Raw genomic sequence first — 49,880 nt, 5'->3', positions numbered from 1 at the left:
AGCATTAGAAGAAGCGGGTATTGATGCACCGTATTTATGTCGTGGCGGGGCATGTGGTCGTTGTGAATTAGAGGTAGTGGACTGTGATGGTGAACTGATCCATCAGGACGTCTATTTATCCGATGCTGAAAAAATCAGTGCGAACAAAATCATGCCTTGCGTTTCACGGGCACATTGCTCGCGCATGGTTGTGAACCTTTAAGGAATACCACTATGAATATGGCATTTAAACAAGAAACCTTACGTGACGACTATACCTTCAGTAATTCTCCTGAATCGGTACGGCGTTTTCCATTTCCGTTTGATGAAGACGAATACATGTACAGCGTTAATATCGAGCCGCATGATGCCGGTCCACCAGGGTCAGTGACTGAATATGCTATCGATATTGATGAACATTATCTGACCGAGTGCGAAGAACGCCGCATTGTGCTGGAAGATGATCATGGCCGTTATGTCGCATTGCCACATATGATGGATGCGCAGTGGGATATGGTCGAGCTGGTAATGACTAACCTTGCAAAAGACTATCCGGAATCGTTTCAACTGACACAGGATGGTGACAACTGGCATTGGGTGAACAAACCGTTGGGTATTGATCAACAGTTTGTATTTGGTGATACCTCAACCTTGCCGATGGAGCCGTTTGAATTTATCAGCCGCCAAGTCCAGGGTGATTGGGTGATCATGGATCAGCGTGATGATGATCTATTTGCCGATTTAGGTATTGTTACTGGACAGGCTGATTGGTCGGTGGCCTTTGATGCCGGAATGTCGTTCAAGGAATGGCATGCACCGGTTCCCCATGCACCTGAAATGGGGATTTTTGATCGGGCCCTTAAATATTTATTACATCTGCAATATGGCAGCCCGGTCAGACGCACCAACTGGCGTATGTGTGTTAATCCGCGATTAGATACATCCTCTGAAAAATGGCATTTGTGGGGACCAGATAATGTTTCGGTGACCGCTGAAAACGTGGCTGAAAAAGTCTATTTACGGGTGGAATTACAAGCGTTGTTCAGACTGCCACGCAGTAACGCCATTGCATTCAGTATCCGCACCTATATGGTCAGCCTGGAAGATTTGGCAATGTATCCACGTTGGATCAAACGTTTGTATCGAGTGTTGACCAGCTTGCATCCGGATCTGGCCGAATACAAAGGTCTGAACAGCTATCTGCCGTATGTGCTGGAATGGCTGAAACCACAGGATGATGGAGAAGTTTTACCTAAAGGCACGCAACCGGAGTAATTAACCGGAGCTATGGAGAGACTCAATATGCTGCAAACCTTGCTGTAATTGTTCGACACTGCTGGCCTGGATTTCGGTGACTACACCTTCCAGTGCCAGCAGTTCGTTGGCATTGGAAAACACCCCTTTACCTTGCTCGAAGACCCATTTGATTTTGCCGGAGCGGGTGACCAGACGATAAATCAATTGAAAAGATTGCTGGCGGAATAATTGCTCTTGCACATAATCCCAGGCGCGTTGTTTATCATCCGGGTGCATCAGATTCATATAACCATGCGGCTGAGAATTGACCACTTCATAGGGCTGATATTCAATCAACTCATGGCACCCACTGCTGACGTATTCCAGACTCCAGAAACGATCATTTTTGCAGCGATACACCATCACTGAAATGTTGTTCATGATCATATCGGTGGTCGAGCGGGCATTGGCGCGTAACGCGGCTTCGGTCTGTTTCTGCCGGCTGATATCGGTCAGGGTGCCGATAATGCTGCTGTGTTCGCCGCGTAACAGGGAAGTGGTATTGGCGCGTAAATCCACCCATTGCAACAAGCCATTTTTAGTCAGCATTCGAATGTTTAATTGGGTGCGCTGACGTTTGCCAGTCGCCAGACCGTTCAGTCTGGCTTGTGCCAGCGCCTGATCTTCGGGGTGAATAAAATCAATCAAAGGTTTATTTAAAGATTCTTCAACGGTGTAATCGAGTAACTTGAGCCAGAACGGTGTTAACAGGATAAGTTGCAGTTCGGTATTTAAATGAAAAATGGTTTGTTCAAGCCGCTCCAGCAACAAGTTCGATTGCTGCTGATCGGTTGGGGCATTAACTGTAACCGGTAAATCGCTAGTGCTGATTTGCAGTTGCTGCACCAAAGGATAACCAGCAATTTGCATCGAACTGATAGTGAGTTCAACTGGTAATGTGCTGCCATCAAAACATAACAGTCGTATATTGCTGACCGGTAAGGCTTCATTATTTTCGTTACCGAGAATGGTATTTAAGCGGGCATGATGTGATGGATGGATCAGATTATTGAGTGGCATATCGATAACCAGATCCTGCATGTCGGACATGCCAATCAGCTGTAAAAATGCCGGATTGGCATACTTCAGGTTCAGGCCATCCACAATAGCAGCAGGGCTGGTGATAGTGGCCGGCAGATATTTTGACCATTCACCAAGCGTATTGGCCGATGACATGGCTTTTCGGCTGATGGCCTTGCCAACAAGGGGTTTAATGCTGTTTATTAACACGACCAGACTGAGAATAAGTGTGGCGCTGAACAAGATGAGAAATGTTGAATCAATACTGAGATTGCTTTGCCAGACAATCAATAACCCAAACAGGACACTGAGGCTGCCAAACCACATGAAAAACAATATTAACGGCATGATATTCCGGTCAGCTATTCGATGTTTCATAGTCGTGTCTCATTAAGCCATGTCGAACAATAACGGATATTTTCAACGTCTGCGCCAGCTCTGGCGTCATGGATCGTTGTATCAACGTTGGATAATTCTGCTAAGTGGCATGTTACTCAGTTGCTGGTTGATATTGATGTTATCGGTGATGCAATCAACCAGCTTAAAAAACCAGCAGCAAATCGTTGAACAAATTCAGCAGCAAGCTATGCAGGATGAGAATACAGCGGCGTTGCTGGATTCGTCTCATCAGCAAAAGCGGCAGACCAATTGGCTGCTGGCATTGCAGATCACATTTTTTGTAGTGTTTTTGCTGTTAACTGCTTATCTGATGGCCAATATGCGGCAGGTATTTTTGATTCGACTTGCTGCATTATCACAAGCGTCATCACCAGACAGCGACCAGGCTACCTTAGATGAAATTACCCGTTTAGAAAACTTTATTGAACATTTGCATAAGCAGCAGAGCGGCTATCAATCAGAGATGGCGTGGGCCCGGCGCACTGGAACACAATTAAAACGATTGATCACAGCCCAGGCTTTTCTAGCCGAATGGGTGGATCAACTGCAGCAGGAAATCCCCAATGAAGCTAATCAGATCCGCATGCTGTATTCACTGGAACGAGCGCTGGATCTGCAAAATGTGGCGTTGATTACCACGCAGACAACGGTGGTCAAGACCGAGCAGCTTTTGTTTTCACATCATGCGCCGGTGGAACTGAGCGAGGAACATCTCGAAACCTTGCTGGCTGGCGGCATGTTCAGTGGCGAATGGCAAAATCAAGAAAAAGAAACCGTAAATGTCACAGCGTTGGGATTTGCCTTGCAACAAGACAAATTGGGCATTCTGCTGGTGGAAATGCCGGTATCCAGATTACTCGATGCCGCCGAAATCACCTTGCTGGAAACCTTAACCGGTTTGCTGGCGATAAGTTATCGTTATCAGAATTATGATTCTGAGGGGAGACGACTGGCGATTCTGGAAGAACGTGCAGCGATAGCACGGGAATTACATGACTCACTGGCACAGTCGTTATCGTTTATGAAAATTCAGGTGTCGCGTCTGCAATCTACCGATGATCAGCTAAAACAAACTGCTGTTATCAAAGAATTGCGCGAAGGACTGGATAATGCCTACCGTGAATTACGCGAGTTATTGTCGACCTTTCGGGCGCATATGGATTTACGTGGCCTGGGTTATGCAATACAAGCGACGATAGATGAATTCAGCCAGCGCTCATCGCTGCAGATAAAACTGGATAATCGACTGGTGAACTGCCGCTTAACAGTGAATGAAGAGTTTCATGTGCTGCATGTATTACGAGAGGCCTTATCCAATATTGTGCGCCATGCTGGTGCAGACAATGTCAGCATTCTGTTAACACTACGCGATAGTGGCGAAATTGAAATGACGCTAGACGACGATGGTGTGGGCTTTAAACCCGGTACTGAGACCTATGACCATCATGGACAAACGATAATGAAAGAACGCGCCCAGAATCTGGGGGGCAAAATTGAAGTGATGAGTCGTCGATGGGGCGGCACCCGTGTACAACTATTATTTAAACCCAAACTGGCACAATAAGCTGATGACTGATAAACCGACCCTGAAAATTCGCGTGTTACTAATAGATGACCATCCTCTGTTCCGTAAAGGCGTAGGACAGATGATTTCCGATGATCCAGGCTTTGAAGTGGTCGGTGAGGCAGATTCCGGCGAGCAGGGTATTACCCTGGCTCAACAATTGTTACCCGATGTGATCCTGTTGGACTTACATATGAAAGGCATGGATGGGCTGGAAACACTGCGCCGACTCAAAGCTACTGAAATTCAGGCAAGTTGTGTAATGCTTACCGTATCAGATGCCGAAGAGGATTTACTGGAAGCGTTACGTGCAGGGGCCGATGGTTATTTATTGAAAGATATGGAGCCGGAGCAGTTGCGTGACAGTCTGATCAAAGCCACCAAAGGCATGACCATTATTCAGGATCGTCTCACCGATATTCTGACCCGTGCAGCACTATTTCCCGAAAGCAGAAATACCAATGATGCGGCGAGTTTAACGGAGCGGGAAAATCAGATCCTCGACTGCATTGCGGCAGGCATGAATAACAAGACGATTGCCCGTGAGCTGGGCATTACTGATTCAACAGTCAAAGTGCATATCAAAAATCTGCTCAGAAAACTCAATTTGACCAGTCGGCTTGAGGCGGCTGTGTGGAAGTTTCAGCAAAATAATTCCAAGTAACCACTCTACATTTAACTAACGCAGTGACGCGCTTTACTGCTTTAGCCCATGCCTGTCTTTCCAATCTCGAACCATTTTGGTGCGCCCGATCCGTAGCGGTGCGGAAATCGGGAGTATTTTCCCGTTTTTTATTCAAACCAGTTTCCCAAATACTTGTTTTTATTAGAGTAAATCTGTTGGCATAAAAATTTCATTGTTTCGTGGGGGTAAAAATTATTTCATTTAAATCAACAGGAGCGAGAAATGAAAATGATCACGGCGATTGTTCGCCCGCATGCTCTAGAGCTGGTAAGAGCTGCCACTCATGAAGTTGGTGTAACAGGTCTTACTGTGACCGAAGTAAAAGGTTATGGAAGACAAAAAGGCCACAGCGAAATGTACCGGGGGGCGGAGTATACGGTTAATTTTCAACCCAAACTAAAACTTGAGTTAGTCGTAGCGGATGACGATCTGGCGAAAGCCATTGATGCCATTACTGCCAGTGCCAAAACCGGAAAAATCGGTGATGGCAAAATTTTCGTTTCATCGCTGGAATCAGCCGTTCGAATCAGAACGCGTGAAACCGGCGACGACGCTATTTAGGAGTTCACAATGGATACCCTTGTAATTGAAGTGAGTTATGCGCTGGACACATTTTATTTCCTGATGTGTACAGCGCTGGTGATGCTGATGGCAGCTGGTTTTGCCATGTTGGAATCAGGATTGGTACGCAGCAAGAATACCGTCGAAATCCTCAATAAAAACGTGCTGTTATATGGCATTGCCTGTCTGGTTTATTTCGTGGTGGGCTATAACATCATGTATCCAGCCGATCCGGTGAACTCCTGGATTCCGGGCATTGATTTCTTCCTGGGTGAAGACAACAGTGCCGAATCTGTTTTAGCGGGTGGTGAAGGCGCGCCATATTATTCAGCGATGGCTGACTTTATCTTCCAGGCGGTGTTTGCTGCAGCGACCATGTCGATTGTTTCAGGTGCTGTTGCTGAACGTATGCGCCTGTGGCCGTTCCTGATCTTTGCTGTGTTTATGGTTGGCTTTATCTATCCGGTAGAAGGTTACTGGAAATGGGGTGGTGGTTTCCTGGATCAACTGGGTTTCCAAGACTTTGCCGGTTCAGTCGTTGTACATATGGCCGGTGCCGCCGCCGCGTTGGCAGCCGTTATCATTATTGGTCCGCGTAAAGGCAAATACGGTAAAAACGGTGAAGTTCATGCGATTCCAGGTGCCAACTTACCGATGGCAACATTAGGTATGTTTATCCTTTGGTTTGGCTGGTTCGGTTTCAATGGCGGTTCTGAATTAAAAATCGCTAACATTGAAGAAGCCAACGCTGTAGCGAAAATCTTTGTGAACACTAACATGGCTGCAGCGGCAGGCATGGTTGCCGCATCATTACTGGCTAGATTCCTGTTCGGTAAAACAGACTTAACCATGACTATCAGTGGTGCATTAGCTGGTTTGGTGTCCATTACCGCTGAACCTTTGCTGCCTAGCCCTGGCCTGGCGCTGATTATCGGTGCAGTGGGTGGTATCGTGCTGGTGTTATCTGTCATCTTCCTGGATAAAATGCAGCTTGATGATCCGGTTGGTGCTATCTCAGTGCATGGGACGGCAGGTATCTGGGGGATCTTTGCAGTACTGTTCAGTAATCCCGATGCAACAATTGCTGGTCAGACCATCGGTACAGTAGTGACCTTTGCGTGGATGTTTATCGCTTCCTACATCGTCTTGTCGATTATCAACAAATTCGCCAAGTTACGGGTTAGTGAAGAGGAAGAAATGGAAGGTATGGATATTAACGAATGTGGAATGTCCGCTTATCCGGAGTTTACTTCTGATAAATAAACCTGACAGTGTTACCGCTCCAACAAAAACGCCGGCGTTATGCCGGCGTTTTTTTGTTTGTTTTATTGGCAGGGTTCAGTTGTTTTTCAGATAAGCTGGCTTTCAAAAACCACTTCAAAAAATCCCCCAATAAAAAATTAACCAAAGGACAATGTCTGTACAATTTTACCTTTGCGTCAATTAAACCAGTATTTAAGTTATTAACTGCCATTTAATTGAATACATTTTCGAAAAAAAATTAAGCTTAATCCGCTTGCAACCGCTATTAGATTAATAATAGCGTTTGTTATAAAGACTTTTCCACGGAGTTCAAATGCAGTTTATTAACAACCTCCCTATCGGCAAGAAAATCTTCAGTATTGTTATCGTGCTTGGCTTGATGCAGATCCTGATTGCAGTATTGGCCATCGTTAAAATGAACGATATTTCTGCTGAATTTAATGTGATGTATGAACTAGCCATTCCACTGGAAAGCCGTGTTACCCAAACCAGCCAACTGCAGCTGAAAAAAACCATCGCTTTACAAGAGCTATTGGCAGATGCCCGATCGGGTGCCTCACGCAATGTGATTAAAGGTCACATTGAAGCCATCGAAAATATTACGATTGAAAATGCTCAGGGCCTACAGGAGATTCTGACGATCCTGGATGATGCTGAAAATAAAAGTCTCCAACCTGAATTATTAACAGACATTGCTAGCCTGGAACAAAGCACTGCCAAAATTGTGGCTCAACAGGAAAATTACCAAACCTACGTGGAGAGTGCGATAAAAGTCATTCAACGTGGCGGTAGTATGTCTGGTGGCGGCTATCTTTCAGCGGAAGAGCAGAATAAGTTAAAAGAAATCGAAGCGGATTTGTTTATCACGCTGGAGAGCATGCAAGCCACTATCGGTAACATCAGTAAGCGGTCGATCGCAGGTGTTCAACAGGTTCAAAATGCCAGCCTGTTCAGCTTAATCGCGATGGCGGCTGCCGCACTCATCATTGGCGTGTTTATCTCAAAAATCATCATCAGCAATATTGTGACGCCGATTAAAGAAGTCATGAACACGCTGAGTGCGATGGCGAAAGATAATGATCTGACTAAACGCATGCATTTCACCAGTACTGATGAAGTGGGAGCGATGGGCAGAACATTCAACGATTTTGTTGAAAAGCTGCAAAGTCTGGTGGTGGGGATTGCGTCTGCATCAGAACAGTTATCAACGGCTGCCGAGCAGACTTCGATTGTCACCAGCTCAACCAATGAGAATGTTGCAAAACAGAAAAATGAAACCAGCCAGGTTGCGTCGGCCATTACCGAAATGACGGCTACGGTCCAAGAAGTCGCGCTTAATGCTGAAAAAGCCTCTCAAGCAGCGATAAATGGCGGTAAAGATTCCGAAAAAGGTCGTATGGTTGTTGGCGAAATTGTGGCATCGATAAATCAATTGGCCTCAGAAATTAACACCTCAACAACGGTTATCAGAGATTTAAAATCAGGTAGTGAAAATATCGGCACCGTGCTGGTGGTTATCAAAAACATTGCTGAGCAAACCAACCTGTTGGCACTGAATGCCGCTATCGAAGCTGCCCGTGCTGGCGAGCAGGGAAGAGGTTTTGCTGTGGTAGCCGATGAAGTACGGTCACTGGCCCAAAAAACCCAGGATTCGACCAAACAAATCGAAACCCTTATTTCGAACCTGCAACAAGGCTCTGACCATGCAGTGACCTCGATGGAACAAAATAGAAACAGTATTGAGGGATTAGTTTCCAAAGCAGTAAATGCCACCGAATCACTGAATGCAATTACTCATTCAGTCAATGCCATTACCGATATGAATACCTTGATTGCAACTTCCGCCGAAGAGCAGAATCATGTCGTTAATGAAATTAATCATAACGTGTTAAATATTCAAATGGTTTCAGAAGATACCGCCCACGGCGCAGAGCAAGTTGCTGAAGCCAGCCAGCGTATTGCAGAGTTGAGTGAAACCTTGGGCAAAATGGTCAGACAATTTAAGGTTTCTTAAGTATTTTCATCAACAACTGATGATCCAAAAAAACGCCGACTTCATGTCGGCGTTTTTGTATCATTCATATTGAAACGGGTTAACTTACTATTCTTATCTAGTATGACAAGCAAAATTAAATCTGCAGATTACTTGCTGTTGCCACATAAGCTGAAGTAAAGTCCATTAACAGGCCCACGGACGCTAAGCCATGCAGCAGACAATTTGCTCTCACCACATACCGCTTTTCTCAAAAGCGGTGTCATCTCACAAAACCAACTTAGTGGCCCAACTTCTCCATTCAAATACAGCGTTTTCTAAACGCCATTCCGGCCCGACTAATCACTTGAATCAGCTCAATTGGCCTTTTATTACTAACTGGCCAAAAGCAGCAGCTAAAAAAACACATAAATTCAATTTGTTAGAAAACCTGTTTACGAGCGGCCATAAATTAAAAGGCCGCCCGCTAATAATTCTTATGTGGCCGAGGGCCTCGCTAACATGCTGTTAGGTTTCTAAGGGAGCATTACAGGTCGTGGGAAACTGGCAACCATGAAGTATTTTCTGATCTTTCTCGCCATTATTGCGACATTCGGTCTCTTCTCAGGAGCTTCTGAGCCCGTGATTACCCCACTAAAAGGAACTTGGGTAGAACCGATATTGCAGTCACTGCACATCGGGAATTCAATTTTGTTCAACTTGTGCGTCGCTTACTTGGGAAGCTTCTTTTTCTGGGCTTTGGTTGTTCAATATCCAGAGGCTAAGCGCCGAAAATTACTACGGGATAACTTGAGCCAACAGTATCAGCAGTTTAAAGAATCTGTAATTCAAGTGTTACTTTGGAGCTCTGTGGGGGGGCATGATACGCAGCTGCCCAAAAAACTGTGTGACCACGTTGAATTCAGGACGTATTTTGATGCTAATGACAAGCAACGCTGGTACGACGTCCTTAATGGTCTCAACAATCGCAATGACTTCCTACAGGACCTGCTTTTCGAAATGGAGTTGCTGGCTTCTGAAGTCAATTATGTGCTCAATAATGTTGCTATTCAGGACGCGAGAGTCCATCAATCATTCAAGCTTCTAAATGAAAATATCAACAGGCTAAAGAATTCTAGTGTGTACACCGATGATCCCGTGAAGTACGTGGGCAATTTCTTGTGGGGCATCCTTGCCCGATGGAGCTTTATCGATGGACAGCAGCAGGATGACTTTCTCGAACTCATGATCAAAAAGGTGTGATCCGATACCATGGTTGATGGATCTGAAACTTAACCAGGCCAGTCACCGCGACGCCTTTTTCATTGCGGCTTCGCCTCCACTACAAAGACGCACGTGCTGAGCGGCGTTAGAAGGTAAGTAAATGAACAAATATCCCAAATTGGCTCAAGCCATTGGATTCATATTCGGTATAGGGATAATTGTTGGGACGGGCTATTTTGTCTGGATAATACTGGGTAGATTGCTGAAGTTCCTAGAAAGCGCAAATCCTTCCGTGTCTGCAGCAGTTGTCGGAGCAATGGCCACTGTTCTAGTGGGTGTCGGAGGAGCGCTCTATACTCAAGCACAGATTAAGAAAAGGGAAATTGAAGAGGCTCACCGGAGCAGAAAGGTAGAGCTTTATAAAGGCTTCTTGGATATGGTGGCAAGAATGATGTCTGAGCAGAACGAAAATGTCTCGCTTGAGCCGCCCTCACAACAGGAGCTTGTTGACTTCATGGTGGAATTTAAAACGAATGTCGTTTTATGGGGCTCTCCGAAAGTCATTAACGCCCAGCTGAATTTTCAGAAAGTATCTGAATCTGGCGGTAACACGCTTTTTGCTGTTGATGAGCTATACAAAGCAATTCGTGAGGACATAGGGCTTAGCAACAAAGGCCTCAATAAGCGTCAGTTAGTCAAAATGTATTTACGTGATCCAAGCGAGTTGGATGCTATGAGCGCTTCTAACCAAGCACTGCAGCGGACAAGCCGCTGAATGCGGCGTTAGTTTGAGCTAAGCTGCAACACTTCGAGTTTAAAAAATGATGAAATATGGAATTGGGTTGTTTGTAGCGCTATGTTTATTAGTGATCGGATACTGTATTGGCGCTACTGAGCATAAAAACATATTCTCAGGCGTGAAGTGGACTGATATCGGTACGCTTCTTGTAACTTTTTTTGGTTTTGCCTTCGGCTTTTTTACTTATTTTCAATGGCTAAGTAGTAAGCGTAAAGAAGATGCCTACTTGGCTGCTAAAAAGTACGTTGCTTCAATAGATGAAATCGAAGAGCACTTGCATGAGTTGCTGTTCCAGTACAACCACATATGTCCAGTTCCCGGATTACTAGTGGAGAGCAAAGACATATCAGCAAAGCGTATTGAGCATTTAAATAACGTTTGGAGTCATTTGTATCAAGCTAGACGAAGTTTATATAAGTCACACCGCGAACTGGAATTTTGGAATGTAAAACTCACAGATGTGTTTTCTGAAGACTATGAGGCCGTGAACAAGTCGTTGGATAATATTAGCGTAGAAAGCTCCGTGCTTAATAATCAGCTGTTTCACTTTATTGAAAACAATATGGAAAACATGGATTCTGTCATTCGCCATAAAAAGCACTTTGATGAATTCTATACCAGCATACACAAAGTCACTCAAAAGCGCGTGCAATGTGGCTTTAAAGCAATTTTTAGGTTTGACCAGTAATCAAACTAACAAGACCAAGCACGGCGTTAAGTACTCGGGGGAGTTCGGTGATTGTCAGAAAAATGGAAGAGAAGGATCTGGCTGCTGTAACTGCCACTTGCATGGCTTCGTTTTTGCAGTCTGTTGCTGACACATTGTCTGAAGAAGGGATTGCAACCTTTTCGAAAATTGCTGAGAGCAATGCCTTTCTTGACAGAATGAATGGCGACAATGTGATGCTTGTCGCCGACAACGATGGAAACATTGAAGGCGTAATCGAGCTCAAGGAAGGCCGACACATTGCAATGCTTTTTGTTAGTCCTGAACATCAGAAGGAGGGGATTGGTAGGAAGTTGATTTCATCAGTTCTGGATTATGCGAAGGTTGATACTGTAACTGTAAGAGCGTCCCTGTCCTCAATTCCCGCATATGAGAAGTACGGCTTTGAGTGCAAGGGTGAGGCAGGTGAGTTGGCAGGTTTGGCTTATCAGCCTATGGAAATCAAACTTAACAATTCGCTGCACACAGATACGGTGAGCTCGGCGTTAGGCATCTAGTCATGAACCATCGCATTCACATCTTTGGAGCATCAGGTTCAGGGACCTCAACACTGGCCGCTCACCTCGCGAGAGAGATTGGTGGTTACCATCTCGATACAGACTCGTACTATTGGCATACAAGTGAACCACCATTTACACACAGGCGTGATCCATCAGAACGCATAAAGATGATCGAGCACGACATTCAGCGTAAAGAACATTGGGTTTTGTCTGGCTCGGTCTGTAAGTGGGGAGATCCACTACTGCATCACTTTACGCTCGTTGTATTCCTTTATCTTGATCCGTCGGTTCGGATGGCTCGAATATCTGAGAGAGAGCAAAAACGATATGGTGATCGGATTCTACCTGGGGGCGACATGCACGATCACCATCTCGAATTTATGAGCTGGGCAGCGAGCTACGATTATGCGAAGGCTCCAATTCGCAGTTTTGATCTCCATGAGGGCTGGATGTCGGGATTGACTTGCCCGATTATGCGTTTGAACTCCGATAGGCCGGTCGATGAACTTTGCAATGAGATTCTCAACCTGACGTCCGCCACTGCTCTATGAAACCCTATAGTGACGAAAAAATTGTAGATTCGTGGACGAAGAATGCGGGGCCGTGGACTGCGGCCGTGCGTGGTGGGCAAATCGAAAGCCGAAAGCTGATAACAGACAAAGCAATCGTCGAAGCTGTGTTGAGTCATTCTCCTGAATCTGTGCTCGATATTGGCTGTGGCGAGGGATGGCTCATCCGTGAATTAGCGCCCCAAGTACCGCATTTGGTCGGGGTCGATGTAGTGCCTGAACTCATTAAGCAGGCCAAAACTGCTGGCGGAGGGGATTTTCTGATTGCATCTTACGAAGCTGTCGCGGCCGGTGTGATTAGAGACGTTTTCGATGTTGTCGTCTGCAATTTTTCGCTTCTTGGAAAGGAATCGGTAGAGGCGCTGTTTAGTGCTGTACCGGCGTATCTGAAACTGGGCGGGGTGTTTATCGTGCAAACACTTCACCCTGTTGTTGTCGCGGGCGATCTGCCTTATGTCGACGGTTGGCGGGAGGGCTCTTGGGCTGGTTTTGGCTCAGACTTTATTGATCCAGCACCGTGGTTTTTCAGGACACTTGAAAGCTGGGTGACCCTATTTTCAGCTAACGGATTGCAATTACTCGAGATGCGTGAGCCTATGCACCCCGAAACCAATAAACCGGCGTCAGTCATTTTCATTGGCGCTAATAAAACAATGAACGCAACAAGCGCGTCAATGCAGCGTTAGGTCAGACTGCCCAGAATGTTGAAATCAGATCAGTGTAGGTTGCATTTCCGGTCGTGATACGGAACAACAAACCCACAGTCTTGGCTAGATTTTTCAAGAGCTGCAGTACGACATTTTGAGCCAGTGTAAAAATGAGTTGTTCGGCTAATAAATACTTAATCATCAAGTAGTATCTTTAATCCACCGACAACTAGACTTAGCAAAGCAAAGTAGAAAAGCAGCCATCAAACCAACGACAGAGTTATCGTCCCCCTAAAGGAAAAATAAATGCAACGTGTATCAAAACTCGCAGCTGTTATTGCCGCAGGACTTTCCATTGCAACCGCCGGTGTCTGGGCGACGGGGAAAACTGAATCTGGCTGGGTTTCTTTATTCGACGGTAAGACTATCGGCAGTGAGTGGAATCGTGTTGGTGAGAGCAATTGGCGGGTGGAGGACGGGGCGATTGTTGCTGACAAACTCATGGGGGAGGATGCTGCACATCTGGTTACTCAGAACAACTATAAGGATTTCCAGCTATATGTTGAGTTTTGGTCGAGTGACGATGCCAATAGCGGGGTTTTTCTTCGCTGCCAGGATCCTTCGGAAATCACGTTACGGTCTTGCTATGAGGTGAATATTTTTGACCAGCGTCCGGACCAGTCTTATGGCACCGGTGGGATTGTGCTTTTCGCTGAAGTAAATCCGATGCCCAAAGCTGCTGGTCAATGGAACACTTTTGAAATTACGGCTAAAGGGCGGGACATTACTGTAGTGCTTAATGGCGAGAAGGTTTCACAGCTTAATAACGGTCTATTCACCGAAGGGCCGATCACGCTGCAACACGCAGCAGGTGCGATCAAGTTTCGCAAGGTGGCTATTAAGCCGTTATAAATTCAGCATAGAAAGCTGGTGGAAACTCACTGAGGCGTAATCTTTAACGTTTAGCCTTCTGCAACCACTTATCCAATTGATTACCAAACGCTTGTCTGTCGCGTTGATTAAAGGTGGCGGGGCCACCCATATGTTCACCACTACTGCGCATCGTTTCCATAAAATTACGCATGGTGAGGCGGGCACTGATGGTGTCGGTGGTATAGAGTTCGCCTCTGGGATTTAATGCTAACGCACCTTTTTCGATGGCTTCAGCGGCGAGGGGAATATCGGCGGTAATCACTAAATCGCCTTTTTGCAGCCGTTCGACAATTTCATTGTCGGCCACATCAAACCCGGATTGCACTTGCTGGAATTTAAGAAAGGGCGAGGGTGGTAATCGTAAACTGTGGTTGGCAATAAAGGTGGTATGAGTCTCGGTGCGAGTGGCAGCGCGATACAGAATTTCTTTTATCACTACTGGACAGGCATCGGCATCGACCCATATTTGGGGTTGTCGAGCTTCGGTCACGTTTTTTTCTATCAAGATTTTTTATCAAGCTGGCGGGTGCGTTCAACCTGTTTAACTTTGATATGAATGGCAGCTTTGGCCATCAGATGAGCACTTACCGGCGCGGTGATAAACAAAAACAGCGTGACCAGAATTTCATGCAAGCTGACACCATCAGTTTTTAGACTGAAATGAATGGCTGAAGCGACCAGAATGGCACCGACACCTAGGGTACTGGCTTTGGTTGGGCCGTGTAATCGCATATAGAAATCGGAAAGTTTATATAAACCAATCGAACCGACCAGCGTGAAAAACGCTCCCAGTAAAATCAAAATTGCTAATGTCCACTCGAGCATAATTGCCTCTATTCCATTATGTCGCCGCGCAGCAGATATTTGCTTAGCGCCAGCGTACCCATAAAGCCCATTACGGCGATTAACAGTGCCGCTTCGAAATACAGCGCACTTTTCAGGTAGATTCCCAGCAAAATCAGCAGGGCAATGGTGTTGATATATAAGGTGTCCAGCGCCAGGATCCTGTCCGGTACGCTAGGGCCGATAATCAGCCGGATAAAACTCAGCAGGATCGCAATGGCGACCATCACAAAAGCAATTGATAAGGCCAGATTCAGCATATGACAAAGATCTCCAGCAATGGCTTTTCGAATTTGTGGAAGATTTCAGCTTTGATTTCTGCCACATCATCAATGTGCAGGGCGTGGATCAGTAAATAGCGACGGTCTTCGCTGAGATCACAGCTGACAGTACCCGGTGTTAATGAGATGGTATTGGCTAACAGACTGACACCGACCGGGCTGGTTAACTGTAATTCATAATGTAAAAAGCCGGGATTGAGATTTTTCTGTGGGCCGAGGATCAACTTGGCCACCACCGCGTTGGCAACCAGAATTTCATACAAGACTTTCAGAATGTACAAAACCAGCATCCATGGCCGACGAATGATAATTTGCTCCGGCCAGTAACTGGATGTCAGCCATGGAATAAATACCGCTAAAGCACCACCCAGCACGATATGTCCCGGATCGATACTGTTATTCAGTAATAACCAGATAGCCCATAAAATCAGGGTCAGTAACGGATGGGGAAATATTCGCCGAAACATCATTTGCCGTTTTCTCCATGAGGAAGCGTCGTTAATACGGCATCAATATAAGCCTGATGATCGTATAACTGTGCAGCAATTTGAGCGCTCATATCATTCAAGGGTTTGGCAAAAACTACCATTAACGGACTGACCAGCATCAGCATGATCACTGCCACAAATGCAGATTTATTTAACGGTGATGCCTGTTCCGATTTATCTTTTTTGACACTGTAAAACATCAATGAACCGGAACGACAAACTGCCACAATCATCAACAAGCCGGCTACCAGAATCACCGATAATATGGCCGCAAACCAAGGATGCGTAAGGGCTGAGTTGAGAATCATTACCTTGCCGAAAAAGCCTGATAATGGCGGCATACCGGTTAAGGCAATCGCCAGCACCATGAAAACGGAACCCACAATTATCGGACGATCAATTGGAATAGCCTTGGTCAATGAATCCGCATAGGTGCCTCGACCTCTGAAAATCACATCAGCGATTAAAAACATTGCTGCACCGAGCAGGGTGGAATGTATCAAATAGTAGAAAGTTGCCGTTAATGCTAATTCGGTGTTAATACCGATGGCAATCATCAAGGTCGCGACCGAAGCCAATATCAAATACGCTACCTGACGGCGTAATGCACGTGCGGCCAGTACACCTAACGCAGCCAAGGCCAAAGTTATTAAGCCAAGCAGTAACACCCATTGCACATGCACAAATGCCAGATCACCGGCCTGTTCACCAAAGATGGTGCCGTGTACGCGAATAATCGAATACAGCCCAACCTTAGTCATGATGGCAAATAGTGCTGCAACAGGTGCCGAGGTGTAGGCATACGCGCCGGGTAACCACAGATACAGAGGAAACATCGCGGCTTTAATGCCAAATACCACCAGCAGTAACACCGCCGCGGTAGCGACAATGCCTTGATCTTCCGGAGATACGGTTTGTACTGCAACGGCCATATCCGCAATGTTCAGCGTACCGAGAATGCCGTAAAGCGTGCCGACGGCAAACAGGAACAGCGTCGAACCTACCAGATTAATCACCACATAATGCAGACCTGCGCGAGTACGCAAACGACCACCACCGTGGAGCAATAAACCGTAAGAAGCGAGTAGCAGCACTTCAAAGAACACAAACAGATTGAACACGTCACCGGTCATAAATGCGCCGTTGAGGCCAAACAGCTGCATCTGGAACAACACATGGAAATGTTGTCCCTGTTTATCGGTGTCAGTGCGTATTGCATACCATAAGGCTGCCAGGGCGAGCAGGGATGTCAGCAACAACATCATCGCCGATAAGCGATCCAGCACAATCACAATACCAAATGGTGCCTGCCAGTTACCGAGCAAGACCACTTGCTGAATATCGCTGCTTGCCAGGTTGAAACTGACAAGACTGATGCCCACCAGTAAGCTGACTAATATCAGGTTTAAGATACGTTGTGTCTGAATGCCAGCTGGACGAGCTATCAGCATCAAAATGCCGCCGATTAATGGCAACAATATTGGCAGAATGGTGAACGGACTCATGATGCACTCCGTTCAGAATCAGATTTTGCCGATTTATGTTTACGGGCTTTGCGTTCATCGGCGGAGCGATGCAGCCCATCAACATGATCATTACCCAGTTCGCTGCGCGCTTTTAATGCCAATACGATAAGGAATGCGGTCATACCAAAAGCAATAACGATGGCGGTTAACACTAAGGCTTGTGGCAGAGGATCAGTGTACCCGGCAGCGGCAGGATCGATAACGGCAGGTAAGCCGACTTGTAAACGACCCATGGCAAACAAAAACACATTTACCGCATAGGCGAGCATGGTTAATCCCAATACCACCGGGAAGGTTCTGGCTCTCAGCGTTAAATACACGCCACAACCGGTCATAACGGCAATGACACTGGCAATTAGCCACTCCATTAGTTCACTTCCTCATATTTGATGTGATGCGAGGCATGGCTGAGTTTGCCAAGCTCTACCAGAATCATTACCGTGGCACCCACCACAACCAGGAACACCCCTAAATCAAAGGCTATTGCACTGGCCACTTCAAATTTGCCGACAACCGGCCAAGTCAGATAAGTAAAGGCGGTTGTCAGGAACGGGTAACCAATCAGCATCGATACCACACCGGTTAATGTGGCAATTAATAAACCAATCCAGATCACCCGATGCATATCGATTCTCAAACGCTCGTTAGTCCAGTCAATGCCGTTAGCAAGGTATTGTGAAATCAGGGCAACCGAAGCAATCAGACCGGCAATAAAACCGCCACCTGGCAGGTTATGACCACGCAGGAAGATAAATACCGCTACCATCAGCATTAACGGGAATAATAAGCGGGTCAAGGTCTGCATAATTGGTGGATGTGGATCATGACTCCACGCCAGACCATCGACGTCTTTGGATGGTGCTACCAGTTTCAAGCCTTCCAGCATGGCAAATACGCATAAACCTGCTAATGCCAATACGGCGATTTCACCTAAGGTATCAAAGCCACGGAAATCAACCAGAATCACGTTGACCACATTGGTACCGCCACCACCGGGTTTGGCATTATCAATAAAGAAGTTGGATATAGGCGAATAGTCACGACTCAATACAGCCATGGTCAAAAAGAACACCGAAACTGCGGCGGAGACCGAAATAACGCCATCCCGAGTAAAGCGAATATAGCTGCGTTCCTGCGGTGTGTGTTGTGGCAAAAAGAACAGGGCCAGCAATAACAACACGATGGTGACTACCTCAACCGATAACTGCGTCAAAGCCAAGTCCGGTGCTGAAAACTTCACAAAACCCAAAGCGACAATCAGGCCGACTACACCGATGGTGATCAAGGCGACCAGTCGTTTATGGTGAAGTATTACCGTCAGCACACTGGCAACGATAAGAATGGCAGACATCAGGAAAGTAATGACATCGGCTTCCATCATCACTCGGTTGCCGAGTAATGGTGAGTTGAACTGGAAGAAAGTCGTGATACTTAACACCAAGGCCCCGCCAATTACCCAGGTGACAGCGGGTTGCAAGGTAGTTTGATCAAAGGCATCGGTGACTTTTTTCGATAAGCGGGTAATTTTTCTTAACAACCAGTCAAAAACGGCTTTTCCATCAATGCTGTGCAGACCTTTTTCATTCCAGGCGAATAAACGATGACGGACTGTGTACACCGCCACACCTAATACCAAGGCAATGAAACTCATCAATAAAGGCACGTTAAAACCATGCCAGATGGCCAGACTGAATTCTGGTGCGGCCGTTTGCAGACTCGATGCAACAGCAACCGTCAGAATAGGGCTGATTAAATACATCGGGGCAATACCAACCAACAGACAGAGCACCACCAGAATATCGACTGGAATCTTCATAAAGCGGGGTGGTTCATGCGGTGTTTTCGGCAGATCAATTGGCTCGCCATTGAAAAACACATCATGAATAAAACGCAGTGAATAAGCGACGGAGAAAATGGCAGCGAGTGTAACCAATGCCGGAATCGTCCAAATGGCCAGTGGTGTTCCCGAGGCACTGATAGCTTGTTCAAAGAACATTTCCTTACTCAGGAAACCATTTAACAATGGCACCCCAGCCATCGCGGCCGCCGCAATCATGGCGAGAACTGCGGTATGCGGCATCATTTTGAACAGACCGTTAAGCTTACGCATATCACGGGTACCGGATTCATGGTCGATAATACCGGCAACCATAAACAGCGAACCTTTAAAGGTGGCGTGATTGATGATATGGAAAATGGCGGCAACCAACGCCAGCTCACTGCTAAAACCAAACAGCAGCGTGATAAGACCCAGATGACTCAACGTTGAGTAAGCCAATAGACCTTTTAAATCATGCTTGAATAAAGCGACGTAAGCACCTAGCAATAAGGTAATCATCCCGGCGGAACTGACTAGCCAGACCCATTCCGGAGTACCGGATAAAGCCGGGAAAAAGCGGGCTAATAAAAAGATACCGGCTTTAACCATGGTGGCTGAATGCAGATAAGCCGAAACTGGCGTTGGGGCCGCCATCGCGTGCGGTAACCAGAAATGAAATGGAAACTGTGCAGACTTGGTAAACACACCAAGCAAAATTAATACTAAGGTTGGCAGATATAAGTCGTGGCCTTTGATCAAATCACCCGATGCCAATACATCGGTTAACTGATAACTGCCGACAATATGACCGAGCAGTAACACGCCACCCAGCAAAGCTAATCCGCCCCCACCTGTAACAGCAAGTGCCATGCGTGCACCTTGGCGTGCATCCTGGCGGTGTTGCCAGTAACTGATCAGCAGGAATGAGGTAATGGAGGTGAGTTCCCAGAACACTACTAGTTGAAGCAGGTTTTCCGATAACACAATGCCCAGCATTGAGCCCATAAACATCAGCATATAGGCGTAAAAACGGCCCATGGAATCTTTTGCCGACAAGTAATACCGGGCATAGATAATGACCAGTAGTCCAATCAGCAAAATCAGCAGGGCAAATAACAGTGCCAGACCATCCAGTCGGAAGGCGATATTAAAACCGATCGATGGCAACCAGGACCATTGTTGAATAATGGTTTCGCCGGCAAAGATAAATGTCATGGAAGGGAACAGCAGTGCCAAGGTCAGCAAAGTGGTTAAACCAGCTACCCAGGCTGAGGCTAATCTATTGTAGCGGGTGGCCCATGCAGCAAAAGGTGCTGCAAAAAATGGCAATAAGGCGGCAAGGGGGAGATTAAAACTGAGTAAGCTCATGGCGGCTGGTGTGATCCCTGTCGATGCTAGACGATAATCGTTTCAGCATTTGGCTTAATAACTCTAAAAGTATTGTTTGGGTATTTATCTCAAAAGCTAAGCCGGAATATACCGGCTTAGCGTGTTCATGCAATTATTTTTTAGTCAGCTGATGAAATCATGTAATCCACAGCGGCTTTAACTTCTTCATCGCTTAGTTTCGGATTACCGCCACGGGCCGGCATCATATTGAAACCATTAATCGCGTGGTTATAGACAGTTTCCATGCCTTGTTCAATACGCGGAGCCCAGTCAGCAGCATTACCAATTTTTGGCGAATTCATCATGCCAGATGCGTGGCATACAGCACAGACCTGAGTAACAACTTGTTTACCGACGCTGTTATCACCGGCTTGTGCAGCATCTTCTGTTTCATCAGCAGCGGGTGCTTCGGCAATCTGTTCTTCACCAATATTTTCTCTGGCAACTGGTTTTAATCTTTCGGCAATGGCTTCAGCGTCCATGGGTTCAGGTTCGACTACACCATCAGCAATAGCCAGCATATTTGATAAAATCAGATTGGCGACTCCAAACAGTATGGCTACAACAATTAAACTGCCGATCAAATACTTAGGTGAATTAGTTGATTGCATGTTTACCTCAGTCTTCATAATAGTGGCACTAATTATACGGGCATATGCTCAGCCGCGCTATGTATCAGATAATGGGCCGAGCGTGATTTTACCGATTGTTTGTCCTTGGCGGATTAAATCATGAGCCAGTTCAAGAGTTTGTGAGGTTAATTTGTCAAAATGCTGTTGTGCAATAGGCTGTAATTGGTTTAATTCAACCATCTCAGCAATGCGTTTGAGAATCTTTCCCTGTTGTTGAATATCATTGGTTTGCATACGAGGGCGGGTAAACATAAATTCCCAAATCAGTCCGGCGCTTTTGTTTTTCAGTAGATTCAAATCGACGTGCTGCTGAAAATTGACTACCAGAGCAATCAGACCCTGCGGGGCAATTAATTCAACCATTTGTGGATAGTAATAGTCGCTGTCATTAAGACACAAAATATAGTCCGGGGCTGGCAGATTGGCTTGTTGATAGTTGCTGGTTAAAGAACCTTGATGACTGACAACCGCGTCAGCACCTAATGTTTCACACCATTGTTTGCTTTCCGGACGTGATGCGGTGGCAATGACTTTGAGGGTGGTTAACTGCTTTGCCAATTGAATGGCCATGGAGCCGACACCGCCAGCGCCACCGATAATAAGTAATGTTTTATCCTGATCTTTTTTAGCATCAATTTTCAGACGATCAAACAGACTTTCCCATGCAGTCAGACTGGTTAACGGTAATGCGGCTGCCTGATGCATTTCCAGAGAGTGCGGGGCTTTGGCAATAATCCGTGAATCCACCAATTGATGCGTGGCAAAACAGCCATCACGGCCAACATCACCGGCGTAGAAGACTTTATCTCCAACCCGAAAATCATCACATTGTTCGCCAACTTCTACGATGGTACCAGCGGCATCCCAGCCGATAATTTTACCCGTCGAATCGGCTTGAATAGTTGATTTGACTTTTAAATCCACCGGATTCACTGCTACAGCCTCAACCGCAACCAGCACGTCATAACCGCTTGCTTTAGGTGTGGGTTGGCTGATTATCTGCGCCGTGGCCTGAGCATTCTGGAACTGTAATGCCTGCATGATTATTTCTCCGATAAACCTTGAACTGCTTTGAGATAAGCCGTTTCGGATGGTGGTTGCCGATGTTGCTGAGCCAGCCACAATTGCTCAGCCAGACAATCCACCATCAAATGTTCTGCGGTGTGCCGATCAGCTGTTTTGCTTAGTAACTGTTTATAGGCACCTACGATTCCAAGCGGACGATCGATGGACAGTTGTTCATGAACTGCGATATGCAAACCCATATGCAAATAAGGATTGGTCTGCCCATTCTCCACAAAATATTCCTGACCTGTTTGGATCGGCGAGGAGAGCAGTGGGTGATATTCGGGATGCAAAGCAATGACATCGGCAATCATCTGTTCCAATGCACTGAGCATGTGTCCGGATTGCATTTTTTGCCAGACATCATGATATTGCTGGCGCAGTGCATCACGATCCTGACTGAAAACAGCCATCAGGCAGATTTCTGCTGGCGTTGATTACGACGGAATTCGTCACACAAATCGGTGACAATGCATTGATCACAATGCGGTTTGCGGGCGGTACAGACATAACGTCCATGCAGGATCAGCCAGTGGTGGGCATCCAGTTTGAATTCATCCGGAATCACTTTCATCAAGCGATCTTCGACTTCACGGACATTTTTGCCTTTGGCCAGACCGGTGCGGTTTGATAAACGGAAAATATGTGTATCCACAGCCATCACTGGCTGTTTGAATATCGTATTGAGAATCACATTGGCGGTTTTGCGACCGACACCGGGCAAGGTTTCCAGTGCTTCACGATCTTCCGGAACCTCACCGCCATGTTTTTCAATTAACTGCTGGCAGGTCTTGATAACGTTTTCGGCTTTGCTGTTAAACAGGCCAATAGTTTTGATATAGCTTTTCAGTCCATCTACACCCAGATCAAGAATCGCCTGCGGTGTATTGGCCACCGGATAAAGCTTGTCGGTGGCCTTATTGACACCGATATCGGTGGCCTGGGCAGACAGAATTACAGAAATCAGCAATTCAAACGGCGAGTTGTAATTTAACTCAGTAGTTGGCGCTGGATTTTGATCGCGCAGTCTGCTGAAAAATTGTTGCCGCTGCGTTTGATTCATCTTAGCCAGTCGTAGTTTGAGGCGTCAGCACTTCAGTTTCTACTTTGACAGCACGACGACTGACACGGGCATCAATGACATTCTTCAATGCCACAATCAGACCCAGACCGATAAAGGCGCCGGGCGGTAAAATGGCAATCAGGAAGCCGCGATAGTCTTCAATCACAGTGATTTCCAGCCCACGAGCGCCTTCACCAAACATCAAGTGTGCCTGACTGAGCAAAGTACCCTGACCCAGTAACTCACGCATACCACCCAATAACACCAGTACCGCCATAAAACCAATACCCATCATCAATCCATCAAGTAATGATGGCGTGACCGGATTACGTGCAGCAAAGGCTTCGGCACGGGCAATGATGGAACAGTTGGTGACGATTAACGGAATGAAAATACCGAGGATCAGATACAACTCATGAAACCAGGCATTCATCGATAATTCGATGGCAGTCACGATGGAGGCAATGATTAAGACAAACACTGGCAGACGTGCTTCGTCCGGTATCTGGTGACGTAAAATGGAAATAATACCGTTAGAAGCAACCAGCGTCAGCAGTGTGGCAATCCCCAGTCCCAAGCCGTTAATCATGGTATTAGTCACGGCGAGCAATGGACATAAACCCAGCAATTGAACCAGAGCGGGGTTATTTTTCCACAGGCCGTCTTTAATAATCTGAGTGTAGATTGTCATCTGTTTTCCTCTGCTGGGACAAACAACTTATCCTGATTGGCCTCATAAAATTCTAATGAACGTCTGATGGCATTGACCACAGCACGGGCAGTAATTGTCGCCCCGGTGAACTGATCAAAATCACCACCATCTTTTTTGACTTTCCACCGCGATTTGTCGGGTGATTCTAATGATAACCCGGCAAACTGCAGGATCCAGTTATCCCGGTGCACATCAATTTTATCGCCCAGCCCCGGTGTTTCTTTGTGACTGATAACCCGAACACCTGACAGGCGGCCATCAACATTAATAGCTATCAGTATTCTGATACTGCCACTGTAACCATCCGGTGCTACGCTGCTTAATACCACAGCCACCGGTTCATCATTTTTTCTCGCCCGATAAACCAGTGTTGGTTCAGTCGTACCCAATTGCGGGGTAGGTGCTAACACAATGGTGTCATTCAGAATAGCATTGTCATATGACTGTTTAGGCACCAACACATTAATGGCATCTAATAACGCCAGACGTTCATTTTCTTTGATCTGCTCGCGCGTACTTTCTTCGGTGTAAGCCACTAATGTCGTTGCCACAATAGCAAACAGGGCCAGCATCAGGCCAACCCGAAACGCCGGTTGATTCCACAATGCTTTCATCGTTTAACCCCACCATAAACCCGTGGCTGCGTGTAATAATCAATCAGTGGTACCAGCATGTTCATCAGAATAACGGCAAAGGCAACGCCATCCGGATAACCACCCCAAATACGAATTACGTAAGTCAAAATGCCGACTCCGGCACCGAATACGATACGACCTTTTAATGTGGTCGAACCCGATACCGGATCCGTGGCAATAAAAAATGCCCCCAACATGGTGCCGCCGCTTAGTAAATGAAACAGCGGTGAACCGGAAATAGTCGGGTCGATTAATGTGGTGATACTGCTGATAATCAACAGTGCCAGAATCATCGCCACTGGCACATGCCAGCTGATGACTTTGCGATAAATCAACCAGATACCGCCCAAGGCAAACCAGATATTGATCCATTCCCAACCCAAGCCGCCGGCCATGCCGAACATTTGCTGACTGCTGATAAACTCGGGATGTTGCTGCAACACAATCTGCGTTTTCATTACATCAAGCGGAGTTGCTCCGGAGTAGGCATCAATACCCAAACCATTAAACTGGCCGGTGAAAATTAATTGCAGCGCGCTTAACCAACCCATCGGTTGCTCGGCCATGGATTGCACCGGTAACCAGGTGGTCATTTCCAGCGGGAAGGAAATCAGCAATAAGACATAGCCGACCATGGCAGGATTAAACGGGTTGTAACCCAGGCCACCGTATAAATGTTTGGCAAACACAATGGCAAAGGTCACACCCACCACGGTCATCCACCACGGTGAGAGCGGGGGAATAGCTAAAGCCAGCAAAACGGCTGTTACTGCTGCACTGCCATCACTTAAGAAAGGCTTTAACGGCCGCTGACGTAATTTCAGCATCAAAGCTTCAGTGATTAATGCCACTGCAACGGCAAGCGTCACATTGATCAGCACCGCTGGACCAAAATAAATGGTCATGGCGATCACGGCTGGAATCAAAGCAACAATCACTTGCAGCATTTGCAGGGTGACGCGATTGGCACCAGCCAGAAACGGCGGGCTCAGCCGAAAAATAGGCATCAGGCTTTTTCCTCAGTTACCGAATCTGCAGATTCTGCTGGTGTTGCTTCGTCATCTTTGGCTTTTGCTGCTTTGGAGGCAGCCAATGCAGCTTTACGCTGGCGCTGACGTTCTTCTTTTTCCTGCTGCTCACGCTCAAGACGAGCCAAACGGCTTTCATGACGTTCTCTGGCAAGATCTGATTTATGACGTTCACGTTCCTGGTTCATGATTTCTGTTTTAGCAAAACGGAAATAGGAGACCAGTGGAATTTTGCTCGGGCAAACGTAATCGCAGCAACCGCACTCAATGCAGTCAAACAAATTGTAATCACGGGTTTGATCAAAATCCTTGGCCCGTGAATACCAGTAAAGCTGTTGTGGTAACAAACTGGCAGGACAAACGTCGGCACAATCACCACATCTAATGCACGGTAATGGTTGCGCTGGTGGAGCCACATCATCAACACCGACCAGAATACAGTTGGCGGTTTTGGTGATTGGTAAATCATCACCCGCCAGACTGTAACCCATCATTGGGCCACCTTGGATAAACGGCTCATCAGGTTGACGACGGGTTTCACAAAAAGCTAATAAGTCTTTGATTGGCGTGCCAAACAAGGTTTCAAAATTACCGGCATGGGTGACATCGGTACCCGTTACTGTCACCACTCGGGAAATTAACGGTTCGCCATGCAAAATGGCACGACCCACAGCATAGGCGGTGCCGGGGTTGTGACAGACAATGCCGATATCAATTGGTAATTTATTGGTAGGCACCTGTTTGCCAGTGACAACCTGAATTAACTGTTTTTCACCACCGGTTGGATAACGGGTCGGCACCACCACAATCTCGGTCTGGGACAGATGTGTTCTACCGGAAAGGGCATAGCGCATTGCCGCAATAGCTTCAGGTTTATTGTCTTCAATGGCGAGAATGCAACGTGAAGCCCGCAGGGCAAACAACATGATTTCGACACCATCCAGAATGCCTTCAGCACGTTCACGCATCAGCATGTCGTCACAGCTGATGTAGGGCTCGCACTCTGCGCCGTTAATCAACAAGGTTTCGACAGAGTGATGTACGCCCGGATTAAGTTTGATAAAGCTGGGGAAACCCGCACCACCCAGACCGACAATGCCGGCATCACGGATGATCTGCCGTAATTCATGGGCAGAATGCTGACGAAAATCGGCAATTTGCTGACGTTCAATCCAGCGATCTTCACCATCTGTTTCGATGGTTATGCAAGGCGCAGATAAACCGGAAGGGTGTGGAATAGCATGATCACCAATAGCGGTTATTACACCGGAAGTTGGCGCATGCAGACACACCGACACGTGCCCTTCAGCACGGGCAATACGTTGGCCTTTTAATACCTTGTCGCCAATTTCAACAATCGGTACTGCCGCCGCACCAATATGCTGTTGCAGAGGCAGAACCAGTTGTTTGCTGATCGGTGTTTTACGGATTGGTCCCTGAGTGGAACGTTTTTTATGGCCAGGCAGTTTCAGGCCGCCCGGGAAATCACTTAACGGCGCACTCATGATCCGGTTCTCCGTTGCAAATCAACATGTGACGGATCCGGCCAGCGCCAGGTATGTGGATTCGGCTGCGTTTCCACCATATCAATACAATCTACAGGACAAGGTTCAACACATAATTCACAGCCAGTACATTCGTCAGCAATAACGGTATGCATATGTTTGGCGGCACCGAGAATGGCATCGACAGGACAGGCCTGGATACACAAAGTACAGCCAATGCAGCGAGCCTCATCAATGACGGCCAGCATTTTGGGTTTTTCCACCCCGCATTCTTCATCCAGTGGTTTGGGTTCGACATCAAGCAGATCCGCTAAAGCCTGAATAGTGGCTTCACCACCAGGCGGGCAGCGGTTGATATCGACTTCACCGGCTGCAATCGCTTCAGCATAAGGCCGGCAACCGGCAAAACTACATTGTCCGCACTGGGTTTGCGGGAGGATTTTATCGATTTGATCAACAATCGGATCCCCTTCGACTTTAAAACGGATCGAAGCGAAGCCGAGCACAAGTCCGAGAATCAACGCGAGCAGCGTGATGGCGATAATGGCTGTCAACATAGTTTAGACCTTGACCAATCCGGCAAAGCCCATAAAGGCCATCGACATCAACCCGGCGGTAATCAAACCAATGGCAGCACCCTGAAAAGGAACCGGCACATCAGCTGCGGCCAGACGCTCACGCATAGCAGCAAAAATGATCAATACCATCGAGAAACCGACTGCGGCACCAAAGCCGTATAACGCCGATTCAAGGAAGCCATGTTTTTCCTGCACATTCAATAAAGCCACGCCCAATACAGCACAGTTGGTGGTGATTAATGGCAGGAAAATGCCCAATACCTGATACAGCAACGGGCTGGTTTTATGTACGACCATTTCGGTAAATTGCACTACCACCGCGATAACAAAAATAAAGCTGATGGTACGCAGGAATTCAAGACCGAGCGGGGATAGCAGATATTCGTTAATCAGATAGCTGCTGATAGAAGACAGAGTCAACACAAATGTGGTGGCCAACGCCATGCCCATCGCTGTTTCCAGCTTGCGCGAAACACCCATGAACGGACACAGGCCGAGGAATTTCACCAGCACAATGTTGTTCACCAGAATGGTGCTTATCAAAATTAGGGCATAGTCAGCCATGTAATAACCTACTGATTTTCTCAGGAATTCAGTCGAGTTAACGCTTAGACCTGATTCAAATACAAATTACGAACCAAATATTATAGCTTAATAATGCTTTAAATGTCGCGTTGCGATTGAGGTTAAGGCTTGCTGGTGAAGGACTTAGCGTCGTGGCAACAAGTTTGCAATCTGACCATGTGACTGGTCAGAAATTCCACGGGTTTTAGGTGGAAGGCGAAACTTCGCGGCGTTGTCTGACTGCAGCAGCCAATTCACGTAACAAGGGTTCACTGTTATCCCACGCCATGCACGCATCGGTAATGCTTTGACCGTAGACCAGCTCTTTATCTGCTTCGACATTTTGTCTACCAGCCACCAGATTACTTTCCAGCATCAGGCCGATAATTCGCTTATCTCCAGTAGCAATCTGCTCGGCTACGTGACGAGCAACGACTTCCTGTTGCAAGTGATCCTTACCGCTGTTGGCATGACTGCAATCCACCATAATGCGAACCGACTGACCGCTACGGCCAATCACTGCAGCCGCCTCATCAATACTGGCTTTATCGTAATTGGGTTTTTGGCCACCTCGCAGGATCACATGGCAATCCGGATTACCGGTGGTGGAAAAAATCGCAGAATGCCCATCTTTAGTCAGCGACATGAAATGATGCGGTTTAGATGCTGACAGGCAGGCATCTACGGCAATCTGCAAACCACCATCGGTCGCATTTTTGAATCCTACCGGGCAGGACAAACCAGAAGCCAGTTCACGATGCGCCTGACTTTCAGTGGTGCGTGCACCAATTGCGCCCCACGAAACCAAATCAGCAATATATTGCGGGCTGATCAAATCCAGATATTCCGTTGCGGCTGGTACGCCCATTTCAGCGAGATCCAGCAACAGTTTTCTGGCGATATTCAGACCGTCATTAATTTTGAAACTGCCATCCAGGAAGGGATCATTAATCAGTCCTTTCCAACCAACCACTGAACGCGGTTTTTCAAAGTAAACGCGCATAATGATATGCAGATCGTCAGCCAGCTCTTTAATTAACGGCTGTAAACGGCTTGCGTAATCACGTGCAGCATTAGGATCATGGATAGAGCAGGGACCGATGATGGCGATCAGCCGATCATCACGGTGATGCAGGATCTCCTGACAAGCTGTGCGAGCGTTAAACACGGTTTCAGATGCCGCATCCGAGATCGGTAATTGTGCATGCAATTGCGCTGGCGGCAGAACTTCCTGAATACCAACGATGCGTAAATCATCTGTGTTGTAACGCATTTTCAACCTGATTTGTGTTCAAAAAAATAATCGACAATTGTAATACTTCGGGGCTTTTTTCGCTATTTCAAGTTGTTAGAGCCGGTTGAACTTTCAGTCGATCCTGCATAAGTCGCAATGCAAAATCGACATACCCTATGGCAAGGTGACAGCAAATAAATCCGCATTCAGCCAGAGGTGTACCCAGATACTGGCGATATAGCCCAGCGCAATGGCCCAAATCCATTTTAAATGGGCGACAAAGGTATAAATTCCGCGGGCTTGACCCATCACCGCAACACCAGCAGCTGAGCCGATAGAGAGTAACGAACCACCCACACCTGCGGTTAAGGTAGCCAGTAACCATTGCCCGTGACTCATGTCAGGCATCATTGATAACACGGCAAACATTACCGGAATGTTATCAACTACTGCGGAAATCAGACCGACCATGATATTAGCAGTAGTGGCACCTAATTGACCGTATAAAAACTCTGAACCGACGCTCAAATAGCCAATTGTGCCCAAGCCTCCGACACACAAAATAATGCCGTAGAAAAACATCAAGGTGTCCCATTCTGCGCGTTGCAATTGCTCAAAAATATTGAACGGCATTTTTTGTTGGGTTTCATCCTGAATATTAAATGCGGTCTGACCATCGTTTTCGCGTTTATCCAGCAAACGCTTATCGCGCATTTTGAGGAAATAGCCATGCAGTTTCAGTAAGCCTAAACCAGTCATCATGCCAAGCACGGGAGGCAAATGCAGAAAATGATGACTGCTTGCAGCCATTGCGATGGTCAGGATAAATAACCCTACCACAACCAAAGCCCCGGTTTTTAGCGGAGCATATTCATGCACCGCCATTGAGCCTACATTTTTGATTGCTAATGATAATAAAACTGCCGGTATTAACCAGTTCACCAGAGAAGGCACAAACAGGGCAAAAAACTCATGAAATGCCAGTACGCCTTTTTGCCAGACCATCAGGGTGGTGATATCACCAAATGGACTGAAAGCACCGCCGGCATTGGCTGCTACAACGATATTGATACAGGCAACAGCAATGAATTTATGATTAGTACCGGCCACCGCCATGACCACAGTGGCCATTAATAAAGCTGTTGTGAGGTTGTCAGCGACTGGCGAGATGAAAAAGGCCATTAAACCAGTGAGCCAGAAAATGGTTCTTAAAGAAAAACCTTTATTGACCAACCAAGCACGAATAGCATCAAAGATGCCCCGCTCACCCATGGTGTTGATATAAGTCATTGCTGCCAGCAGGAATAAAAACAGTTCGGCATATTCCAGCAGGTTGTGGCGAATCATGGTGCCAGCCGTTTCATGGAAAACCGGATCGGTTTGCTGGGCGTAAATCATTGCAATCAATACCCAAATCAAACCCGCAGCCACAATGACCGGCTTGGACTTGCGCATATGGATCTGTTCTTCGGCAATAACCAGTGCGTAAGCAACAAAAAATATCGCTAATGCTGCAAAACCAACCCAATGACCTGTCAGATCCAGCAAGGCCACATTTTCAGCCGCCCACAATGTTGGGGAAAATAGGGATGTTAAGACAAATAACGTCCAGCCAAACAAGGACTTGGATAAGCCTGAAACGGGCATGATAGCTTCCTGCGATGGGGGGTGAAAAAGCTGTTAGATGATACCCCTCATCACAGGAATCACAACCCTTATTTTTGGTCCTGTTTCTCTTTCATTGCCACCACTGCAGGAAGCGCATTTAATCAAATGAGTTTGTAATGATGCGAAGTAGCGATTTTACAGAGTAATAGAACAAAAAAGGCTCCAGCCCGTTGGGTTGCGGCTGAAAATGCACCACTCCACGTTGCTCGTCGTTTATTTAGAATTACTAAACTTCACTCCTCGCGCCTTGATTGGTACATTTTCAGTCACAACAGAGGTGACTATGAAAGTTCAACAGGTCCTAGAACTTTTTGATAGAAACCTTCAGCAGCATCAGTGACTAAATCAAATACATGGTTAAAGCCATTCTGCCCACCGTAGTAGGGATCTGGCACATCTGTTTCATCACGGCCTTCGGCATAGTCAAGAAACAGTCTGACTTTATGTTGATATTCAATCGGGCAGGCTTGTTGCAGGATATCCAGATTGTCCTGATCCATTGCCAGAATGTAATCAAAATGCTCGAAATCTTCGTAGCGAAACTTGCGCGCTCTGATAAAAGACAAATCTACACCGCGTTGTTTGGCGGTTTGTTGGGCACGGGCATCAGGTGGTTCGCCAACGTGATAAGCATGAGTGCCGGCAGAATCGACCAGAAACTTGTCACTGGTACCTTTATCTTTCAGCAGACTTAAAAAAACGCCTTCAGCCGTAGGTGAGCGACAGATATTGCCCATGCAGACGAATAAAACTTTGACTTGACTCATTCTTTGCTAACTCCGTAGCTCGGCCAGTAATTGTGAAATCATGGCATCGGCCTGACCGAGGTAGCCGCCACCAAACAGATTGAGATGATTGATAATATGATAAAGGTTATAAAGTGTTTTGCGAGTGCGATAACCCGGATCGACTTTTCTGATACTTCGATAACCGGCATGAAAATCAGCGCCAAAACCACCGAATAATTCAGTCATTGCCAAATCGGTTTCAGCATCGCCGTAATAGCAGGCAGGATCAAATATCACCGGATTACCATGCTCGTCCGCCGCCGCATTACCACCCCATAAGTCGCCGTGTAATAAAGAAGCTTGTGGTTGGTAGTCGGTAAAAAATGCCGGTAATTCGTCAATCAAGCGTTCGCCATTTTTTTGCAAACTACCGCTAAACCCATTGCGTGCCGCGAATTCAAGTTGTTTTCCCAGACGTTGTTGTTGCCAGAACTCCACCCAGTCGGCAGAACGATCGTTTATCTGTGGTGTGCTGCCAATAGTGTTATCCATATGCCAGCCAAAATAGGGTTGTGGCTGTTGATGTAACCGCGCCAGTTGTTCGCCGAGCCTGGCATTGGCTCCACCGCGCATGCTGCCAAGCGGAATGTATTCCAAAACCAGATAACTATGACCATCGGCCGTGCCATAACAAATAACTTCCGGCACACGAACAGCGTTAAGTCCTGCCATCTCCTGCAAGCCTTGAGCTTCGGCAGCAAACATGTCCGCCAGATTCGGGCTATTTACTTTGATAAAAAACTGTTTGTCCGGAGTTTTCAACTGATAGGCGGTATTGATGCAGCCACCGCCGATAGAGGAGAGTTGATTTGGTTGGCAGCTTAGTCCAGTGACACGTTCAATTTCCTGGATGATTTCAGTGAGTTGAGCCATGTTTTCCTCCACGAAAGGTGAGCGGGTAATTTAACCATGCTAAGCTGAAACGACAATTTTGCCAAAACATCCAAGGAGTTTGTCAATGTCCACTCACACTGAAGCGACCCCGCCCAGCCCCAAACAACAGGTGGCTATTAAAGCTGCTGAAATTGTCGATAACGGCATGATCGTCGGTTTGGGAACAGGTTCAACCGCCAATTTGTTTATTGATGAACTGGCTCGCCGACAGCGTGAACAGCAATTAGAGATACAGGTAGTTGCCAGTTCGGTGATTAGTCGAGTGAAAGCACAGCAGGCTGGTCTCAAGGTGGTTGCTATCGAGCATTTATCTCATCTGGATATGTATGTGGATGGCGCGGATGAAGTCACCACCGACTTGGAGCTGTTAAAGGGACGGGGTCAGGATCTGGTCTGTGAGAAATTACTGGCCAGTCATGCCAGCGCTTTTTATGTTCTGGTAGATGACAGCAAGATGGTTTCCCAGATTGGCGAGAAAAACGCCATACCTATCGAAGTGATGCCCAGTGCCGCGCAGTTGGTGTTGAATCGTCTGGCAAAACTGCAGGCCAAAGGCAGTCTGAGAATGAATGCCGCCGGGGACAATGTGGCTTATAGCGCTGCGGGAAATTTGATTCTGGATATGCAGTTTTCCGGATTGGAAACTGCGCAGATAAATGCTCTGTTAACGGTGATGCCGGGAGTCGTTGAGCATGGTATTTTTGCCGATATTGCCAAAGCAGTGTTTATTGGCTCGTCAGATGGCGTCAAACTGTTACAGCGCTAATGGTTATTAAATAAAAAAGGGCAGTGTCAGACACTGCCCTTTGCTTAAAAAGCTTATTCGTAACCGGTTATTTTTTTAATTCTTCCAGAATGGTTTCGGCTTTGGATTTACCAAATTCACCCGAACCTTCAACACCGATATATTTTACTTCACTATCAGTAATAATCATTGCTGCACGAAATGCACGAACGCCCATGCCACCACCGGTTAAATCACGATCTAAACCTAATGCTTTGGTGTATTCGGCACTGCCATCGGCCATCATGCGCACTTTGCCAGTGGCTTTTTGTTCACGGCCCCAGGCCGCCATAACAAAGGCATCATTAACCGCCAAGCACCAGATTTCATCTGCACCGGCAGCTTTTAATGCTTCAGCATGTTCGACAAAACCGGGTAAATGCTGTGAAGAGCAGAGTGGGGTAAACGCGCCCGGTACGGTAAAAATGACAATGGTTTTGCCTTTCGCCATTTCACGGACATCCATCGGAGCCGGATTCATTGGGCAGCCATTTTGAGGATCAAACTCCACACATTCGGTTAATTTGCCATCGGGTATTTGTTGTCCAACTTCAATCGTCATAATCACTCCTTACAAATCAGTTAAATAAGCTGACTGATCAGCATAAGCCATCTGTCTGCAGATAAAAACACTGATTATTACAAGGACTTTCAAGTTTGGTGCACAACACATTAATCGTTATGATGAAGAACATAATGATTTAACCGGAGAAAAAAATGGCAGCAGAAAAATCTATTCTGAACTGGGGTATTCTCGGCGCAGCGCGTGTCACCGAAAAACTGATTCCCGCCATTATCGAAGCTAATAATGCGCGACTGATTGCCGTCGCCAGCCGCCGCCAAGGTGCAGCAGCTGAAGTCCTCGCCAAACTGGCCCCAGACAATAAAGACATTCTGGCGCTTGATGATCCCCAGGCTTTATTAACGCATCCGGATATTGATGTCATTCATTTACCGATGGCCAATGAAGAGCATGCCGAATGGGCATTAAAAGCCATTGCCAATGGCAAACATGTGTTGATTGAAAAACCACTGGCCTTAAAAGTCGAAGATATCGATGCCATTACCCAGGCGGCAAAAGAAAAGGGTGTAAAAGTCATGGAAGGCTTTATGTATCGCTTTCATCCTCAACATGATGCGGTGAGGGAAATCATTGAGTCCGGTGTGATTGGCGATGTTCGAACTGTCAGTACCCGTTTTGCTTTTCCAATGAAACCGGCGCGTTTATATCGGGTGAATCGACCCATTGAAAATGGTGGCGGGGCGATGTGGGATATTGGTCCCTATGCTATTCATACCGCCAGATTATGGTTTGACGATGAACCTAAAGCCGTTACAGCCATTGCCAATATAAATGAACATGGCGCGGATTTAAGCCTGACTGGTATTTTTGATTACGGAAATGGACGGTTTGCTCAATTCGAGATGAGTTTTGAACATGCCCGTCGCAGTGTTTATGAAGTTATCGGTACTCTGGGTGGTGTGACTTGCCATACAACCTGGCAACCAGCAGATGAAAAAGCCGTTATTTCATGGTGGACTGAGGCCGGCCAACAGGAAACCGTCGAAGTACCGCCTGCTGATCAATTTGTGAATGAAATCGAACACTTCTCAGATTGCGTGTTAAACAACAGCGAGCCGTTATTGAGTTTGCAGGATGCCAGAGATAATTGCCGGGCCATTGTCGCCGCTTTGCAGTCGGTAAAAGAGGGCAAAACCATACAACTGGGGTAAAGCAACGAAAAAGCCGCTCAATTTGAGCGGCTTTTTTAGGGGCTGAAAGCTGAATATTAACTGGCCGTTTTAAATTTACTGATGGATTGCTGTAGTGTCGCTGCCAGTTGAGTCAGGTCAGTACTGAGCGATGAGATTGACTTTGAGCCAGCTTCGGCTTTGTCAGATACCGCAGTTATCCGCCGGAAGTTATTGTTAATTTCTTCAGCAACCGCGGATTGTTGCTCGGCCACGCTGGCAATCTGGGCATTCATATCATTGATGGCCGTAACCGAACGACTGATCACCGCTAATGATTCACCAGCATGCTCGGCTTGCGTGACACATTGATGCGCTTTGTTTTTGCCTTCTTCCATAACTTTTACGGCGATTAGGGTTCGGCTTTGGGTTTTTTCGATCAAGTCTTTAATATTCAATGTCGACTCTTTGGTGCGGCTCGCTAAACCACGCACTTCATCGGCAACAACGGCAAAGCCTCGACCATGCTCACCGGCACGGGCGGCTTCAATAGCTGCATTCAATGCCAACAGATTGGTTTGTTCGGTAATATCAGCAATGACTTGAACAACGGTGCCAATCTTTTTGCTGTCTTCAGACAGTTCATCAATGACGCGCGCCGCTTCTTCTACTTTAGTTGCCAGCTCAGCGATACTGGCCAGTGTTTTCGCCACTTCCTGATTGCCATTAATGGTTTCTTTATCGGCTGTTTGCGCCTGTATTGAAGCCTCGCTGGTCAGACGGGCAATCTCCTGCACAGAGGTAGAGATTTCACTGATGGCATTTGCACCATCCAACGTTTGTTGTTTCTGATCGATAACTAAACTTTGATTCTCTGCTGAGGTGGTATTCATCACCTTAGCCGCATCCGATACCTGGCCTGCAGAAGAGCTGATGGCTTTCATAATATGCGACAGTTCGCTGGACATGGTGCTCAAAGCGCCGACAATACTTTTGGGAAAGCGGGTTTGGGCTTGTTGAGTTAAGTCACCGGAGGCAAACACTCTGATTAACCGAGCTGCCGAATCTGGTTCGCCACCTATGGTTGAATAGAGACGACCAATCAGACGATAGCTGACAAAAATCGCAATGATGATGGCAATCAAGGTGACAGTGATCATCAACGCCATAAATCCACCGGTTTGCTGACGAATATAATCAACCTGGTCACTAATGGTGATTTCCTGATAATCGATAAACTGATTCACGGCTCCTAACCATTGAGTGTATGCAGGCGAGGTATTAAGCATTAGATAGTCGCGTGCTTCACCATTTCTGCCCTGATTAATCAGATTGATTGTCTCAGCAGTGTGAGCCAGAGTTTGTTGCTCTATGGTTTTGATATTGTCTAACAGCGTTTTTTCCTGAACAGTGAATTGCTGTGGATTATTTGCCATTGCCTCCAGGCCGATGGCTGACTCTGAGTAGAATTGTTCCAGGCGTTCAATATCTTGCAGATGCTGCTGCCGTTCTACGCTGTTTTCACTTAACACCACATCACGAATTGAAATTGCCCGGTCATGAACACTGCCACGGAAGTTAATCGCTGCGCGTTGTTTGACGCTGTCAACTTCATTAATTTTGCTCATGGTTCGATCAATTTTGCTGACTTCATTTACACCGATAATGGCAATCAACACCATTAAACTTAAGACGATGCCAAAGCCGAGTTGAAGTCTGTTTTTGATAGTCACTGAAAATTCCTGATTATTAAGTGCAAGCGCATTTTCGCTGATTGCATGTGAGTTTTATGTCAAAGCAATATTATGTATGCCTGTTTAAACGACGAAATCAGGAAATTTCTCTAAATGCTCAGGAATGAGTATTAGCTATCATTTAATTAGCTGGTTTTGAGCCGGTAAAACAAACAAAGCTTTTTAATAAATTAAAACAAACGCAGCTGACTGTTTGGTGATTGAAATAAATCACATCGCAATGGCGCTAAAGATGGTTTAAGTTGCAGTTTTTTATAGATATTACGAAACCGTTGGGCTAATAGATCAGCAAAGATACCTTCACCGCGAAGTCGATGACCAAAACGGGGATCGTTATTTTTACCACCTCGCAAATCATGAATGCGATTCAAAATATGCTGGGCCTGATCGGGGCGATGGGTCAGCAGCCATGTTTCAAATAAAGGGCTGACTTCCAGCGGTAGTCTCAGCAGAATGTAATGAACGTCGAGTGCTCCCGCCTCAACAACAGCTTTTACAATATTCTCCAGCTCCGCATCCGTTAATACAGGAATAACCGGGGCAATCAATACCGTGACCGGAATACCTGCGGCACGCAATGTTTCGATGGTTTGTAAACGTCTTTTGGGCGCACTGGCTCTGGGTTCCATCACACGCGATAAAGCAGGATCCAATGTAGTAATAGAAAGATGAACCTGCACTAAATCCTCTGAGGCCATTTGTTGCAGAATATCAATATCGCGTTCCACCATCGCGGATTTGGTCACGATATGACAAGGGTGACGAGTTTCATTGAGAACTTGCAGAATCTGCCGGGTGATTTGATAGTCACGTTCTATTGGCTGATATGGATCGGTATTGGCACCCAGTGAAATTGGCGAACATTGATAATTTTTGGCTGCTAATTCTTTTTTGAGCAATATAGCGGCATCGGGTTTAGCAGTGAGTTTGGTTTCAAAATCCAGGCCGGGGGAGAGGCCTAAATAGGCGTGAGAGGGGCGGGCATAACAATAGATACAGCCATGTTCACAGCCGCGATAGGCATTTATGGATTGGCTGAAAGGTAAGTCCGGAGACTGGTTGCGGGTGATAATGCTTTTAGGGTGTTCAATTTCCACCGTGGTCTTGGGAGGGTTTTCTGCCTCCTGAAACCAGCCATCCTCGACGTTTTCTCGTTGAAAAGCGTTATAACGTCCATCTATTTGAGTCGCGGTTCCTCGCCCTTTGATTGGAGATTCGCTAGCCACGCTTAATCAGAAAGATAGTATTCCACTGTAGAAACCACGCGAACCTGTTTGATATGTGGATTGTTGTTGTCGCGCGCCGTAATACTGAATTGACCTTGTGAAGCTTTACGGATTTTGCCTAAGTCACTGTCAGAATCCTGTGCAAATTTCTCAGCCACTTCACGGGCATTTTCAGTGGCTTCTTCGATCATCTCTGGTTTGACTTCATTAAGTCGGGTAAACAGATATTCGGTCTGAGCCATATAGTTTTCACCGGTCAATACCAGACCTTGCTTTCCTAATTCAGCTACAGCCGGCATTGCCTGGCGAACCGCTTCGATATTCTGCGAATACACAGTTACCGTTTGTGTTGCGGTATAACGGAACTCTGCTCTCGGGCCGCCACCATATTGCTGGGCCGACTTATCAATAATCGCGGGGGCATTAAACGTGATTTCATCATGCTGAATGCCACGTTGCTGCAGAAACTCACGAACCTTTTTGCCATTATTTTCAATGGCTTGATATAGCTCTGGCAGATCATTGTTGGCTTCGGTGAATTGAATCGGCCAAATCACCACATCCGCTGGATAATCGCGTTCAGATAATCCTTTTACGGTTACGCTTCGTTCCAGCTGCTTGAAATCAATTAACGCCTTGCCGAGCTGAAAGCCCAACATGGTTAAGCCCAGAAATAACGCCCCACCTAAAATCAATGCTGTTGATTTACTTTGATTAGCCATCATTCCGAACTCCTGTTGAATCAACGATGATCAGTAAAATGTTCTCTGGCATAAGCGACACGATCTTCGACGCTCATCCGTTTTTTGTGACTGAGAGCTTCAATCTGCCGTAACCGAGGTAATAAACCTTTGCCATTTGCAATCTGGATGGTCAAACCTGGACGGGCATTTAACTCCAGTAACATCGGGCCTTTAAAACGATCCAATACGATATCGGTACCCAAGTATCCCAGTCCCGACATTTCATAGCACGATACAGCAAGGTTTAATACTTCTTCCCAATGCGGCACCTTCAACGTCATCATATTCAGGCCGGTATCCGGATGTAACAGAATCGGTTTGTCGAATTGTACTGCACGTAAGGCATGTCCATCACCAATATCCAGACCTACGCCCACAGCACCCTGATGCAGATTGGCTTTTCCATTGGAGGCGGCGGTAGATAATCGCATCATAGCCATTACCGGGAAGCCGCGGAACACGATAACTCGCGTATCAGGCACACCTTCATAGCTGAAACCGCTGAAACAATCATCAAAGTGAATCAGATCTTCAATAATGGCCACGTCAGCACGACCACCCAGCGAAAACAATCCTGCCAGGATATTGGAGACATGACGTTCCAGATCGCCAATATTGGCAAATTGCCCATTGGATTTGCGATAGCCTTCTTCACTCTGCCGAGTGATAACCAGAATACCTTTACCACCTGAGCCATGAGCCGGTTTGATACAAAAACCGCTGCTGCAGCGTTGCAGGATCCCAGCAAGATCTTTCACAGAATGTTGTTCGCTGATCACACCAATCAAATCAGGCACTTTTACGCCTGCTTCAAGCGCCAGTTCTTTGGTTTGTAATTTATCGTCAACCAGCGGAAACAGATGCCGGGGATTGTAGCGACTGATATACGAAACATTACGCCGATTCATCCCCAATACACCGATTTTGCTCAGTGCACTGGGGTGCGCATAACGCTCGCGTATGGTTTGAAACCAGCTCAATTTTTTTTCAGCCGGTTCGCTCATTGTTTATCCAGCTTGGTCAGGGGCTTAAACCGTTTCAACTCAAGCAAGCGATAGCCGGTATAGCTACCTGCAACCAACGTCAGTGCCATCAGAATCAACTGAATTCCCATGAAGTTAAAGGTTAAATGGCGAACCCAGTCTAGGTTCATTGCCAGATAGGCAAGGATGGCGACCAGTAGCGAACCACCGCCTTGAATCATAACTTGCTTGGCACCTTCCTCTTCCCAGAGGATCGACATACGTTCAATAGTCCAGGCCAGAATGATCATCGGGAAGAAAGTGATCTTCATACCTTCGGTCAGGCCGAATTTATAAGCCACGATTGAGAAGATAGCGATCATGCCGATAACCATAATTATGACCGCGGATATTCGGGCGACCAGTAGTAAGTTGAGATAGGACAGGTAGGATCGGATCATCAAGCCCACACCGACAATCAGTAAAAAGCCGATCAAGCCGGTCATTAAACTGGTTTGGATAAAGGCCATGGCGATCAACACCGGCATGAAAGTACCTGAGGTTTTAATACCCACCAGAATACGCATCAAAACCACAATCAAGACACCTACCGGGATCAACAAAATGCCTTTGAAAATAGCCTGTTCTTCAAGCGGCAAGGTATACAGCGAAAAATTCAGCCATTCGTTATCTGCAAACTTTTGATTCAACGCAATATTGAAAGGTTGTTCCTGCGAAATCATCGAGAAGGTGACTTGAGCATTGGTCGCACCAACCACTTCTAATACCGGGCCGGAATGATACTGCCACAGCAGCATATTTTCCGCCTGACCCTGTACGCCGGTTTCCGGATTAAACACTTCGTAGTCATTGCCATCAAAAACCTGAATATATTCAATCAGTGACTGGCGACGACGGCCATCTTCCAGATATAAAGCATGAATGCGTCTGGCCGGTACGCCGGCTTCTTGCAGAAGTTGAGCAATCCAGATGGGTTTGGGTTTTAGTTGAGCAAGCAACTCTGCGGTTTGCTGTTGATTGTTAAATTCATGAATCAGTTCGCGTGCCAATGTGTAATTGGATGATGAGCGTTCTATGGCACGGTCAAGAATCATTTGTGCAGCTGAAGCGTAAGGCTCTTTTTCAACGTTTGGTTTAACGTTTGCTACTGGTTCCTGTTCTACCGGTATGGCATATGGATCCAATAACATATCAACTTTGTAATACAGCGATTGATTGCCATTGGCTTCTCTGATCGACCATTCAGCGTAGGTACCACCTTTACGATCAACAAATGCCAATCCATAGCCCGGGCTGGCAGTTTGCTGATTAAGTTGAGTAAAGCCAGGTTGCGTATTCGGAATCGCTAAGCGGGCTGTAACCGGTTCGCCACGGGCTTCAAAATCCACCTTGGCTTCAATCGACCAGGTTTGACGTTGTTCACCTGGAAACCAGGGAATATCAAATGCAATATGACGGTGTAGAGTAAGTGCTAAACCTGCAAAAAACAGCAGACTGACCAGAATATAAAAAGGCGCACGTGATGCCATGAGGGTTCCTTAATCTTCTGATGCAGTAGGATTAGCTTGTTCTGCTTTTTTGGGAATAGCCGATGCCCGATCTTTCAATAATTCGGGTTTTGGCTGGACATTTTTCTTGGCCACATCGACCACGGCAATGTCTTTCAAAAACTCACGGCCCAACAAGATCGGATAATTCATATGCGAACGATCAGTTAGAGTGAATTCTGCAGTATCGGTCATATTACCAATCTTGATCGTCAGTCTGACGACCGGACGTTTATCAATTTCATTGGTGGATGATTGACGGATATTGGCGATGCGGGCGATGGGGGCTTCAACTTCATAACTATTATCACTGCCTTCTTCAGGAACAATGGTAAAGCGAGCCCATTTCTGACCATCACGTTCCAGAGTCACGATATCCTGTGCAGTTAAAGAGGAAGTAGTGGCACCGGTATCTACTCGAGCAGGAAACACACGATTTACCGCTTCAATCCATAACCACTCGGATTGACCCAATACCAATTTATCACCCAATGTCATCGGGGCTGGTGGAGGGCAGCTTTGACTGCTTGCTGCGCTTGCGATTTGAGCCGTTTGCGCTGATTCGACGACAGCTCGTTGAGCCAGTTTTTCATTAAGCTGCACAACTTGATGGTTTAGTTCATCGAGTTGTTTGCGAGTGATTTGCTGCTCTTTGGAAAACGATTGCAGACCAGCCTGGTGCTTGTTTTGATTATCGATAACTCTCTGGCATTGCTGACGCAGCTGATTTTCAATTCTGGATTCACTGTCACTAAGCGCTGACTTTAATTGTTCGTTAGAGACGGTGGGGCGGGTTTCGTTTTGAACGCAAGCTGTTGTAAATAAGCTGGATACAATAAGGAGGAGTGGTAATTTATGTTTGAACATGTCTTTCCTAAATCTTAAAACGGATTATTAAGTCAAAACGCAATTATCAAAACAAAATTGATAGGACTGCATATTATGAAGTAATCCCTGTTAATCCGGAGACTTTTTCTCGGTAAGTAAATGTACGTAACGTCCCATGTCACGATAGGTAGGCATACGACAGTATTGATGCTCTAACGCCAGTAATTCCTGTTCATTTGTCTGATTTCGACTCTCAGAGTTCAAATAATCGCTAAACACCCTAATGCCACTGTGCTGAAGGATGCCAAAACCATTATTTTTCAAAAACTCGAGCAATTCATGTGGATATTGCGGAAACGGCGGACTGAGCTTTTTACCTGCACCAATATAGCGGTCATTGAGTATGGGTTCCAGTCGCCATCCTCCACGAATCACGTTTTTATAGACCATGGCATTTCGGTTATAAAACATTAATGACAGGTAACCGCCGGGTTTTACTCGGTCTAGCAGCAGTTTTAGAGTTTCTAAGGGTGTTGCCAGCCACTCCACAACCGCATGACAAATCACTAAGTCGAACTCTGCTAATTGCGGTGCCAACTGCTGAATTGAGCCGTGATGAAAGCTGGCATCCAGCTTTGCTTGCGCAAATGAAAGCCTGGCCTGGTCGAGTAACTTCTCTGAAATATCACACAGCGTCAGTTGGTGACCAAAACCAGCCAGCCACAAACTGATTTGTCCGGCACCACAGCCAGCATCCCAAATCTGTAAATCTTTAGTCTGGGTGAACTGCTGCAAATCCTGTTTAAGGATTTCTAAACGTAACTGTCCTTTGCTGGTGTCATAAATACGCGCATTAAAGCGCTCAGCCAAATCATCAAAATTACGATCCTGTTGCATCAGGCCGCCGGTTTAAGCAGATTATCCAACAGGGAATCGATCGCCAGAATTCTGCTCTCAGCATCCGGCATATTGTCAGTGAAACGCAGTTTGTCCTGACCATCCAGCTTGAAGCGGGATGGCTGTTTCTGAATCAGCTGGATGATGGTCATCGGCTCAACCTGAGGTTCCTTATCAAACAGCAAACGACCACCCTGATCATAAACATCGATTTTACGGATGCCGATGGTTTTGGCTTTTAGGCGTAACTCATGCACGGCAAACAAGGTTTGTACCGGTTCAGGTAACAGACCAAATCGATCAATCATTTCCACCTGCAGTTCGCGTAATGCTTCTTTGTCAGCGGCGGCAGCAATGCGTTTGTATAACACCAGACGGGTATGCACATCGGGTAGATAATCTGATGGAATCAAAGCCGGTACATGCAGATCGATTTCCACAGTCTGCCGAGCCATATTATCCAGATCCGGGGTTTTGCCGGATTTCAATGCATTAACAGCACGTTCCAGTAACTCGTTATATAAGGTAAAGCCGATTTCCTGCATCTGGCCGCTTTGTTCATCACCCAATAACTCACCGGCACCGCGGATTTCCATATCGTGGGTTGCCAGCGTAAAGCCAGCACCTAGATCTTCAATCGACTCAATGGCTTCCAGACGCTTTATCGCATCCGCTGTCATTGCCTGTTGTGGTGGTGTAATCAGATAAGCATACGCCCGGTGGTGCGAACGACCGACACGACCACGAATTTGATACAACTGTGCAAGGCCCAATTTATCGGCTCTATCTATAAAGATAGTATTGGCGCTCGGTACGTCGATCCCGGTTTCGATGATAGTGGTGCAGACCAGCACATTAAACCGCTGGTGATAAAAATCGAGCATCACCTGTTCCAGCTCACGTTCACGCATCTGCCCATGAGCCACAGCAACACGAGCTTCCGGCATTAAGGTTTCAAGTTCGCGTGCCACCCGGTCGATGTCTTCAACCTTGTTATGCAGGAAGTAAACCTGTCCACCACGCTTGATTTCACGCAGCATACCTTCACGGATTTTGTCGGCATTCCATTGCAATACAAAAGTTTTAATAGCAAGTCGGCGGGCTGGAGCGGTGGCAATAATCGATAAATCCCGGATGCCGGAAATCGACATATTCAGGGTGCGTGGAATCGGCGTTGCGGTAAGGGTCAACACATCGATCTGCGAGCGATATTTTTTCAGTTGTTCTTTTTGCGTTACACCAAAACGATGTTCTTCATCGAGAATAAACAAGCCTAACCGTTTGGGATCGATATCCTGCTGCAATAGTTTATGCGTCCCAATAACGATATCAGCAGTACCTTCGCTGATGGCTGATTTCACATCATCCAATTGTTTCTTGCTACGAAACCGTGACAAAACTTCAACTCGGATCGGCCAATCAGCAAAGCGATCTTTAAAGTTTTCATAATGTTGCTGAGCAAGCAGGGTAGTCGGCACCAGAACCAATACCTGTTTACCGGATTGCACTGCCAGAAAAGCGGCTCGCATAGCGACTTCGGTTTTACCAAAGCCGACATCACCACAGACCAGCCGATCCATCGGTGTTTCGGATTGCATATCAGCAATTACAGCATCAATCGCATCCTGTTGATCCGGCGTGGTTTCAAACGGGAAAGCTGCCGAGAACGCTTCATATTGTTCATCCGGCGACTGCATTGGTGGTTTCTTATTGGCAGCGCGTTTGGCATAGATATCCAATAACTCTGCCGCCACATCACGTACTTTTTCAGCAGCACGACGACGGGCTTTTTCCCATTGTGTGGTGCCAAGTTGATGTAATGGAGCGAGTTCCGGTGCTGAGCCTGAATAACGGCTGATTAAGTCCAGCGAGGCCACCGGCACATAGAGTTTGTCGCCCTTGGCATATTCGAGTGTTACGTATTCGGTCGCAATATCACCGACATCAAGAGTCTGTAAACCCAGATAACGTCCAACACCGTGATCTTCATGTACTACCGCATCACCAATCGTGAGTTCGGCAAGGTTACGGATAATGGCATCGGAATCACGCTTTTTACGGCTGCGACGACGGCGTTGCATAACCTGTTGGCCGAATAGCTGAGTTTCGGCAATAACTGCAATATTTTCTGATTGCAGTAATAAGCCTTGTTCGAGCGGGGCGACGGTAATCGATAGCGGCGCGCTATCATTAATAAAGGCATCCCAGTTATCGACCACTTTGGGTTGCAACTGATTTTTGCGTAACAAATCCAGCAGCGTTTCACGGCGACCTGCAGATTCGGCAGCAATTAAAATCCGGCCAGCAAATTTATCGATAAATTGATGTAAGGCTTCGCAAGGACGATCTTGCTTGGAGTTAAGCGGTAATGATGGTGGCATCACCGTGGCATAGTTGTTGTTACCGGCTGAGCCATCTATTTCAAAGTTCTGGCATTGCAAACGCTGCCATTGTTTGAACTGGCTGAATAATTCTTCAACCGGCACAAACACATTGATTGGTGGTAACAATGGTCTTTCTGGATCAACACTATGTTGACGATAGCGGATCTGGATTTCCTGCCAGAACTGTTCTGCGGCATGAAATGTATCATTGAGCTGTACCAGCAGTGTGTTATCCGGCAGATAATCGGTCAGACGGGCGGTTTGCTCGAAAAACAACGGCAGGTAAAACTCGATACCGCCCGGCATATTGCCGGCGCTGACTTCACGATAGATCAGACTGCGTTGTGGGTCGCCATCAAAATACTGCCGAAACTGTTTACGGAATAAAGCAATGCTGTCGTCATTAACCGGAAATTCGCGTGCCGGTAATAACTGGATCTGTTCAATATTATCGACAGAACGCTGGGTTTCCGGATCAAACGTACGCAGCGTGTCGATCTCGTCATCAAACAAATCAATACGATAAGGTTGACGACTGCCCATCGGGAATAAATCAATAATGGCACCGCGAACCGCAAACTCACCATGTTCGATAACCTGCGCCACATTACGATAACCGGATTTTTCCAGTTTCAGTCGCCATTGTTCGATATCAAACTGATCGCCGATTTTCAGCTCAAGATGATTGCCATCAAGGAATGCTCGCGGTGCAATACGTTGCATCAAGGTAGCAATCGGCACCAGTAAAATGCCACGTTTGAAATCGGGCAAATGATGCAGGGTCTGCAAGCGTTCGGAAACGATATCCTGATGTGGAGAAAAACTGTCGTAAGGCAAGGTTTCCCAATCCGGGAAATGCAAAATTGGCAGTTCGGCATTGCCAAGGTAAAAACGGATTTCCAACTCTAATCGATGGGCGCTGGCCACATCGTCAGTCACTACCAATAATGGACCTTCATGCTGCTGAGCCGCTTTTGCTAACAGCAAACCTTGTGCACTACCGTATAATTGTCCGGCACGAAGTTGATCTTTGGCTGATACGGGTAAGACAGGTTGAAGCAAATTGGCTGGCAAGAGTGATACCTTGATATATTAAAAGTGAGAAAGCGCGTTATTTTCCCATACTTGACCAAGTACAGCATCCAGCATTTTCAAACAGGATAATGTCCTTACAAATAATAAGTGTTAATGCTATAGTCAAAATTTTGCAACGAAGCGGAGCGGGAACATGGTGAAACGGACGGAAAATGTTGTGTTGTTAAAAGTGATTGGCAGTGCTGAGTTATTAGCGGCATTGGCTATGTTTTATTTTTATCACGAAAATGTACCAGCCGTAATCGGTGGATTAATTTTGCTAGGCTTATCTGCTAACAGCTTTTATCAAGCGCACAAATGCTATCAGCGTCAGTATTCTCCCCGAAAAGACGATAATTCATAAATCACGGTTTTAATGAGTCAACTGGAAAACCCATCTATCGAATCTCAGTTCGACCCGGTCAGTTTTGTAAAATCACTTACCAGTCGACCCGGTGTCTATCGCATGATCGATGCGGAAGGCACGGTGATTTATGTTGGTAAGGCTAAAAATCTTAAAAAACGTGTTGGCAGTTATTTTCGCAGTACCGGTTTAACCAACAAAACTCAGGTGATGGTCGCCCAAATCGTGGCGATCGAAACCACGGTTACCCACACTGAAAACGAAGCCCTGATCCTGGAAAACAACCTGATCAAGGAGCTAATGCCACGTTACAACGTGTTGCTACGTGATGATAAAACCTACCCATACTTATTTATATCCGGTGATGACTTTCCACGGTTGAGTGTGCATCGCGGTGCCAAGCGTAAAAAAGGCAAATATTTCGGACCTTACCCAAGTGCCGGTGCCGTTCGTGAAAGTCTGAATCTGCTGCAAAAACTGTTTCCGGTGCGTCAATGTGAAGACAGTTATTATCAAAATCGCAGCAGACCGTGTCTGCAATATCAAATCAAACGTTGTACAGCACCATGTGTGGGGCTGATTTCTGAAAGCGATTATCAAAAAGATGTGCAGCACACCATCATGTTCCTCGAAGGTAAAAACCAGCAGGTTATGGATGAGCTGAGTAACCAGATGGATGTTGCTTCGCAGAATTTACAGTTTGAACAAGCGGCTTCTATTCGCGACAAGATCATCAGCTTACGCCGCGTTCAGGAACGACAATATGTCAGCTCCATGCAAGGTGATTCAGATGTCTTGGCGGCGATTGTGCGTGATGGTCTTGCTGTGGTGGAAGTCAGCTTTGTTCGCGGTGGTCGTAATCTGGGCAGTAAATCCTATTTCCCCAAAGGCTCATCCGATCTCACTCCATCTGAATTACTCGCGGCTTTTATTCCACAGTATTACCTGGGTAAAGATGTACCAGCCGAAATTCTGCTGAGTCATGAAGTCGAAGACGCTCAACTTTTGCAAGATGTATTGCAGACAGAATCCGGACATAAAGTCAGCCTGAGAAAACCGCAACGTGGTCATGCAACGCGCTGGTTACAAATGGCGATGACCAATGCCGAGATCAGTCTGACGCAACGTATCAGTAGTCGTTCCAACTTATTACAACGTTTTGAAATGCTGCAGGATGCGTTAGAGCTGGACGAACTGCCTAAACGCATTGAATGCTTTGATATCAGTCATACCCGCGGTGAGCGCACGGTTGCTTCCTGTGTTGTGTTTGGCCTGGAAGGGGCGATTAAAAGCGATTACCGTAAATTCAATATTGAAGGCATTACCGGCGGTGATGATTACGCTGCAATGCATCAGGCATTAAGCCGACGCTTCACCCGTTTGAATAACGGCGAAGGCAAACGCCCGGATTTATTATTAATAGATGGTGGCAAAGGCCAAATTAAAGAAGCTCAGGAAGTGTTGGCTGAATTAAATTTAAGCGATTTACCTATATTAGGTATCGCCAAAGGCCCGGCTCGCAAGCCCGGTGAAGAAACTTTATTTCTGGTTGGCCGTGCCGGTGAAGTCACCTTATCTGCCGATTCACCGGCATTACATTTATTACAGCAGGTTCGTGACGAAGCCCATCGCTTTGCTATCACAGGTCATCGACAACGCCGCGCCAAAGCCCGTAAAACCTCAACCTTAGAAGATATCGCAGGGCTTGGGCCTAAACGTCGGCAGAAGATCCTGCAACAATTTGGTGGGCTACAAGAGGTAAAACGAGCCGGGGTAGAAGACCTGCAAAGAGTGGAAGGTATCAGTGCAGCGCTCGCGCAGAAAATTTACGACTTGTTTCATCCGGACAATTAACGGCTTCATAGTGCTACCATAGGTGCTATCTATAGCTTACAACGATATTATTATGCTTAATTTACCCAACCTTCTCAGTTTGCTTAGAGTCTTACTGATACCTGTTTTGGTCGCTTTGTATTTTGCACCAAGCCCCCATGCAACAATCTGGGCAACCGTGGTATTTGTGCTGGCGGGCATTACCGATTGGCTTGATGGTTATCTGGCAAGACGCATGAATCTCACCTCGCCATTCGGGGCCTTTATCGATCCGGTCGCTGATAAATTAATCGTTGTGGTGGCCTTATTGCTGATTCTTTATAAGTCACCGGTCTGGTTTATTTTGCTTCCAGTGATTGTCATCGTATTTCGTGAAATAACAATTTCCGCATTACGTGAATGGATGGCCGAAATTGGTGCCCGTCATGTGGTCCAGGTTTCCTCAATCGGCAAGTGGAAAACCACCTTTCAAATGATCGCCATTGGCTGCCTGATTTTCTATAAACCGCTGTTTGGATTACCTGTTTTTGAGATTGGAGTAGCCTTGTTATATGTGGCAGCTTTGCTCACATTGACCTCAATGATCAGCTACCTGAAAGCAGCCTTACCAGTGTTGGTAGATAAGGGTTGACAGAAAATATTAAGTGCCTATAATGCACGTCTTCCTAAGCGGGAATAGCTCAGTGGTAGAGCACAACCTTGCCAAGGTTGGGGTCGCGAGTTCGAATCTCGTTTCCCGCTCCAAGAATAAAAAAAGCCGCGGTCAGTCCAAGTAACTACTGCGGCTTTTTAGTCTTGACCTTAAGAAAAAAAGACATACCCCGGCTGGGTGGCAGAGTGGTTATGCAGCGGACTGCAACTCCGTGAACGCCGGTTCGATTCCGACCCCAGCCTCCATTTTGAAACACCATAAAAATAATA

The 49,880-nt window shown here is 46.5% G+C and carries 50 protein-coding genes and 2 tRNA genes; 21 read left to right on the top strand and 31 right to left on the bottom strand.

Going from position 1 to position 49,880, the window contains the following annotated elements; translation table 11 throughout:
- Positions 1-202 (top strand): 2Fe-2S iron-sulfur cluster binding domain-containing protein (locus Q7V21_RS11455; RefSeq protein WP_304917423.1); only part of this gene is annotated, 202 nt, incomplete at its 5' end.
- A gap of 11 nt (positions 203-213) precedes the next feature.
- Complete coding sequence (locus tag Q7V21_RS11450; RefSeq protein WP_304917422.1) at positions 214-1,254, top strand: DUF3445 domain-containing protein; 1,041 nt, start codon at positions 214-216, stop codon at positions 1,252-1,254.
- Here Q7V21_RS11450 and Q7V21_RS11445 read toward each other — a convergent pair whose 3' ends face one another.
- Positions 1,255-2,673 carry a PAS domain-containing protein gene (locus tag Q7V21_RS11445; protein WP_304917421.1) on the bottom strand — a complete coding sequence of 473 codons (1,419 nt, stop codon included), beginning with the start codon at positions 2,671-2,673 and terminating at the stop codon, positions 1,255-1,257. It lies immediately after the preceding gene.
- A 19-nt stretch (positions 2,674-2,692) separates the two neighbouring features.
- On the opposite strand from Q7V21_RS11445, the gene Q7V21_RS11440 reads away from it, so the two are divergent.
- The 12 genes from Q7V21_RS11440 to Q7V21_RS11385 all read left to right on the top strand — a co-directional run bounded on the left by Q7V21_RS11440 (position 2,693) and on the right by Q7V21_RS11385 (position 14,117).
- Positions 2,693-4,258 (top strand): histidine kinase, encoded by a 1,566-nt coding sequence (locus Q7V21_RS11440; protein ID WP_304917420.1) that lies wholly within the window; start codon positions 2,693-2,695, stop codon positions 4,256-4,258.
- A gap of 4 nt (positions 4,259-4,262) precedes the next feature.
- Complete coding sequence (gene narL / locus Q7V21_RS11435) at positions 4,263-4,922, top strand: two-component system response regulator NarL (protein WP_304917419.1); 660 nt, start codon at positions 4,263-4,265, stop codon at positions 4,920-4,922.
- Between the two features lie 243 nt (positions 4,923-5,165).
- Positions 5,166-5,504 carry a P-II family nitrogen regulator gene (locus tag Q7V21_RS11430; RefSeq protein WP_304917418.1) on the top strand — a complete coding sequence of 113 codons (339 nt, stop codon included), beginning with the start codon at positions 5,166-5,168 and terminating at the stop codon, positions 5,502-5,504.
- Between the two features lie 9 nt (positions 5,505-5,513).
- On the top strand, positions 5,514-6,767 hold the full coding sequence (locus Q7V21_RS11425; RefSeq protein WP_304917417.1) for an ammonium transporter: 1,254 nt from the start codon (positions 5,514-5,516) through the stop codon (positions 6,765-6,767).
- 313 nt (positions 6,768-7,080) lie between these two features.
- Positions 7,081-8,781: a methyl-accepting chemotaxis protein gene (locus tag Q7V21_RS11420; RefSeq protein ID WP_304917416.1), complete on the top strand. Its 1,701-nt coding sequence runs from the start codon at positions 7,081-7,083 to the stop codon at positions 8,779-8,781.
- Between the two features lie 531 nt (positions 8,782-9,312).
- Positions 9,313-10,002: a hypothetical protein gene (locus Q7V21_RS11415; protein ID WP_304917415.1), complete on the top strand. Its 690-nt coding sequence runs from the start codon at positions 9,313-9,315 to the stop codon at positions 10,000-10,002.
- Between the two features lie 121 nt (positions 10,003-10,123).
- A complete protein-coding gene (locus Q7V21_RS11410) occupies positions 10,124-10,738 on the top strand; it encodes a hypothetical protein (protein ID WP_304917414.1) in 615 nt (204 codons plus the stop codon).
- Between the two features lie 46 nt (positions 10,739-10,784).
- Positions 10,785-11,450, top strand: coding sequence for a hypothetical protein (locus Q7V21_RS11405; protein WP_304917413.1), 666 nt, complete (start codon positions 10,785-10,787; stop codon positions 11,448-11,450).
- A gap of 47 nt (positions 11,451-11,497) precedes the next feature.
- Positions 11,498-11,986 carry a GNAT family N-acetyltransferase gene (locus Q7V21_RS11400; protein ID WP_304917412.1) on the top strand — a complete coding sequence of 163 codons (489 nt, stop codon included), beginning with the start codon at positions 11,498-11,500 and terminating at the stop codon, positions 11,984-11,986.
- A gap of 2 nt (positions 11,987-11,988) precedes the next feature.
- The gene (locus Q7V21_RS11395) at positions 11,989-12,540 is read left to right on the top strand and encodes an AAA family ATPase (RefSeq protein ID WP_304917411.1); all 552 of its coding nucleotides are present in this window, start codon (positions 11,989-11,991) and stop codon (positions 12,538-12,540) included.
- A complete protein-coding gene (locus Q7V21_RS11390; protein WP_304917410.1) occupies positions 12,537-13,244 on the top strand; it encodes a class I SAM-dependent methyltransferase in 708 nt (235 codons plus the stop codon). The genes Q7V21_RS11395 and Q7V21_RS11390 overlap by 4 nt, the downstream gene beginning before the upstream one ends.
- Before the next feature lie 267 nt (positions 13,245-13,511).
- Positions 13,512-14,117, top strand: a complete 606-nt coding sequence (locus Q7V21_RS11385) for a DUF1080 domain-containing protein (protein ID WP_304917409.1) — start codon at positions 13,512-13,514, stop codon at positions 14,115-14,117.
- 43 nt (positions 14,118-14,160) lie between these two features.
- On the opposite strand, the gene Q7V21_RS11380 is transcribed toward Q7V21_RS11385, so the two are convergent.
- The 21 genes from Q7V21_RS11380 to Q7V21_RS11280 form a co-directional block, all read right to left on the bottom strand.
- Complete coding sequence (locus tag Q7V21_RS11380) at positions 14,161-14,628, bottom strand: YaiI/YqxD family protein (RefSeq protein WP_304917408.1); 468 nt, start codon at positions 14,626-14,628, stop codon at positions 14,161-14,163.
- An 11-nt stretch (positions 14,629-14,639) separates the two neighbouring features.
- Complete coding sequence (locus tag Q7V21_RS11375; protein WP_304917407.1) at positions 14,640-14,963, bottom strand: Na+/H+ antiporter subunit G; 324 nt, start codon at positions 14,961-14,963, stop codon at positions 14,640-14,642.
- Between the two features lie 8 nt (positions 14,964-14,971).
- Positions 14,972-15,241 (bottom strand): K+/H+ antiporter subunit F, encoded by a 270-nt coding sequence (locus Q7V21_RS11370; protein WP_304917406.1) that lies wholly within the window; start codon positions 15,239-15,241, stop codon positions 14,972-14,974.
- Positions 15,235-15,732 carry a Na+/H+ antiporter subunit E gene (locus Q7V21_RS11365; protein ID WP_304917405.1) on the bottom strand — a complete coding sequence of 166 codons (498 nt, stop codon included), beginning with the start codon at positions 15,730-15,732 and terminating at the stop codon, positions 15,235-15,237. The genes Q7V21_RS11370 and Q7V21_RS11365 overlap by 7 nt, the downstream gene beginning before the upstream one ends.
- The gene (locus Q7V21_RS11360) at positions 15,729-17,255 is read right to left on the bottom strand and encodes a monovalent cation/H+ antiporter subunit D (protein ID WP_304917404.1); all 1,527 of its coding nucleotides are present in this window, start codon (positions 17,253-17,255) and stop codon (positions 15,729-15,731) included. The genes Q7V21_RS11365 and Q7V21_RS11360 overlap by 4 nt, the downstream gene beginning before the upstream one ends.
- Entirely contained in the window at positions 17,252-17,644 is a 393-nt protein-coding gene (locus Q7V21_RS11355; RefSeq protein WP_304917403.1) for a Na+/H+ antiporter subunit C, read from the bottom strand. The genes Q7V21_RS11360 and Q7V21_RS11355 overlap by 4 nt, the downstream gene beginning before the upstream one ends.
- A complete protein-coding gene (locus Q7V21_RS11350; RefSeq protein WP_304917402.1) occupies positions 17,644-20,463 on the bottom strand; it encodes a monovalent cation/H+ antiporter subunit A in 2,820 nt (939 codons plus the stop codon). Before Q7V21_RS11350 ends, Q7V21_RS11355 begins: the two co-directional genes overlap by 1 nt.
- A 140-nt stretch (positions 20,464-20,603) precedes the next feature.
- A complete protein-coding gene (locus tag Q7V21_RS11345) occupies positions 20,604-21,095 on the bottom strand; it encodes a cytochrome c5 family protein (protein WP_304917401.1) in 492 nt (163 codons plus the stop codon).
- A gap of 57 nt (positions 21,096-21,152) precedes the next feature.
- The gene (locus tag Q7V21_RS11340; protein ID WP_304917400.1) at positions 21,153-22,157 is read right to left on the bottom strand and encodes a zinc-binding alcohol dehydrogenase family protein; all 1,005 of its coding nucleotides are present in this window, start codon (positions 22,155-22,157) and stop codon (positions 21,153-21,155) included.
- A gap of 2 nt (positions 22,158-22,159) precedes the next feature.
- On the bottom strand, positions 22,160-22,594 hold the full coding sequence (locus Q7V21_RS11335; protein ID WP_304917399.1) for a DUF1841 family protein: 435 nt from the start codon (positions 22,592-22,594) through the stop codon (positions 22,160-22,162).
- Positions 22,594-23,244: an endonuclease III gene (gene nth / locus Q7V21_RS11330; protein ID WP_304917398.1), complete on the bottom strand. Its 651-nt coding sequence runs from the start codon at positions 23,242-23,244 to the stop codon at positions 22,594-22,596. Before nth ends, Q7V21_RS11335 begins: the two co-directional genes overlap by 1 nt.
- Before the next feature lies 1 nt (position 23,245).
- A complete protein-coding gene (locus Q7V21_RS11325) occupies positions 23,246-23,935 on the bottom strand; it encodes an electron transport complex subunit E (protein ID WP_304917397.1) in 690 nt (229 codons plus the stop codon).
- The gene (rsxG, locus tag Q7V21_RS11320; RefSeq protein WP_304917396.1) at positions 23,932-24,570 is read right to left on the bottom strand and encodes an electron transport complex subunit RsxG; all 639 of its coding nucleotides are present in this window, start codon (positions 24,568-24,570) and stop codon (positions 23,932-23,934) included. Before rsxG ends, Q7V21_RS11325 begins: the two co-directional genes overlap by 4 nt.
- Positions 24,567-25,598, bottom strand: a complete 1,032-nt coding sequence (gene rsxD / locus Q7V21_RS11315; protein WP_304917395.1) for an electron transport complex subunit RsxD — start codon at positions 25,596-25,598, stop codon at positions 24,567-24,569. Before rsxD ends, rsxG begins: the two co-directional genes overlap by 4 nt.
- Entirely contained in the window at positions 25,598-27,124 is a 1,527-nt protein-coding gene (rsxC, locus tag Q7V21_RS11310) for an electron transport complex subunit RsxC (protein WP_304917394.1), read from the bottom strand. The genes rsxD and rsxC overlap by 1 nt, the downstream gene beginning before the upstream one ends.
- Entirely contained in the window at positions 27,121-27,681 is a 561-nt protein-coding gene (gene rsxB, locus Q7V21_RS11305) for an electron transport complex subunit RsxB (protein WP_304917393.1), read from the bottom strand. Before rsxB ends, rsxC begins: the two co-directional genes overlap by 4 nt.
- Positions 27,682-27,684: 3 nt before the next feature.
- Positions 27,685-28,266: an electron transport complex subunit RsxA gene (gene rsxA / locus Q7V21_RS11300; protein WP_226072788.1), complete on the bottom strand. Its 582-nt coding sequence runs from the start codon at positions 28,264-28,266 to the stop codon at positions 27,685-27,687.
- Between the two features lie 205 nt (positions 28,267-28,471).
- Positions 28,472-29,539, bottom strand: coding sequence for a 3-deoxy-7-phosphoheptulonate synthase (locus tag Q7V21_RS11295; RefSeq protein ID WP_304917392.1), 1,068 nt, complete (start codon positions 29,537-29,539; stop codon positions 28,472-28,474).
- A 135-nt stretch (positions 29,540-29,674) separates the two neighbouring features.
- The gene (nhaD, locus tag Q7V21_RS11290) at positions 29,675-31,147 is read right to left on the bottom strand and encodes a sodium:proton antiporter NhaD (protein WP_304917391.1); all 1,473 of its coding nucleotides are present in this window, start codon (positions 31,145-31,147) and stop codon (positions 29,675-29,677) included.
- 302 nt (positions 31,148-31,449) lie between these two features.
- Positions 31,450-31,935, bottom strand: a complete 486-nt coding sequence (locus tag Q7V21_RS11285) for a low molecular weight protein-tyrosine-phosphatase (protein ID WP_304917390.1) — start codon at positions 31,933-31,935, stop codon at positions 31,450-31,452.
- A 6-nt stretch (positions 31,936-31,941) separates the two neighbouring features.
- The gene (locus Q7V21_RS11280) at positions 31,942-32,829 is read right to left on the bottom strand and encodes a fructosamine kinase family protein (RefSeq protein ID WP_304917389.1); all 888 of its coding nucleotides are present in this window, start codon (positions 32,827-32,829) and stop codon (positions 31,942-31,944) included.
- A gap of 85 nt (positions 32,830-32,914) precedes the next feature.
- Between Q7V21_RS11280 and rpiA the strand changes: the two genes are divergently transcribed.
- Positions 32,915-33,616, top strand: coding sequence for a ribose-5-phosphate isomerase RpiA (rpiA, locus tag Q7V21_RS11275; protein WP_304917388.1), 702 nt, complete (start codon positions 32,915-32,917; stop codon positions 33,614-33,616).
- 67 nt (positions 33,617-33,683) lie between these two features.
- Here the strand turns inward: rpiA and Q7V21_RS11270 are convergent, their stop codons facing one another.
- Positions 33,684-34,196, bottom strand: a complete 513-nt coding sequence (locus tag Q7V21_RS11270) for a peroxiredoxin (protein WP_304917387.1) — start codon at positions 34,194-34,196, stop codon at positions 33,684-33,686.
- A gap of 155 nt (positions 34,197-34,351) precedes the next feature.
- Between Q7V21_RS11270 and Q7V21_RS11265 the strand changes: the two genes are divergently transcribed.
- Entirely contained in the window at positions 34,352-35,368 is a 1,017-nt protein-coding gene (locus Q7V21_RS11265) for a Gfo/Idh/MocA family protein (protein WP_304917386.1), read from the top strand.
- 56 nt (positions 35,369-35,424) lie between these two features.
- Here Q7V21_RS11265 and Q7V21_RS11260 read toward each other — a convergent pair whose 3' ends face one another.
- The 8 genes from Q7V21_RS11260 to mfd all read right to left on the bottom strand — a co-directional run bounded on the left by Q7V21_RS11260 (position 35,425) and on the right by mfd (position 46,762).
- A complete protein-coding gene (locus Q7V21_RS11260; protein ID WP_304917385.1) occupies positions 35,425-37,059 on the bottom strand; it encodes a methyl-accepting chemotaxis protein in 1,635 nt (544 codons plus the stop codon).
- A 191-nt stretch (positions 37,060-37,250) separates the two neighbouring features.
- Positions 37,251-38,306 (bottom strand): PA0069 family radical SAM protein, encoded by a 1,056-nt coding sequence (locus tag Q7V21_RS11255; RefSeq protein WP_304917384.1) that lies wholly within the window; start codon positions 38,304-38,306, stop codon positions 37,251-37,253.
- Positions 38,307-38,308: 2 nt separating this feature from the next.
- The gene (locus tag Q7V21_RS11250) at positions 38,309-39,031 is read right to left on the bottom strand and encodes an SIMPL domain-containing protein (RefSeq protein WP_304917383.1); all 723 of its coding nucleotides are present in this window, start codon (positions 39,029-39,031) and stop codon (positions 38,309-38,311) included.
- Between the two features lie 17 nt (positions 39,032-39,048).
- Complete coding sequence (locus Q7V21_RS11245) at positions 39,049-40,053, bottom strand: alpha-L-glutamate ligase-like protein (protein WP_304917382.1); 1,005 nt, start codon at positions 40,051-40,053, stop codon at positions 39,049-39,051.
- Positions 40,050-41,561: an inactive transglutaminase family protein gene (locus Q7V21_RS11240; RefSeq protein ID WP_304917381.1), complete on the bottom strand. Its 1,512-nt coding sequence runs from the start codon at positions 41,559-41,561 to the stop codon at positions 40,050-40,052. Before Q7V21_RS11240 ends, Q7V21_RS11245 begins: the two co-directional genes overlap by 4 nt.
- Positions 41,562-41,570: 9 nt before the next feature.
- Positions 41,571-42,446 (bottom strand): ATP-dependent zinc protease, encoded by an 876-nt coding sequence (locus Q7V21_RS11235; RefSeq protein WP_304917380.1) that lies wholly within the window; start codon positions 42,444-42,446, stop codon positions 41,571-41,573.
- 90 nt (positions 42,447-42,536) lie between these two features.
- Complete coding sequence (locus tag Q7V21_RS11230) at positions 42,537-43,304, bottom strand: methyltransferase domain-containing protein (RefSeq protein ID WP_304917379.1); 768 nt, start codon at positions 43,302-43,304, stop codon at positions 42,537-42,539.
- Positions 43,304-46,762 (bottom strand): transcription-repair coupling factor, encoded by a 3,459-nt coding sequence (gene mfd, locus Q7V21_RS11225; protein WP_304917378.1) that lies wholly within the window; start codon positions 46,760-46,762, stop codon positions 43,304-43,306. The genes Q7V21_RS11230 and mfd overlap by 1 nt, the downstream gene beginning before the upstream one ends.
- A 154-nt stretch (positions 46,763-46,916) precedes the next feature.
- On the opposite strand from mfd, the gene Q7V21_RS11220 reads away from it, so the two are divergent.
- The 5 genes from Q7V21_RS11220 to Q7V21_RS11200 all read left to right on the top strand — a co-directional run bounded on the left by Q7V21_RS11220 (position 46,917) and on the right by Q7V21_RS11200 (position 49,856).
- A complete protein-coding gene (locus Q7V21_RS11220; RefSeq protein ID WP_304917377.1) occupies positions 46,917-47,126 on the top strand; it encodes a hypothetical protein in 210 nt (69 codons plus the stop codon).
- A 12-nt stretch (positions 47,127-47,138) separates the two neighbouring features.
- The gene (gene uvrC / locus Q7V21_RS11215; RefSeq protein ID WP_304917376.1) at positions 47,139-48,980 is read left to right on the top strand and encodes an excinuclease ABC subunit UvrC; all 1,842 of its coding nucleotides are present in this window, start codon (positions 47,139-47,141) and stop codon (positions 48,978-48,980) included.
- A gap of 52 nt (positions 48,981-49,032) precedes the next feature.
- Complete coding sequence (pgsA, locus tag Q7V21_RS11210) at positions 49,033-49,590, top strand: CDP-diacylglycerol--glycerol-3-phosphate 3-phosphatidyltransferase (protein ID WP_304917375.1); 558 nt, start codon at positions 49,033-49,035, stop codon at positions 49,588-49,590.
- A gap of 38 nt (positions 49,591-49,628) precedes the next feature.
- A tRNA-Gly gene (locus Q7V21_RS11205) sits at positions 49,629-49,703 on the top strand.
- A 79-nt stretch (positions 49,704-49,782) separates the two neighbouring features.
- Positions 49,783-49,856: transfer RNA gene (locus Q7V21_RS11200), tRNA-Cys, on the top strand.
- The last annotated feature ends 24 nt before the right edge of the window (positions 49,857-49,880 follow it).

It is taken from the genome of Methylophaga sp. (assembly GCF_030651745.1).
Note: the sequence above shows the minus strand (reverse complement) of the source record. Positions and strands in the feature narration are given on the sequence as shown.

What these genes read in the sequence shown, in the direction of transcription:
- pgsA (WP_304917375.1), top strand. Translation starts at nt 49,033, where the DNA reads ATGCTTAATTTACCCAACCTTCTCAGTTTGCTTAGAGTCTTACTGATA.
- Q7V21_RS11345 (WP_304917401.1), bottom strand. Translation starts at nt 21,095, where the DNA reads ATGCAATCAACTAATTCACCTAAGTATTTGATCGGCAGTTTAATTGTT.
- Q7V21_RS11445 (WP_304917421.1), bottom strand. Translation starts at nt 2,673, where the DNA reads ATGAAACATCGAATAGCTGACCGGAATATCATGCCGTTAATATTGTTT.
- Q7V21_RS11285 (WP_304917390.1), bottom strand. Translation starts at nt 31,935, where the DNA reads ATGAGTCAAGTCAAAGTTTTATTCGTCTGCATGGGCAATATCTGTCGC.
- Q7V21_RS11240 (WP_304917381.1), bottom strand. Translation starts at nt 41,561, where the DNA reads ATGGCATCACGTGCGCCTTTTTATATTCTGGTCAGTCTGCTGTTTTTT.
- Q7V21_RS11265 (WP_304917386.1), top strand. Translation starts at nt 34,352, where the DNA reads ATGGCAGCAGAAAAATCTATTCTGAACTGGGGTATTCTCGGCGCAGCG.
- rsxG (WP_304917396.1), bottom strand. Translation starts at nt 24,570, where the DNA reads ATGAAAGCATTGTGGAATCAACCGGCGTTTCGGGTTGGCCTGATGCTG.
- Q7V21_RS11230 (WP_304917379.1), bottom strand. Translation starts at nt 43,304, where the DNA reads ATGCAACAGGATCGTAATTTTGATGATTTGGCTGAGCGCTTTAATGCG.
- Q7V21_RS11390 (WP_304917410.1), top strand. Translation starts at nt 12,537, where the DNA reads ATGAAACCCTATAGTGACGAAAAAATTGTAGATTCGTGGACGAAGAAT.
- Q7V21_RS11405 (WP_304917413.1), top strand. Translation starts at nt 10,785, where the DNA reads ATGATGAAATATGGAATTGGGTTGTTTGTAGCGCTATGTTTATTAGTG.
- Q7V21_RS11295 (WP_304917392.1), bottom strand. Translation starts at nt 29,539, where the DNA reads ATGCGTTACAACACAGATGATTTACGCATCGTTGGTATTCAGGAAGTT.
- Q7V21_RS11370 (WP_304917406.1), bottom strand. Translation starts at nt 15,241, where the DNA reads ATGCTGAATCTGGCCTTATCAATTGCTTTTGTGATGGTCGCCATTGCG.
- Q7V21_RS11250 (WP_304917383.1), bottom strand. Translation starts at nt 39,031, where the DNA reads ATGATGGCTAATCAAAGTAAATCAACAGCATTGATTTTAGGTGGGGCG.
- Q7V21_RS11340 (WP_304917400.1), bottom strand. Translation starts at nt 22,157, where the DNA reads ATGCAGGCATTACAGTTCCAGAATGCTCAGGCCACGGCGCAGATAATC.
- Q7V21_RS11355 (WP_304917403.1), bottom strand. Translation starts at nt 17,644, where the DNA reads ATGGAGTGGCTAATTGCCAGTGTCATTGCCGTTATGACCGGTTGTGGC.
- Q7V21_RS11375 (WP_304917407.1), bottom strand. Translation starts at nt 14,963, where the DNA reads ATGCTCGAGTGGACATTAGCAATTTTGATTTTACTGGGAGCGTTTTTC.
- rsxC (WP_304917394.1), bottom strand. Translation starts at nt 27,124, where the DNA reads ATGAGTGCGCCGTTAAGTGATTTCCCGGGCGGCCTGAAACTGCCTGGC.
- rsxB (WP_304917393.1), bottom strand. Translation starts at nt 27,681, where the DNA reads ATGTTGACAGCCATTATCGCCATCACGCTGCTCGCGTTGATTCTCGGA.
- Q7V21_RS11235 (WP_304917380.1), bottom strand. Translation starts at nt 42,446, where the DNA reads ATGTTCAAACATAAATTACCACTCCTCCTTATTGTATCCAGCTTATTT.
- Q7V21_RS11420 (WP_304917416.1), top strand. Translation starts at nt 7,081, where the DNA reads ATGCAGTTTATTAACAACCTCCCTATCGGCAAGAAAATCTTCAGTATT.
- Q7V21_RS11280 (WP_304917389.1), bottom strand. Translation starts at nt 32,829, where the DNA reads ATGGCTCAACTCACTGAAATCATCCAGGAAATTGAACGTGTCACTGGA.
- Q7V21_RS11270 (WP_304917387.1), bottom strand. Translation starts at nt 34,196, where the DNA reads ATGACGATTGAAGTTGGACAACAAATACCCGATGGCAAATTAACCGAA.
- Q7V21_RS11335 (WP_304917399.1), bottom strand. Translation starts at nt 22,594, where the DNA reads ATGGCTGTTTTCAGTCAGGATCGTGATGCACTGCGCCAGCAATATCAT.
- Q7V21_RS11350 (WP_304917402.1), bottom strand. Translation starts at nt 20,463, where the DNA reads ATGAGCTTACTCAGTTTTAATCTCCCCCTTGCCGCCTTATTGCCATTT.
- Q7V21_RS11220 (WP_304917377.1), top strand. Translation starts at nt 46,917, where the DNA reads ATGGTGAAACGGACGGAAAATGTTGTGTTGTTAAAAGTGATTGGCAGT.
- nhaD (WP_304917391.1), bottom strand. Translation starts at nt 31,147, where the DNA reads ATGCCCGTTTCAGGCTTATCCAAGTCCTTGTTTGGCTGGACGTTATTT.
- Q7V21_RS11395 (WP_304917411.1), top strand. Translation starts at nt 11,989, where the DNA reads ATGAACCATCGCATTCACATCTTTGGAGCATCAGGTTCAGGGACCTCA.
- uvrC (WP_304917376.1), top strand. Translation starts at nt 47,139, where the DNA reads ATGAGTCAACTGGAAAACCCATCTATCGAATCTCAGTTCGACCCGGTC.
- Q7V21_RS11360 (WP_304917404.1), bottom strand. Translation starts at nt 17,255, where the DNA reads ATGAGTCCGTTCACCATTCTGCCAATATTGTTGCCATTAATCGGCGGC.
- Q7V21_RS11245 (WP_304917382.1), bottom strand. Translation starts at nt 40,053, where the DNA reads ATGAGCGAACCGGCTGAAAAAAAATTGAGCTGGTTTCAAACCATACGC.
- nth (WP_304917398.1), bottom strand. Translation starts at nt 23,244, where the DNA reads ATGAATCAAACGCAGCGGCAACAATTTTTCAGCAGACTGCGCGATCAA.
- Q7V21_RS11425 (WP_304917417.1), top strand. Translation starts at nt 5,514, where the DNA reads ATGGATACCCTTGTAATTGAAGTGAGTTATGCGCTGGACACATTTTAT.
- Q7V21_RS11385 (WP_304917409.1), top strand. Translation starts at nt 13,512, where the DNA reads ATGCAACGTGTATCAAAACTCGCAGCTGTTATTGCCGCAGGACTTTCC.
- Q7V21_RS11440 (WP_304917420.1), top strand. Translation starts at nt 2,693, where the DNA reads ATGTCGAACAATAACGGATATTTTCAACGTCTGCGCCAGCTCTGGCGT.
- rpiA (WP_304917388.1), top strand. Translation starts at nt 32,915, where the DNA reads ATGTCCACTCACACTGAAGCGACCCCGCCCAGCCCCAAACAACAGGTG.
- Q7V21_RS11325 (WP_304917397.1), bottom strand. Translation starts at nt 23,935, where the DNA reads ATGACAATCTACACTCAGATTATTAAAGACGGCCTGTGGAAAAATAAC.
- Q7V21_RS11410 (WP_304917414.1), top strand. Translation starts at nt 10,124, where the DNA reads ATGAACAAATATCCCAAATTGGCTCAAGCCATTGGATTCATATTCGGT.
- Q7V21_RS11415 (WP_304917415.1), top strand. Translation starts at nt 9,313, where the DNA reads ATGAAGTATTTTCTGATCTTTCTCGCCATTATTGCGACATTCGGTCTC.
- Q7V21_RS11450 (WP_304917422.1), top strand. Translation starts at nt 214, where the DNA reads ATGAATATGGCATTTAAACAAGAAACCTTACGTGACGACTATACCTTC.
- rsxD (WP_304917395.1), bottom strand. Translation starts at nt 25,598, where the DNA reads ATGCCTATTTTTCGGCTGAGCCCGCCGTTTCTGGCTGGTGCCAATCGC.
- narL (WP_304917419.1), top strand. Translation starts at nt 4,263, where the DNA reads ATGACTGATAAACCGACCCTGAAAATTCGCGTGTTACTAATAGATGAC.
- rsxA (WP_226072788.1), bottom strand. Translation starts at nt 28,266, where the DNA reads ATGGCTGACTATGCCCTAATTTTGATAAGCACCATTCTGGTGAACAAC.
- Q7V21_RS11430 (WP_304917418.1), top strand. Translation starts at nt 5,166, where the DNA reads ATGAAAATGATCACGGCGATTGTTCGCCCGCATGCTCTAGAGCTGGTA.
- Q7V21_RS11365 (WP_304917405.1), bottom strand. Translation starts at nt 15,732, where the DNA reads ATGATGTTTCGGCGAATATTTCCCCATCCGTTACTGACCCTGATTTTA.